Raw genomic sequence first — 57,671 nt, 5'->3', positions numbered from 1 at the left:
TTCCTGAGTTCCCTATTCACTGGGATGAAAATACACCGCTCCTTCAGGAATTCGTCAATATTTGCAAGAACTCGGATAAGTTCGTGATGATATCGAACTTCCCGCTAAAAGGCATGTCGATTCCAAAAGGTGTCCAGTATCTCGAGCACAACGGCATTCCGTTCATTCTCGGTGACATGAATCCTATCCGCTCGTTGGCAAAATTAGTGGATTATGCAGAGGCGTACAGAAAAGCGCACAAAATCAGCGATGAGCCTACAAAAACAGAATTGGACGTATCGAACATCCAGCATCTGTTACCCGCCAATCAAACGTTGAGCGAATCGCAGTCGAGCGAAATCCTCTCTGCGTACGGTATTCGGACGGCGAAGCGAATCACTGCCAAGACGGAAGATGCTGCAGTACAAGCTGCGAATAACATGGGGTATCCGGTCGTCATGAAAATTGATTCGCCTGATATACCGCATAAGACGGAAGTCAACGGCATTCGACTGAATGTCCAGAACGGGCAAGAAGTACGACAGGCGTTTAGGGAAATCTACAGTAGCGCAAAAGAACATTGCCCGACAGCGGATCTTCACGGCATATCCGTCCAGGAAATGTTGCCGGAAGGCGTAGAAGTCATCGTGGGTGTGACGAGTGATCCAACATTCGGTCCTGTCATCATGTTTGGTCTCGGCGGTGTCTTTGTAGAAGTCTTCAAAGATGTATCTTTCCGTGTCGCACCGATCACAAGACAAGATGCAATCGATATGATGGAAAGCTTGAAGGGCTATCAAATCCTACAAGGCGTACGCAATAAAAAGCCCGTCGATCAAGAAGCCATCATCGACGTGTTACTGAAAGTTTCAAGATTAATTGAAGACTACTCGGATATTATTCAGGAAATAGACATTAACCCATTAATCGTTTACGAAGACGGAATTGTAGCAGCAGATGCATTGATCATCACCAAATGAGAGGAGGATGGAAAATGGACTTGGATAAAAGCGTTATAGGCTTAACGAGCGACGAATACGTGTTTGAAGTCGAAAGTCGGCATGTCGGCCAGTTCGCCACCGCCATCGGAGACGACAATCCACTCTATACAGACGACGGGTATGCGAAGGAATCGGCATACGAAGGACTAATTGTCCCACCAACATTCCCGATTGCGATGAACGACGGCAAAGTCAAAATGCCCTTACAACTGGACCACCGGCGGATGTTGCACGGCGAGCAAGAATTCCTCTACTACAAACCGATCCGCATAGGCGATCAACTACGTTGCCAGATCAAAGTACGTGATCTCTATGACAAAGAAGGAAAGAGCGGCAAGATGCAGTTCCTGAAGCTCGATACGGAAATGAAAGACGAAGCGGGCGAACTCGTCTGTATTAGTCGAATGAATATCGTCTATCGCGCAGCAAAAAATTAATGGGAGGGACTTCAGATGATCAAAGATTGGGTGTTGGAAGATTTGACCGTGGATCAGAAACTTGAACCGATGATGAAGCCACCGATTACGAAAGTGCAACTTGCACAATATGCAGGTGCTTCAGGGGATTTTAATCCGTTGCATCTGGACGATGGGTTTGCGCAGAAGATCGGAATGGATGGAGTCATAGCGCACGGCATGCTCATCATGGGTTTCCTTGGGGAATATGTGATGAAAGTTGCTGGCAAAAAAGCACGCGTTGCAAATTTCAAGATGCGTTTCGGCAAAATGACGGTACCGGGCGATGAAATACGCTGCTCGGGTGTAGTCAGACGAACATATGAAGAAGACGGCAAGAGATGGATCGCACTTGATCTGACGGCAGAGAAAGTATCAGGCGAAGTGGTTGGATCAGGCAGCGCGATCTTACAACGGACATAAACAGACGTGAAATAGGGGGAATTTAGCTATGGGAACTATTAAAGATCGCTATGCCATTGTAGGCGTAGGAGAGAGCGAACGCTCAAGAAAATCGGGAACCACGCCTCTGCATTTGGCGCTTGATGCGGCCAACGCAGCAATCAAAGACGCGGGCTTGAAGGTGACGGACATCGACGGATTCATGAACTATAACGAAGGAGATTCCTGTACGTCTCACCAACTGGCAACGTATCTTGGTGTACGACCAAAGTATGTGAAGGATATCCAGGGTGGCGGAGCGAGTACGGAAATGCTCATTGCGGATGCAGTGGCGCTCATTGAAGCAGGCCAGCTGAACACGGTATTGATCTATCGTTCCATGAATGGTAGTTCCGGGACTCGTGTAGGTCGCGGATATGACCCTGACATGCTACAGGGGGCGCTTGCAGGCGGAAGCTTCGTGATTCCGTACGGATCAGCAAGCCCATCGCAATGGTTCGGCATGTATGCGACACGTCATATGCATGAGACGGGCATTACGAAAGAACATCTCGGGCATGTGTGCTTGAGCTTCTATGAACATGCACAACGAAATCCAAAAGCATTCCTGCATGGTAAGCCGTTAACAATGGAAAACTATCTTGCTACACCGGATATCAGTTCTCCTTTCAATATCCATGATTCGTGCCTGGAACTCGATGAAGGAAATGCCATTATCGTCACGTCTGCTGAAAAAGCGAAAGATTGTAAGTCAAAACCGGTCTATATCATGGGGATGGCGGCAAGACAATGTCATCCGCACGCTCACTACTGGAATGATATCGACCAAGTCGCTTCTGATTACGTAGCGGAAGAGCTCTATGAAAACGCGGGTGTGACACCGGACGATATCGATGTTGCCTCTATCTATGACTGTTTCAGCTGGGTTGTTATGCGACAGCTTGAAGCATACGGATTTGCGAAACGCGGAGAAGTGGGAGATTTTGTCGCTGAAGGCAACTTGAAGATCGGCGGTAAACTGCCAACCAATACAGCGGGCGGCATGCTATCCGAAGGGTACACACACGGAATGAACAATACCATTGAAATCGTTAGACAGCTGCGCCATGACTACGAAGGAACCGACCGCCAAGTAGAAGAGTGCAAGATCGGTATTTGTACAGGCTGGGCTGGACCGGATATCGCAGGCGCCATGATCTTACGAAACTAGGAGGAATCACTATGACACAAGCAAAGACTGCTTACCAAAAACCCATTCCATTAAAGGATCTAGATAATGCTCCGTACTGGGATGCAGCGGACCAACATCAACTAGCTCTGCAAAAATGTGATGACTGTATGGCATACTCACAACCGCCGGGCCCTACGTGCGCAAAATGCGGAAGTGAAAATGTCATCTGGCAACAATTAGGCGACGATATTAAAGCTACAGTCTATTCGTATGTGGTTTCCTATCGCCCATTCTTACCAGGCTTCCAAGATGAGTTACCGACGATTATTGCGCTCGCACAGCTCGACAAAGTGCCGGAAGTGAAAATCATGGGCAATATATTGAATTGTGAAGAAAAAGATTTGAAAATCGGTATGCCGATCCAAATGACATGGGTGGATATTACGGAAGATCGTGCATTGCCCCAGTGGATTCCGGCTATGAACTGATCGATAGACGAGATAGAAAGGATGAGCGAGTATGGATTTCTCTTTCACGAAAAAAGAAGAAAAATTTAGAACCGAACTACGAACATGGCTTGAAGCCAATCTTCCTGAAGGCTGGCTAGAAGGCAAGCGCGACTTGCCCGAAGACTTGGATGAATACTCCCGTGTGTTACGTGCATGGCAGAATAAATTGTATGAAGGCGGATGGGCAGCCATCGCCTGGCCGAAAGAATATGGCGGTCGCAACGCCACCTTGATGGAAGAAATCATCTACCACCAAGAAATGGTACGCGTCAAAGCGCCGCCACTCATCAACTATATCGGGATCCATATGGTAGGTCCTACATTGATCGACATCGGAACGGATGAACAAAAAGAGAAATATTTGAAAAAAATCTTAACGGGTGAAGAAATATGGTGCCAAGGCTATTCAGAGCCGGGCGCAGGGTCTGATTTAACAGGCTTGAAAACACGTGCAGTAAAAGACGGCGATCGCTGGCTCATCAATGGCCAGAAAGTCTGGACAAGTTTTGGCCACGTGGCGGATAAATGTTTCCTGTTGACGAGAACGAGTACGCACCCAGAAAAGAAACACCGTGGAATTACCGTGTTCATGATGGATATGCACCAACCGGGAGTCGAAACGGTTCCGATCGTGCAGATGGATGGACATAAAGACTTTAACGAAGTGTATATGACAGACGCTGTAGCAACCGATGCTGATATCGTCGGACAAGTAGACTCGGGCTGGCATGTATTGATTGCCTTAATGCTCCATGAGCGTACGGGGATCGGTGCGGAACTCTTCACACTCGAAAAGCAATTTAACGATACAGTGGAACTGGCACAGCAGTATAAAGTAAATGGCAAACCATTGATTGAAAATCCTGTAGTCAGACAAAAATTGGCGAATTTCTATGCCCGCGTGCGTGGATCGCTACTGAATTACTATAAAAACTTGACCACTACGATCAAAAACGGTCAACCAGGAGCGGAAACGTCCATCGATAAATTGGTAGTAACCGAATTGAACCAGGCACTCTCAGCATTTGCCGTAGAGATTCAAGGACATCAAGGCGTGCTATTTGATAAAGATGCCGTAGCGGATCCGAAGTGGCAACATGTATTCCTCGCCTCATTCGGACAGACAATTGGTGGAGGGACGAGTGAAGTACAGAGGAATACGATTGGTGAGCGCGTACTAGGATTGCCGAAAGATATGGGACGTTAATAGATTTGGAGGGATGAAATATGGACTTTTCATTAACAGAAGAGCAAGAAATGTTCCGTGGACATATCCGCAAAATGTTGGATACATTCGGCGGTACACAGCTAGCTCGAGAAATGATTGACAATAATCCGCAAAACCTGAAGAAAGTGTACACGACATTAGCTGAACTTGGATGTAGCGGTATCAACATTCCTGAAGAATACGGCGGTATGGATCTAAATGCACTCGATCTCGTTCCGACGTTCGAAGAGATGGGACGTTCACTAGTACCTGGCTTGTTCATGGAAACGTCGGCGTTGGTAGTACCGACGCTCAAGAAATACGCAACAGAGCAACAGAAGCAACAGTATCTGCCAGCGATTGCCTCAGGAGAAAAACTGGTTTCATTCGCAGCACTGGAGCCTTTCAATGACTTCTCCCCAGCAGGTATCCAATGTACATTGGTGCAGCAGGGTGGACAGTATGTGCTAAACGGCACGAAGACGCTTGTACCGGAAGCGGAACTTGCAGATGCATTCCTCCTATTGGTACGCACCAATCAAGAGGATCAAGAAGACGGATTATCTCTTGTGTTGATCGACAAGACTGAAGGGATGAACATCGAGAAGTTATCTTCCTTTGACGAATCAAAACATGTAGCGAAAATCGAATTCAATCATCTAGTCATCAACGAAGAGCAAATTATAGGTGAAGTAGACAAGGGATGGATGCAGCTTCAAGAAGGTCTGTTGTACTTTAACGCCGCACTTAGTTCATACATTGTCGGCGCAATGGAAAGTGTCGTCCATATGGCGACGGAATATGCGAAGATCCGCGAGCAGTTCGGCCAAGCGATTGGACGTTTCCAGGCGATCAAACACAGTATCGTCAACATGAAAGTACATTTGGAAATTGCACGTTCCCTCAGTCATTACGCCAACTGGGTAGTGGACACGGATGAGTTCGACCGACAAGCGGCCGTTTACAGCGCCCGTACATATGCGACGGAGAAATTCATCGAAGTCTCGGCACATAACATCCAAATCCACGGTGGAATCGGATTCACGGAAGAAATCGATTGCCATCTATTTGTCAAACGCGCTCGCTATTATGATCAGTATTTAGGATCCACCCCTTTCTATCAAGAAAAAGTAGTCTCTTCACTAGGCTGGTAATTTGAAGGAGGAAAACATATGACGAACGTATCCGAGAAATCCAAATTGACGACTTACGGCAATATTATTAACGGCAAGATCGTACAGGCGCAAGACGGGACTGTAGCCGACAGTATCGACCCGTCAACAGGCGAAGTGTGGGCGAAGATCCCGTCAAGTAAGAAAGAAGATGCAGAACTGGTCATCCAGGCGGCACGCGGAGCATTTGAAGGCTGGGCTGATCTACCGGCCCGTACACGCGGCGATTATCTGCGCAAGATCGGGGATATGATACCCGAGTATGCTGCGGAGTTGCTTGAGCTTGAAACGCGTAATAACGGCTGGGTACTAGATGAGTATCAGTATTTGGCGGAAGTGTTAAAGCAGGTTTGGTATGACGCAGCAGGAGCGGCATCTCTCGTAGGTGCACAAGGACGTACAGTCCAGATGGGCACTGGAGATTTTGGTTTTACTTCACGTAAGCCATACGGAGTAGTAGTCGGAATTTTACCTTGGAACGCACCTTTGTTTACTTTTACGATTAAGGCTGCCTATGCGCTAGCGGCGGGGAATACGGTCATCATTAAACCGTCTGAGAGTGCAGCGGTCGGTTCATTGCGATATGGGGAGTTGATTTCACATATTTTACCGCCTGGCGTACTGAATGTCATTTCGGGCGCAGGTCGTGAAATTGGGGATTACCTCGTCTCTCACAAAGAAGTAAATAAAGTGAGTTTGACAGGATCGAAGGCAACAGCGGAGCGCATCACAAAAGCGACAGCACATTCACCAAAGTCGTTGATCTTTGAACTGGGTGGAAAATCTCCGAATATCGTCTTTGAAGATGCGGACATTGATCAAGCGGTACACGGATTGATCAACGGCATCTTCACACCGAACTCCGGCCAGATTTGTGTGGCAGGTTCACGTATGCTAATTCAGCGCTCTATTTATGACAAAGTGATTGGGCAATTAAAAGAGTTGATGACGGACAATGAATTCGTCAAACACGGCAATACTCTGGATACGAGCAACACCATGGGGCCGATCGCGAACGAAGCGCAATTCCAATCGGTCTGCGGGTTTATCGATGAGGCAACAAAAGAAGAGTATGAAGTCGTCTTCGGAGGAAAGTATGGTGGAGAAGCTGTTCTGCCGGGTCAACCGGAATTCGCGAACGGGTACTGGGTGCAGCCTACGCTCGTTAAAGTAGCGGACAACAGTTCAAAACTAGCTCGTGAAGAAATTTTCGGTCCTGTGGCGGTCGCTATTCCGTTTGATACGGAAGAAGAAGCCATTGAAATCGCGAATGACACGAACTTTGGTCTGGCAGCGGGCGTATGGACACAAAATCTCAGTCTGGCCCATCGTATGATTGATAAGCTTCAAGCAGGTAATGTCTGGGTCAATACGTACGCTAGAGTAGGTGCAGATCTTCCGTTTAGCGGCGTTAAAGAGAGCGGTTACGGTACAGACTCGGTTCTGGATTATACAGTAGAAAAAGCTTGTGTCATCAATGTCCGGTAAACAGCCAATAACGACTGATCTGTGGCAGGAGAGCTTCGGTTTTGCACCAAGCACATCGAAATCTCCTTCTGCAGATCTTCACTTTAAACCACAACTAGATTTGACATAATGAATAAAGCTTGTAAAAACTATGACATTATCGATAAAGGGAGGCCACTATATGAATGAAGCGGCATTGAAAGATCAATCGATTAATAGGGGTTTTTTATTCATAAGTTTCGGAGCATTTTTTATTATGTTAAGTTTAGCAACCCATCTTCCCGCATATCCGCATATGCTGGCGGAATTTAATCTGACGCCAGGATATGCGGTGTGGATGCAACTGGGTCTGGCTATTGGTTTGACAGGATTCCAGCCACTACTTGGATGGATTGGAGATTCGTTCGGATTGAAGATCGTCATCCTAATTGGCGGTATGTTCATGGTCATCGGATCATTGCTTGTAGCCTTCTCGTTTTCTTTCTGGGTGCTCGTTCTAGGTTTATTCTTTAAAGGTATTTCGGGCGCGGCGATTGCACCATCGGGGATCGCCTATGCTGGTAAATTCATGGTCGGGACACAACGCGCGAAAGCGATTGGAACGTTTGCGGCGTTTATTACAATCGGTGCGGTATTTGGTCCGGTCATCAGCGGTATGATCGTCGATACGGCGAACTGGCAGGCAAGCTTTATATTCACTGCCATTCTTGGTGGTTTAGGTATTGCACTCTTTGCTTTCGTTCCACATGTCAAAGTACAAGCACGTAAGAAGCTGGATGTTCTCGGATTGATTTTCGTCATCGCTCTATTGCTCGGTTTGCTGACGATTCCAACCTTCATCAACAGTTTCGGAATCGAATCTGGAATGTGGATTCCATCATTGCTAGTCTTCGTCACTGCATTGATCATCTTGATCTTTGTAGAGAAAAAACAAAAAGCACCTTTGCTTGATTTAGAGTACGTTGCGAATCGGAACTTCTGGGTACCTACGACAATTGCAGTATTCATCTTCCTTGGTTACTCGGGTGTGATGTACTTATTAACATTCTTTGTACAAAGCGTCCAAGGAAAAGCCGCTACAACGGTAGGTTTCCTGCAGATGGCCGTATTCCTTGGCACATCGGTCGCAGCCTATTTGAGCGGAAGAATTATGAAAAAGCTGTCAGCGCGATTGGTTATAGGATCGGGAATTCTTGTCTTTTCTTCCGGAATCATCATGTTAAATTTCGTGACACTTACTACATCATTTACGTATTTGTTCATTGCTATGAGTCTGGTCGGTATCGGTGTAGGTTTCCAAACACCCGTAGTTAAAGGTCTTGTCGTATCCAAAGCTTCAACCGAACGAATGAATGTCGTGACATTTACGAATACGGTAATAGAAAACCTTGCACAGAGAATGGGTGCATCATTAGCTCTCGTTGCTTTCTCGATCTTCTCTGCAAGCGGTAATAATGTAGGAGCAATAGTGAATACATCGTGGGTAATAATGGGCTTCATCGTCATTGCATTATTCTTCTTGCCGTTGATTCCTCGAGCGATTCCTGGCATCCACACGAGTGAAGACGATTTGATCGATACGAACGTTGTGCCGAAAGCGTTACAAACTGAAGAAATCAAATAAATTATGCTGCAAAGTATAGAGAGGAGTCTTTTATATGAATATTTATGTGTTACTGAAAAAAACATTCGACACGGAGGAAGCGATTTCCGTGTCAGGCAATCAAATAGATGAAAGCGGTGCGGAGTTCATTATTAATCCGTACGACGAATACGCAGTCGAAGAAGCAATCCAGCAACGCGACAAGCATGGCGGAACGGTAACGGTTGTCACGATTGGCGATGAAGACTCAGAGAAGCAATTGCGTACGGCACTTGCGATGGGTGCGGATGACGCGGTACTCATCAATACGAGTGACGACCTGGATGAAGGGGATCAATTCACGACCGCGAAAATTCTTGAAGCATTTTTTGAAGGAAAAGAAGTGGATTTGATTCTCGCAGGGAATGTGGCAATTGACGAAGCAAGCGGACAAGTAGGACCTCGTCTTGCGGAGCGTTTAAATATGCCTTTCATTACGACGATCGTCAAGCTGGATATGGAAGACGGCATGGTGAAAATTGACAAAGACGTCGAAGGAGATCTCGAGAAAATTGAAGTATCCTTGCCGGTACTCGTAACGTGTCAGCAAGGACTGAATGAGCCGAGATATACGTCCCTTCCAGGTATCATGAAGGCAAAGAAAAAGCCGCTGGAGCAACTGGAACTCGATGATCTAGATCTCGATGAAGACGACGTGAAAGCGAAGACGGCAACGATTTCTATTTTCTTACCACCTAAAAAGCAAGCAGGACGCATGTTGGTAGGCGAAACGGGAGAGCAAGTCAAAGAACTGGTTGGCTTATTGTCTAGTGAAGCGAAAGTAATCTAAGCAATCTACGAAACGAAAGGAGTTTTACTATGAATGAAAAGATACTAGTAATCGGGGAATTGCAGCATGGGGTTCTTCGTAAAGTAAGTTATGAAACGATTGCAGCGGCAAAACAACTAAACGAAAACGCAGAAATTCTGGCATTGGTTCTCGGCGACGGAGACTTGCAGCAACCGGCTGAAGAAATGATTCACTATGGTGCGAACCGTGTTATTACCGTCTCCCATGCAAACTTGAGCAATTATACATCGGAAGGTTACGGACAGGTCATCATGGAAGTGATGCAAGACGAGAAGCCATCCGGCATGATCATGGGCCATACGGCAGTCGGTAAAGATGTGACACCTAAAATCGCAAGCCGCCTGGAACTTGGATTGATCTCGGACGCGGTGGCAATCGAAAAAGAAAATGGTCAAGTCATTTTCACTAGACCGATCTACTCAGGTAAAGCGTTTGAAAAGAAAGTGATGAAAAACGATGGACTGCTATTCGCCACGATCCGTCCGAATAATATTTCCGCATTGGAGCCTGACGCTAGCCGGACAGGCGACATCACAGCCAAAGAAGTGGATGTCAAAGACTTGCGTACGATCGTTAAAGAAGTGGTCCGCAAGAAAACGGAAGGCGTAGATTTATCGGAAGCGAAAATCGTTATTGCAGGCGGTCGAGGCGTTAAGAGCGCTGAAGGATTCAATGCATTGTATGAGCTAGCGGACTTGCTAGGCGGCGCTGTAGGGGCTTCTAGAGGTGCCTGTGATGCCGATTACTGCGATTACTCGCTGCAAATCGGTCAAACAGGAAAAGTAGTCACGCCCGATCTCTATATCGCGGTAGGTATTTCAGGAGCAATCCAGCATATGGCAGGCATGTCGAACTCCAAAGTAATTGTCGCAATCAACAGTGATGAAGAAGCGAACATCTTTAAAATGGCAGATTACGGCATCGTCGGTGACTTGTTCGAAGTACTTCCGTTATTCATCGAAGAACTCAAATTACAAGGCGCATTAGTATCTTAATTAGTAGGCATTCATGAAACAGCTTGGAAAGTTCGATCGCCGGACTTTCCAAGCTGTTTTTACGTTTTAACCTTTACTACCTGTCCCTCCTACTGAACCAAAAGTAAATAGTGAAACTTGGAAATCCATGTTATACTATTCTGAACTTACGGTTTATCGGGGGGATTCTGTTTGATTAATCACGATTTACTGTCGAATGACATGAACTATGAACTGACCCATCATCAAGCCATCGCAAATAAAATCGACCCATTTCAAGTGATCATTATACATGATCACCGGCATAACTTCTTTGACTATAACTACTTAATTAATTTTCCATCTGAAAACGTACGAAAAAAAGTGGATGATAACCGTATTTTACCGAGGGTGAAAAACGAGACATTCATTGTCCGTCAGCAAGACTACGAAGACAATCTGGATTTGTTTTTCAAGATTCGTGTTAATGCAAGACGCGAAGTGCTCGCGAAAGCGACAGAGTTCATGATCGCTAAATTTTTTAGTACCTATGAAGGTCATCTGGCACCGTTGCTTATGAATAAGCCAACACTCAAATGGGAAATCATAAATAAATTACATGCTAAATACGATAAAATGGTACATGCACATACTCGTCTAAATGATGAGAATTCTTGGAATGTATTCAGCACGTGGTACAGGACGTATTTAATGAATCATACCGTCAGTGAGATGCTTAAAAGGCATGGCTATAATACTTTAAATGCTCTTGATAGAGAAGCGTTGAATGTATTATTTCTCGAAGAAATGAAGGTAAGTTTTGTTTCCAACGATAGTTTTCTGAATACATTCACCGCTGACGTCAACGTGTACATCGAAAAAATGGTTTCCGAAATACTTGCGGTGTTTGAATCAGAAAAAAATTCAATGGAGCAAATCAATCAATTACTCGGAGTCAGCGAGCAGATTTCTGTACATCAGCCTATCGAATCAACCGCAAAAACGAATAATCTTGTTGTCATGAGCAATGCAATCTATCAATTTATTACGGAAGCGATTTCAAACCAGAAATTTGTCTGTGAGCTTGATCAATGGCCACGCGCAACTATTCAAGGTGCTAGATTAGCAGGTTCTTTGCAGCTACTTCCGCCTGAAGAGGTGCGAACAGCAAGTCGTATGGATCAACTGCATAACGATGCCCAGACGTTATCAGAAGTCGATGTGGACGTATTGGATTCTCTATGTCATATGTATTTGGCGCAAGTAGCTGACCGCGTAGAAATTCGCTTCGATGATCTACTGACACTCCGTGGACTGAAGACAAAACTCGGAGGAACAGGTAGGCGTGGTGGTTATGAAAAAGAACAACGTATCCAAGTGATGAAAGCGCTTTCCATCATACAATCACTATGGATAGAACTTGAGTCAGTTTTAGTATATGGACAAGGCAAACCTGTCAACAAGAAGATGCAAGGACGTGCGTTCATTTTTACAAATGAAGACGGTAGTCCATGCGAATTAAACGAAAAAACACTACCCGAACGTTTATATGTGGCCATTGGGGAAGTTTTTGATCCTTTCTTGCAAGGTGCTGCCAGACAAGTAAAGTTATTACCGAATCAAGCGATTGAATTCAATCCGTATCAACGGAAATGGGAGAAAAAACTCATCCGTTATGTAAGCTGGCGTTGGCGTACACAGGCACGAAAAGCAAGCTACTTGCAGCCGCATAAAATCAGTACATTACTCGAAAAAATCGGTATTCCGATAGATTCACAAGCGCCTTCACGTATTCGGGACCGACTGGAGAAAGCCCTTGATCTATTGGAGGAAGAAGGCGTAATTACATTTTGGCAATACAATCAATGGAATGAAGACAGTATGTCGAAAAAAGGCTGGTTACGTGTCTGGTTGGATGCTACGATCATCATTGCGCCACCTGACGAGATTGTTAGCTATTACGAGCCAATCGAGAGGAAGAAATCAATCAAGACGCCAAATAATTTTTCCTTAATGCAAGCTAAAAAAGAAAGTTGCAAGAACATCGGTAGTGACTTTAAGGAATGCCGCATCAATCGTGGTTTAACACTGAAACAAGTATCCGATGAATTAAATATTTCGATATCCTATATAAGCAATATTGAACGCGGTGGGGCGTTACCGTCACAAAATATCTATAAAAAGATGAAAGATTGGATAACGTAAGCCAGAAAAACATCATTTGTGTCGGATGAATTAATATACGTAGTTAATTATTAAAAACCGAACATACGAACGCTAAAATCATGTTATACTAAGCAAAGCTCATTTTTTGTCGAGCTTTGCATTTTTATATGTACAATTGCAATAACTATCTCATTTTATATTCTTAAGAAACCTGGCTCCAAATAATCCTTCTTAATATACTATTCGTCGCATCGTGTCATTTAGCAAGCAAAACATACCCCACGAGCAGCAATCAAAGAAGGGGATTCGAGAGCGTGCAAAACGATGGACAGCAGCGATCGGATGGATAAGTAGGAAATTTACATCACAATGATTGTACAAAACGTGATGTTATTTCAGTAGGATGCAAGCAAAATATTGAATTAAGTAAATGTCTGCAAACAATTAAATCTAAAGTACGAACATACAAGCGCCACAAAGTGATATACTAGGCGGGGCTCGAATTTAAAGCAATGAAAAACCATGTTCAATATGATCTTATTGAACATGGTTCCAAATAACCCTTGTATACTCAATATTCCTCGCGACATACGATCTAACCATCATCAACTACTGCACGTAAAGTAATCAAGAAGGAAAGCCTTGAGTGCATTAATTTAATTGGAAGAGAAGGGTAAGTAATTGGATTTTTGATATTAACCTGATCAACGTTAAAAGTACGTGATGATGGATTAAATTATCATACGTTATAATGATGTATTAGTTAACGAACTAGCATTGCATAGAGCATACAATCAATGAATACATGACATGTCGAGTTAAGATAGTAAAATGCATTGTAAACATCGTAAAGCGGCTTGCAAAGTTTTGCGCAAGAAATCCATATAAAATAATATATTCCGATGAAAAATTACATATCAAAACATCCCAAAGCTTGATGTGAATATGCTAAATAATTACAATAAGTCGAGTGTAAAATCCGCCTAAAAAAGCGCTGATATCTCAATATCGTAAGTATACTTAGTAATGATACGTTACTTCCTATAATTTATATTATGTTCGGGGCGTTCTACGATCTATACATATTCTATTCGCCAAGTATCCTTCTCGCCCTAGCTTTCTAAGCGGTTTTTATGATCTTTAGTCTTAATGTTATCAAAGTCGATATGTCCCACACTGTACTCAATGACATCATTAATAAACAACTTATGATCATTCGCGAACTTCTTAACGGATTCTAATAATTCTTGATCGTACGTCGTTTTATATTGGATTCGATCTGTCGGTCGTAAATTCTTATCGTATTCAATAACTCCTGCGGCTAATACGTTCTGTAAGCCGTTTTCTAATAAATAGTTGCTATACGTATCAAGTTCTTCCGATAATTCTTCTAATTGCTCTAAAATTTCCTTACTGATATTCGTACGGAATTTAATCCGTGTTTCATCTGTAGTTTGAATCATTTTTCCGCCCACTAATTTCCACATAGTTTATTCCTCCTAATGTAACGAAAACTCGCAAATAAAATATTCACGAGTTCGTCTTTTGTAATCGATCCGTTTGTTGTAATGCCTGAATAGTCGCAGAACCTGTTGCAAACATCGCCATACGTAATTCTAATTCGCGAACTTCCATTGTCTGGGAAACGCTCTCAGCGGATTCAGTAGCTTCTTCTAAAATCGCGCGACCAAAACCGACAAAATCTGCACCGAGCGCAATACATTTTGCAGCATCAACACCTGTATGAAGTCCACCGCTTGCAATCAGTAATTTATCACGCATATAAGGCTTAACCATCTGTAGTGAATCTGACGTTCGAATTCCCCACTCACTAAATGCTGCAGCTGCTTGCTGCTTGAGCGCGGTTGTACGGTATTTCTCCACTTGACTCCAAGAGGTTCCTCCTGCCCCGGCTACGTCAATGAATGACACACCGATATCTAGAAGTTTCTTGGCAATTTGCCCATCTATTCCCCATCCAACTTCTTTAATACCGACCGGCACTGATAATTCATTGCATAATTTCTCGATTTTAGATACTAAATTACTAAAATTCGTATTGCCTTCAGGTTGGATGACTTCTTGTAAAACATTTATGTGCAAAACTAACGCATCTGCATCCGTATATTCGATGATTTGCCGACATTCATCAGCAGAAAATCCATAATTTAACTGCACCGCACCTAAATTCGCGATAATAGGGGCTGTTGGGGCATATTTTCGTAATGCAAATGATGGACGGAATGCTTTACTTTCTATTAAAGCGCGTGTCGAACCTAATGCCAGTGCCCAGCCTCTTTGTTCCGCAGCAAGTGCGAGATTTCGGTTAATCGTTTCCGCAAAATCTGCACCACCCGTCATCGAACTTACTAAAAAAGGTGTTTTACATGATTTATGTAGAAAGTTTTGCTCCGTATTAATTTCGTCAAATGCTAATTCAGGTAAGGCATTATGTAGAAATTCATACTGTTCCAAACCTGTTGTGATTGCATTTCCCGTCACGTGTTCGTCCAGCACGATTTGAATATGCTGTGCTTTCCGGTCATTCAATTGCTTACCCATGATTTTAGCTCCTATCTACTGATGCTTCTATATCTGGCGTTGTCGGTTACCATAAATTATAGCTGTTCTATTTCGATTACACAAAAAATAAAAAGCTCTGATTATGAAATCGGAGCTTTTTACGTTTTAGTACGTTGACACTATAGATCTTTTTCGCTTTTCATCCGTTATTTGTCCTTGTTCAAGGTAAATAATACGATCGCCGAGACGTTCTGCTTCGGCGTGATCATGCGTCACAATAATGAACGGAATTTTCCACATGTCATGTAAACGTAAAAGCTCATCTTGACACTGTTTCCGCGTTTCTTTATCGAGGGCCGATAACGGTTCATCCAACAATAGCACAGAAGGTTGTGTGGAAAGTGCTCTCGCCAATGCTACACGTTGTTTTTCTCCGCCTGAAATCTGGTGAGGATACTTTTGCAATAAATGCTTAATCCCTAGTACTTCCAGCAATTGGCGAATCATTTCATGACGTTCGTTTCGTTCGCTGTTTCTTACGCCAAACCAAATATTTTTCTCCACTGTCATATGTGGAAATAACGCATAGTCTTGGAATAAATACCCGATTTTTCGCTCACGAGCAGGCATCGGTTTTTCACCGGTTGTAAAAAATGTGCATTCATTCGAAAGAATTAAGCCGTGATCTGGGTGTGCAAGCCCTGCAATAGTGTCCAGAATCGTTGTTTTACCTGAACCGGATGGACCAACTAACACGATGATTTCATTACGCATTTCAAAATGAATGTTCATCTCAAAATGTGCGAGTTGTTTAGTAATTTCTACATGTAGCATGTAAAATCCCCCTAGACTCAAGATTTCGTAAACCGTCTAATATTGCGCTTGCTCCACCAATTCACCCATAAAATCAAACTGAAGCCAAATGTACTGATCATGACGACCCAAAACGTCGCATTTTCCATTTGTCCGGACTCTACTGCGAAATAAATCGCCATGGGAATCGTGTCCGTTCTACCCGGTATGTATCCCGCAAGCATTAACGTAGCACCAAATTCACCAAGACCTCTTGCGAATGAAAGCACCAATCCAGCCAGCAATCCAGGCCAAGCGAGTGGAAATACAATGAACCAAAATACGCGCCATTCAGAAGCACCCATTGTACGCGCAGCATTCGATAATCGTTCATCAAGACTTTCAAATGCGGCCGCTGCACTTTGATACATTAACGGAAATGACACGACAATCGAAGCGATAACAGCGCCAATCCATGTGAAAACAATTTGGAAATCGAACCATTCAAGCAACCAACTGCCGATCCAGCCCTTTTTACCGAATAAAATGAGTAAACCGAAGCCGACGACGGTCGGTGGTAACACAAGCGGCAATAAAAATAAGGCTTCCACTATGCTTTTACCAAAAAAATCACGCTTCGCAAGCATATATGCAATGAACACACCTGCTACAAACACAACGAAAGTGGAGATAGCAGCTACTTTTAAAGATAATAATAAAGGGGAGTAATCCATATCTAGCACACTTCTCCCCTCCTTTCATTTACTTAAATCCGAACTTCTGCAACGTTTCTTTTCCTTCGTCGCCAGTCAAATAATCAAGGAATTGCTGCGCGGCTTCCTGGTGCATAGATTCAGCAATGACAGCACCAGGGTATACAATCGGCTCATGCCAGTCGGCTTCAGCTTCTGCCAATACTTTTACATCATTGGAAACGAATGCATCGCTTGAATACACAACGCCATAATCTGCGTTACCCATTTCCACATGTGTCAGCACTTGCCGTACGTCTGAGCTAAGAACTAATTTGTCCTGTAAAGGTTCCCATAGATCCAAGCTATCGAATGTTTCCTTCGTATAACGACCAACCGGTACCGACCCTGGCTCGCCAACTGCGACATGATCGAGGGTGGCTGTATTCAAGTCTTCAAATGAAGAAATGGCACTATCGAAATCTTTTTGTGTAATTAATACGAGCGCATTTTCAGCGAAATCTTTTCTTGACTCACTGTTGATTAACTCCTTATCCTCCATGTCGTTCATATCTTTTGAACTGGCAGACAAGAATACGTCAGACGGGGCACCATTTTCAATAGTCGTTGCCAATTTCCCAGAGCTTCCAAAATTGTATATCACGGTAATCCCTTTATGCGCTTCTTCAAAAGGCCCTTTTAACTCTACCAAGGCATCTGTCAAGCTTGCTGCAGCAGAAACTACTAGTTCAACATCGGATTTTTCCTGATCTACAGTGCCTGTTTTGTCAGTTTCCTTCGCATTTGAACATCCTATCAGAAATATCGTGAGTAGAATAGACAATGTAGAAAGTAAGAATCGTCTCATTATGTACTACCCCCTGCTGCATTATGAAGTATAACTAGATATACCTAAACATAACTAGTTATATTTAAAAATATCATAGTATGCATTGTAAAGCTTGTCAATTTTGCAAATGGTGATGAGATGTTGGAAGATAGATATACTATTGTTGGAGGGTTGAGACATGACAAATCTAGAACATGATATTTCCTATACTACCGATGAAATCGCCCAATTATTAAAAGTCTCGAAGTTAACAGTGTATGACATTATTAAAAAAGGAGAAATCCGTGCCTATCGCGTGGGACGTCAAATGCGTGTCGATGCTGTAGATTTGACAGCGTATAAAGAACGACTGAAAAGCGGCGGTGAATCGACGCCGGTGTCTTCGAAGTCGATGATTCCACAAGTCACGGTGCCGGAATCTGAAACTGACAAACAAATCATCATCAGTGGACAGGATTTGAGCTTAGACATCATGGCCAGTCACATAGAAGAATCCGGACTCTTTCGTCCACTGCGCTCTTTCTCTGGCAGCTTGAACAGTTTGATCAAGATGTATCAAGGACAAGCCGACATTGTCAGTACGCATTTATTTGACGGAGAAACTGGTGAATATAATATGCCATATATTAAACGTCTACTTACTGGACGCTCGTATATGGTACTCAACTTGCTCGGCAGGAAGGCTGGGCTGTATGTACAAAAAGATAATCCGATGAATCTGCAGAACTGGACAGACCTTGGACAACTAGGTATCCGCCTTGTGAACCGTGAGAAAGGCTCAGGGGCTCGAGTTTTGCTAGATGAGCAACTACGTCTCGCAGGAATCACAACTCGTTCTATCATCGGTTATGACGACGAGGAACTAAATCATATGGCCGTAGCGACACGCATCGCATCTGGTCAAGCAGATGTAGGAGTCGGAATCGAAAAAACCGCCCGATTAATCAACGTAGACTTCATTCCATTGATTCAAGAGCAGTATGACTTAGTATTGATCAAAACGCCTGAAAATGAAAAGCTGCGCGGGCTCATAGTGGAAACATTGAACTCAGCCTCGTTCAAAGAAAAACTGACCGCGATTGGTGGTTATGACTTGACGAAGACTGGGACTATTTTGTATGAAACGGTATAGCAAACGTGACCGTTCATCAACTTCCGTGCGGACATCACTGACGAGGAGAGCGAGTGCAAGTATCGCTCAATCAATTCGTATAAGCGCTCATAGTTCATACATAACCGCTCAATGACCAGCGCCAACCGCTCTATCACGATCCGTAGCCGCTCATACGTTACACCAAGCGCCCTATCAAGACTTGTATCCGCTCAATAGCCTCTGAATCTCTGAACATTTGAACGGTAAAACAACGAATAGTACCCTATCAGATGAAACATTCAATGAAATCTCGCATTCTCCCTTCAAAAAAGTAACCCACCTTCATAAAGGCGGGTTACTCTCTATTGTTCTCATAGTATTCTTCAATCGAATCTGTTTCATAATACATTTCTTCTTGCGTTTCAAAGCGGTTATATCTCAACGTGAACAAATAAAATACATGAGTGGCGACCACTTTCAGCAGCGCATATGCCGGAATCCCGAGAATCACTCCAGCGACGCCGAACAGTGAGCCTGCTGTCAGTAAGACAAAGATGATGGTGATCGGATGAATATGCAGTGATTTCCCCATGATCTGAGGCGAAATAAATTTGCCTTCGATCACTTGCACAATCGTCCACACAATCGCGAGCTTCACGAGCATGAATGGCGACGTAACCATCGCAATAATAGCAGCAGGCGTGATCGCAATCACTGGACCAAGGTAAGGCACGATACTCGTGAACATCGCAAGTACACCGAGCAGCAACGCATACTTCATTTTAATAATCAGGAAGCCAATCGATACCATGATTCCAATCGCAATTGCCACTAAAATCTGTCCTTGAATGTACGCGCTGATTTGTCTATCCGCATCGCGGAATATAACTGATGCATCGTCACGCAAACGTGGTGGCAACATGCGCAAGATCATCTGTGGTAACTTCTCGCCATCCTTCAGTAGATAAAATAGAATAAGTGGCACGGTGACGATACTCAAAATAATTCCTGTAAGCGCGGAAACGAATGAAGTTACGCCTGATGCGATACCGCCTATCGTCTCTGTGAAGAACTTCCCGATGCTCTCAAAGCCGGAATCGAGGAACGTATTGACATTAAAGTTGAACCCTTGATAGACAGAGCCGAAAATGGAGTTCCGTAAAAAGTGGTCCGTATCTAAGATCAACTGTTTGAAATACGTTGGAAACTCCTCGAATAAATTGATCGTCTGCAAACGGAGGAACGGTAGCACTAAGAAAATGACTAGTGTCAATAAACCAGCGGCGACCAGCAAGATGATTAAAATGCCATAGACGCGTGGTATACGTAATCGTTCTTCCAGAAAGCGTAGAATCGGACGCATTAAATAGTATAAAATCGTCGCAAGTACGACCGGTAAAACGACAGTTGAGAAAAATACTTGAATCGGATAGAAAATAAACGAAACTTGAGTGAAGACCAAGATGATCAATCCAATGAACAATAAACACAGCAATACAAACAATGTAGATTGACCACCGAGAAATCCGACGATGGGTGATGTCGAACGAATAGACCAGAAATCCCGTAAAGAAGACTTTTTTGGTGGTTGCCTCAATGTCTCACTCCCCTTTTATTCGATCCGTCAGGGTGTAGTTAAAAACGAACGGATCGCTTCTCTATTTTTATCTAGATCAATTTCAATGACAGAACCTGCATGACTATACGAAGTAAAGGAATAACTGCCCTCTACTGGAATACGTAATGTTTGCAGATCTAGTTTTCGTTTTGCGATAACGGTCAGCACTTTAGTCAGCTCGTCCTTCGTAGTTAAATCTGTTTCAATAAAGTTATCGAGTGCACCGGCAAGTTTTGGAGCTTGCAAAACAGTCGACACAGTAAACAGCTCGTCTTTCATGGCCTGAATGACTTCTTGCTGGCGATTGACTCGACCAAAGTCGCCTTCGTCATCTGCGCGAAATCGAGCATACCCGAGTAGCTCTTTACCGTTTAACCGCTGTACGCCTGGTTTTAACGTAACACCGATTTTTTCGGACATTTCATTCTGTACATTCATTTCAAGGCCATTTGGAAATGCAATATCCATAATCGATTCGAAATTGTCGAAATCGACGACTGCGTAGTGATGAATTGGAATATTGAACATCCCTGAAATCGTTTCTTTTGCAGTTTGGACTCCACCTAAATAGTAGGCCGTATTAAGCTTGTACGACTGGTACCCTGGAATTTGTGCGTAAATATCACGCATGAATGAAATTAAATGCGCAGTTCCAGCAGTTTGATCCCAGGACAGCACCATCATCGTATCCGTACGATATTTTCCGGAACCGTCATTGTCGACGCCGAGCAATAAATAATTTTCCGTCGTTGGATCTTCCGGACTTAATAAATCGCCCTGAAACTCCCCCGGATTCATCTTACTACCTGCCGTCATGGCCTTCCCTTGTTTATATTGAAAGTAACTATACGCTGATATGGTGATCGTGAAAAGTAATAGTAAAGTCATAAAAACTCTGCCCACGCGTAATTTACGCTTCTTTTTTCTACGTTGTGGCTGTTGTTCGTCGAAGTGTTCGTCCATGTAGCATTCATTCCTCCATTATCCGTGTGTATCCTGTTATGAGGACGTTTCTGTTCACAACGGGTTGCGTCCAGTCACGAGCTTTGCTTGGCGGATCGACCTATTTGCAACGCTAGCACTAGCATAGCCACAAATAAAACAAGAAATACGAACAATGTAACGTAATGATTTTCGGTGTAGTCATACAACGTAGCGATGAGTAATGGTAAGATTCCACCGATGATGAACCCACCTGTTTGCATCATCGCGGTCCATGAATTGGTTTCGTCTGCCGTATCGGTCGCGTCCATCGGCAGTAGCAGACAGATTGGGAATAATCCACCAAGCGGAATTCCCATGATGACAACGCCGATCGCAAACCATAATGGGTCTGCTGTCCACATCAACCCAATCGAGAAAATACCGAGCGACAGAATGCCGACAAGTGCCGGTGTTCTGCTTGTCAACTTCTGTAAAATAACAGGAAAACCGATATTCATAAAAATTTGCACGATCGTCATCCCACTGAGCAATGCCCCCGCTTGTAGAAGCGTCATACCGTTCGACACTGCAATAGGAACGAGATACGTCAAAACGGAAAAGAATAATGCTGCTTGTAAACCAAAGAAAATCAGGAAGCTCCATGCCTGTTTATTGCGCCAAGGATTCTTCCCTTTTTGCACGGGTTGCTTTGTTACTTGTTTCACTTCGATTGGATACGCCGCGGTGACAGCCCACGCAATGATGCCAAAAATCGCAATTATGGCCCAAGTTGAAAGTGCGAATCCATAGGAATAAGCTTTTTCATAAAAAACTCCTGTCAATCCTGTGCTCAGCGTCGCCCCCATTCCCATGCCGAATGAATAAATGCCAACGACTATAGCAACATGCATCGGAAAGTATTGCTTGATCAATGCTGACAATAACGGTCCAATAACAGCAATCGCCACACCTGCAATGAAAGCGGTCAGTACTAACACACTGAACGAAGTGACAAAAAAACGCATGGCAGTTGATACAGCAAGTAACGACAACATCAAGTACATCGTTTTGTTCAAGCCGATTGCCTGATTCAGTATAGGCGCTAGCATGGCGAAGACGCCCATACAGATAACCGGAATAACAGTCAGGAGACTCACTTCAGTGTTTGACAACAATAAATCATCACGGATGATGTCTAGCATCGGTCCAATTGACGTAATCGCTGGCCGTAAGTTGAGCGCAACGATAAAGATCGCCAATAATAATAGACCTTGAGTAGTTTTAGAGCGCAAGATAAAGACTCCTTTTGCATGTGATACGTATCGAATACCTATCGTCATTATATCGTAAAATGAAATTGTAAACAGTACTAGTTCAAACATTCCATTTCACGTAATTTTAATGTATACTAGGAACATTGTGAAATTAGGAGGATATTATTTATGTTAGCAGTTAGTAATGTAAGTCTTCGCTTTGGCGACCGCAAGCTATTCGAAGACGTCAATATACAGTTCAATCCGGGCAATTGCTATGGATTAATTGGAGCGAATGGCGCTGGTAAATCAACGTTTCTTAAAATACTATCAGGTGAACTTGAACCTCAAACAGGTAATGTGATTCTTGGAAAAGATGAACGTTTGGCTGTCCTAAAGCAGAACCACTTCGAGTATGAAGAGTTCGTCGTGATGGATCTCGTCATCATGGGGCATAAAGAGCTATATGAAGTCATGAAAGAAAAAGACGCGATTTATATGAAGGAAGACTTCTCCGACGAAGACGGCATGCGTGCAGCTGAACTGGAAGGCGAATTCGCCGAGATGAACGGATGGGAAGCGGAATCTGAAGCTTCTGTACTCCTTCAAGGTCTTGGTGTTCCGGAAAGTTTGCATCACGTTACGATGGCGGAGCTTGACGGATCAAGCAAAGTAAAAGTATTACTTGCACAAGCATTATTCGGCAAACCTGATGTATTACTGCTAGATGAGCCGACAAACAACTTGGATCTGAAAGCTATTCAATGGCTTGAAGAATTCTTGATCAACTTTGAGAACACTGTCGTAGTTGTATCCCACGACCGTCATTTCTTGAATAAAGTATGTACACACATTGCAGATCTCGACTTTAGCAAAATTCAGATCTACGCAGGTAACTATGACTTCTGGTATGAGTCAAGTCAATTGGCGTTGAAACTATCTCAAGAATCAAACAAGAAAAAAGAAGAAAAAGTAAAAGAATTGCAAGCGTTTATCGCACGCTTCAGTGCCAACGCATCGAAATCTAAACAAGCCACATCCCGTAAAAAGACATTAGAAAAAATCGAACTAGATGATATCAAACCATCTTCACGCCGTTATCCTTTCGTGAACTTTACAATAGGCCGTGAAATCGGTAACGATGTCTTGACGATTAAAGATGTCACAAAAACGGTGGATGGTAAAACATTTATCAAAGATGCGACCTTTACACTCAACAAAGAGGATAAAGTGGTGTTGATCGGTAACCCACTTGCAAAATCTGCTTTGCTCGATATGCTAGCTGAGGAAACAGAGCCCGATACAGGAGCTATCAAATGGGGTGTGACGACAACTCGTGCCTACTTCCCTATGGATAACTCAAAATACTTTGAAGGATCCGAGCCGACATTAGTTGATTGGCTCCGTCAATACTCGCCTGAAGATGAAACAGAAACATTCTTGCGCGGATTCCTAGGACGTATGTTGTTCTCTGGTGAAGAAGTGAAGAAAAAGCCAAACGTCTTATCAGGTGGAGAAAAAGTTCGCTGTATGTTATCAAAAATGATGCTAACAAGCGCAAACGTTCTTCTTCTTGATGAGCCAACCAACCACTTGGACTTGGAATCTATCCAAGCACTGAACAATGGTTTGATTGCGTTTAAGGGCGCGATGATCTTCACATCTCATGACCATCAGTTCATCCAAACAATTGCGAATCGTGTAATCGAAATCAACGATGATGGAACAATCTTTGATAAAATGATGACATATGATGAGTATTTGGAATGGAAAGGTCAAAAAGCTTAATCTGTAGTTGGCATAAAAACTCCCCTGGAAGTATTGCTTCTAGGGGAGTTTTTTGCGTTTGACTTCTATGTAATGTACAATAGTGAATCGTAAAAACAACGGTCAACGCCTTTTTTACTTTCGTTTTTGCGAATAATTGTCTTGTAGTGCTCTATTAAGTAATGAAATCGATCGGTCAATCTCGAACTTTATCGTATCTTTGTAGGCCTTTACTTTCTCCAAGTCACCTATGCGATAGATGTAAAGTGTCTGCATCTCCGTCCCCTGCTTATGGACCGGATGTCTGACGATGAGACCATCGTTAAGTAGATCATGTAGTGACTTGTATACTTCAGACTTAGTCGGTCGATAACCAAGATCTCTAAAATGATCTATAAGGTCGTCTAATATTTGTAAGCCATACAAGTTCCCTTCTTCCGCCTTGTTGAGCATGTAGAGCTTTAAAAAGGCTCTCTGACGAATGATAAATGTACTCTTCATTGCTCTTTCCCTCCTTAATTACTGTACGTGTGCTATCTATAGTATACCAAAAAATGAGATGCGAGGATTATTGTAACGATAAGGATTATTTGGAACCAGGTTTTACTAGAACTATTCAATATGTTTATAGATGGGTTTGTTCGGTTATTCGTAATTAAATCGTATATTTCAAGTTTTGGTTATTTTGATCTTAAAAAGAATTAGAAGAAAACTAGATTTCCCTACTAAAAAAATTATTGATTAAATATTGATTTATACTGTACGTGTGCTATTTTTGGTGTGCCATAAAATGGAGTGCGAGGATTATTATAACAAGAAGGATTATTTGGAACCGGGTTTTACTAGAACTATTCAATATGTTTATAGATGGATTTGTTCAGTTTTTCGTAAAAAGCGTATATTGTAAGTTTTGTTTTTCCAATTCTGAAAGACATTAGACGAAATATAGATTTCCCTACTAAAGAAATTACTGGTTAGATAGAGGATTAAATGGACAAGATGTTTGAGTATTCAGCTACACGCTTCGGAGTGAGTTACGTATCGTTTCCCCTACTTTTTTTATTCCACATGAATAGCTTCCACCAGTAAGGGAATAACACCTAGTAAAAGGAGGTTTTTCATTATGAAACGCAATCTATGGTTTTTAACGATTGCATTGCTTCTCGTGCTCGTCGGATGCTCAAACAAGCCTGCTACGTCCATTGACGGTAAGACTGACTCTCCTAAGACAAATCAAGAAGGAACGAACGGTGATACGTCAGAACAACATGACAACAAAGATGCGAATCTGACTGATGTAGCGTTACTTGATTACTTTCTTCCGGATGGTTCGAGCGCGCATTATAAAGGTGTCGGCAATGAATTTGCTGAGCTAGACATCACCGTTGCAAGACCTGCGCAAGACTATGTCGTAATTCATGAAAACAACGGTGGATCATTCGTTCAAAAAGTGTATAAACTTAATGGAGATGAAATCCAAGTATTGCAGGAAGAACACATTGAATTAGACGCTGCAGTTCCAACGACGGAAGAGCTAGAGTCCATGAAGCCGATCCGAACCTATTTGAAAGGTCCAATTGAAGTAGGTACGACATTTGATGACTGGAAGATTGTCGAGATGGACGCTTCAGTGGAAACCCCCTATCAGCAATTTGAAGATGCGGTCGTGATCGAGCAAGTAGGAAAAGACTTTGTGAACAGGATCTATCTCGTGAAGGATTTTGGAGAAGTTAAGCGTGAATCGATGATGTCAATGGAAGGTGAAGAGGAATTTGTTGTGACATCGAGTCTTGAAACGGTGACACAACCGTAATTTACTGCAAACGAAAAGGCGCCACAATGGGCGCCTTTTCTAGTGGTTTAGATTTTAACAACGTTAGCTGCTTGTAGACCACGGTTTCCTTCGACAACTTCAAATTCAACCTGTTGACCTTCGTCAAGAGATTTGAATCCGTCGCCTTGGATTGCTGAGAAGTGTACAAAGATGTCTTCTTCTCCGTCAACTTCGATAAAACCGAAGCCCTTTTCTGAGTTAAACCATTTCACTGTACCTTGTTTCATTCGATTACCTCCAAAAAAATATAAATACTTTAATACACGAACCTTAGCATACAAAAAAATTCACGTATTACAAAAGTTGCCGACGTCGCCGATCCCTTTTGTAATAGGTGAATCACTTAGCATACGGTCGTTCAATTAATTTACTTACGTTTAGTATAACATATTGGGCTTCTTTGTCAATTAATAAAAAGCGCATTTACTGAATGTTCTCACGATACGTTTGGTTCCCCGTCTAACAAGACGATGATTCCGTGATACAACTGCAAATCTCCTTCACAACCATTGCAATAGTATTTTTCAGACGTGGACCAAAATGCATGGAAGCAGCCTTTGCGCATTTCATAATGTTCAAAACACGGTTCCATCTTCCCGATCAGTTCTTTAACATATAATTCTGTATCCTTTATATTCGTAAATGTTTTGGATGAGACACAGTAGTCTCTCCACTCTTCAAACATCCACCACGGCTCAAAGTCCGCCTTCATGTATACCACTTCATACATTCAGTAAGCACTCCTTTACCTTGCGCTATGCAGGAATGATATTCATTCTAGCAAATTCAACTCGCTAATCAAAGTAAAGTGATTCTTGTTGCGTAATATATGAGTTTTCGACCATTTTCGGCTATAATTGAGGTAGGCTCCAGTAACCTTACTGTCTGCACGATAAATGAAACCTTTTCGTCGTTAATCCGTAAGTATTATATAGAGTCAGAATGGAAGGCGGCCTGAAACATCATGAATAATTTAAAAAACTTTTTCACACGACATGCACTAATGGCTCCGACTAGTTTCCTAACATGGGTAATCCTAATTGGCGGTACAAGCATGAACTTTTTCATAGGCTCCGCAATCGGGATCGCACTGTATGCAGGAGGCAACGTAGCGATTAAAGAACTGCAGTTACGCTCTACATTAAAAAAATTCGGGATGGCACGCTCTGAATATAAACATATTGAACAACAACTGAATGAATCTAAACGAAAGTTAAAACAGCTCGGTAATATGTACGGACAAGTCCGTTCAATCCAAGCATTCAGGCAAGTATACGATATGTCTTCAATGGCACGACGCATCATCAAGATCGTCCAGTCCAACCCGAGAAAATTTTACCAAGTCGAAAGCTTTTTCTACGCCCATCTTGATTCCGTTGTAGAATTAACATCGAAGTACAGCCTACTTGTTAATCAACCATTAAAAGACCAAGATATCAAAGTCGCATTACAACATACCCGCGAAACCTTATCTGATTTGAGTCTCGAAATGGAACGGGATCTACGAAACGCTGTAGCAACTGATTTAGAACAGCTTCGAATGGAAATTGATTACGTCGATGTTACACTCAAAAGAGACAAACCATTGCTTCAATCGAAAGGGGAACATTCTAATGACAGATAAAAACGTATTACAAGAAAAATCCGTGGATGACTTGCTTGATAATCCATTCGATATGGATGCGAGCCTGCTTCCAAAAGAAATGGAGAATTCGCTGTCCAACACAGCTGCACCCGCTAAACTGATTGACCGATTAACACCCGAAGAACAAGGTAAAGCACGACAATTAGCTTCACAGATTCCTGTCGGTAATTACGAAGCCGTCATTTCCTACGGTGCCAATGCACAAAATGAACTATCCAACTTCTCTCACAAAATGCTCGATCACGTCCAAGGCAAAGATATCGGACCTGTTGGTGAAGTATTGAATGAATTAATGGCCAAGCTATCCGAAATCGATACAGATGAACTATCAGATAAAAAGAAATCAGGCCTTAGCCGTTTATTCAACAAGGCTACTCGCCCGATCAAAGAAATCATGACGAAATATGAAAAACTCGGCACACAAGTCGATAAAATAAGCGTTCAACTGGAGCATTCTAAACGCGGTTTAATGGAAGATGTTCGCATGTTGGACAATTTGTATGAACAAAACAAAACGTACTTTCAAGCATTGAATGTCTACATCGCCGCTGCGGAATTAAAGATTGATGAAATCAATAGTACTATCATTCCCGAACTGCATAAAAAAGCACAGCAATCGGATGATCAAATGATGGTTCAAGAAGTTAACGACATGGCACAATTTGTGGACCGTTTAGAAAAACGCCTGTACGACTTGCAACTATCTCGTCAAATCACCATCCAAAGCGCGCCACAGATCCGTATGATCCAACAAACGAACCAAACGTTGGCTGAGAAAATCCAGGCATCCATCATGACGGCCATTCCGTTGTGGAAGAATCAGATTGCAATTGCGCTAACATTAAACCGTCAGCAAAAAGCTGTGGAGTCACAAAAGCTCGTCACGAAGACAACGAACGATTTGTTGCTTCGTAACTCCGAGATGTTGAAAGTAAATAGTATTGAAACAGCCAGAGAGAATGAAAAAGGTATTATTGAAATCGATACATTGAAAACGACACAAGAGAACTTGATTCAGACGATTGAAGAAACCTTGCAGATCCAAGCAGATGGCCGTGCAAAACGCAAGGCTGCTGAGACCGAAATCGCTAGAATGGAACAAGAACTCAAAACCCGTTTACTTGCCGTATATGAAGAGTCACAAAACCGTCCCTCATAAGAGAGACGGTTTTTTCGTTGGGGAAAATGTTGGAGACATGATGGGATTCTCATTCTTACGTTGGATCTTTAGTGCTCGAGTCACTATTCGAGTGATGGCTGTTCCACTTCCCTTTTTCCTAGTATAACGCCAAGACCGGTGGCAACGCGCTGCAGGCTATGAGCGGATATGAGGCGTGATAGAGCGGATAACGAAAAGTATGAGCGCGTTCGGACTTGCATAGAGCCGTTAGCTAAGACGATTGAGCGGTTACAAGCCGCAATAGAGCGCGTAGACGAAATAATGAGCGAAATGCGCATCGCTCACACTAGTTATCCACGAAAAATCTCTAAATCACAACAAACAGTTGTTCAATGATTCCACCCTTCTCTTCCCTACTACTCACACACATAAAAAAGACGATTCAATGAAGAATCGTCTTGTAATACCCTACTAGTTATTCACCAATCAATTACTCAAAATATGTTTTATAATATCCGCCGACTTTGCCTGAATTGTCTACGACAAAGATAAACTCTTCTGTTTCATTCTTCACTTCATAGGTCTTTCCCACTGTCAGCATATTACTTACCAAATACTTTGCTGCGTCGGTATGGGTACACGTCACCGTCTTCAACGTAGGTTCATCCAACCATTGTAAATAGGACATACAATCTCTCCTTCCCTAAATAAAAGCGACCCGCTGATTAGCGGGTCACTTGGAGTGTGTTAATTAAGAACCTAGTAGAAGGTCTTCAGGGTTTTCAAGCAACTCTTTAACCATCTTCAAGAATCCTACTGAATCTTTACCATCAATTACACGGTGATCGTAAGAAAGTGCAACATACATCATTGGACGGATTTCAATATTGTCCCCAACAGCTACTGGACGCTTCTGAATTGTATGCATACCCAAGATTCCTACTTGTGTACCGTTTAGGATTGGAGTAGACAATAGTGAACCAAATACTCCACCGTTTGTAATCGTGAATGAACCGCCTGTCATATCAGCCATTGTCAACTTATTGTCGCGGGCTTTTTTCGCAAGTTCTCCGATAGACGCTTCGATTTCAGCAAAGCTCTTACGGTCTGCATCGACTACGTTTGGTACAACTAGTCCACCGTCAGTAGACACTGCGATACCGATATCGTAGTAGTTCTTCAACAGAATTTCATCGCCATCGATTTCAGAGTTAACATATGGATATTTCTTCAATGCTGCTACGACTGCTTTCGTGAAGAATGACATGAAGCCTAGACGTACATCGTTTTGCTCGAAGAACTGATCTTTCTTGCGTGAACGAAGTTCCATCATTTTCGACATATCAATTTCATTGAAAGTTGTCAACATTGCTGTCGATTGTCTTACTTCTAGCAAACGCTTAGCAATTGTTTGACGGCGACGAGTCATTTTCTGACGTGTAATACGGCCGTCATCTTTTGCTTCTGCTTTAGCAGCTGGTGCCGCAGGAGCTTTAGGTGCTGGAGCGTTGTTGTGAGCAGATACATCTTGCGCCCGGACGCGACCCATTGGATCAACAGGTGATACGTCTGCAAGATTGATACCTTTTTCACGAGCAAGCTTGCGTGCTGCTGGGCTTGCAATAGTACGGTCTGCAGAAGAAGTTTCTTCCGTTGCAGCCGCTGCTGGAGCTGGTGTTTCTTCTTTTTGTGCTGGTGCTGCTTCAGTTGCTTGTGGAGCTTGTTGTGCCGGCGCACCTGAACCTTCACCTACAATCGCGATTACTTGGCCAACTTCAACTGTGTCGCCTTCTGCAGCCAATAGTTCGGATAACACGCCTGCTTCTTCCGAAATGACTTCGACGTTCACTTTATCTGTTTCCAATTCAACGATGAATTCACCTTTATCCACGTTTTCACCGGGTTGTTTTAACCATTTTGCAATTGTACCTTCTGTAATTGATTCTGCTAGTTCAGGTACTCTGATCTCTGCCACAATAAATTCCTCCTCGTAGGTATACCGTTTTTCTAACGGGTAAGCTACTTTGTATAAGTAGTTTTACATGTAATGGTAAAGCTTACGTACTTGTTATATCACTTTTTCAAGGCTTCTTCAATGATACGATTTTGTTCTTTTTTATGCGAAGCACCGTCACCTTCAGAAGGACTTGAACGCTTAATACGTCCTACATAAGAAATGTCCTTACCGTCAGCTAATTCTTCTAGGTATGGATAAGCGAACGACCATGTACCCATGTTCTTCGGCTCTTCTTGTACCCAGACTAAATCTTTCGCTTTCGGGTATCGTGCAACGATTTCTTTAATTTTGTCGGATGGGAATGGATATAGCTGCTCTACACGTACAACGTGCAAGTAGTCAAATCCTTTGCCGTCTTTAATCTTCTCAGCTAGGTCAATTGCCATCTTCCCGCTTGCAAACAAGATCTTTTTCACTTTTTCAGGTTTTGTTCCTGTGCCAGGTTGTTCAAGAACAGTCTTGAAGTGACCTTCCGTCAAGTCTTCAACGTCTGCTCCAACGAGTGGGTGACGAAGTAATGACTTAGGTGTAGCAATCACTAACGGACGTTCTGCTTCGCTGCCGAGAATCTTCGACTGACGACGTAGTACGTGGAAGTAGTTTGCTGCACTGGAGATATTCGCAACCGTCCAGTTGTTTTCCCCACATAGCTGTAGGTAACGTTCAATACGTGAACTGGAGTGTTCTGGACCTTGTCCTTCGAATGCGTGTGGCAACAATAGCACTAGGCCGGATTGCTGGCCCCACTTCGAATAACTGGAAGATACGAACTGGTCGAACATAACTTGTGCCATGTTGGAGAAGTCTCCGTATTGCGCTTCCCAAATCGACATCGTTTTGTCTTCTTCCAAGTTATAACCGAATTCATATCCTACGATTCCTGCTTCAGTCAATGGGCTGTTATACGCCACGAATGATGCATTCGATCCGCTGATATGATGCAATGGAACAAGTTCTTCACCTGTTTTTTCATCATGTAAGACTAAGTGACGCTGTGCAAATGTACCGCGTTGGATGTCTTGTCCAGTCATACGGATTGGCTTGCCGTCTTGAATGATGGAACCGAATGCCAATTGCTCAGCATGTGCCCAGTCGATTTTCCCTTTACCTTTGAATGGCTCGAGGCGACGCTTCAAGATTTTATCCAACTTGTTGAAGACCGTGAATTCAGCTGGATACGTCAATAGCTCATCGTTCATTTTGCGAAGGCGTTCTTCCGCTACCCCTGTTTCGAGGTCACGTGGAAGTCCAGCTAGTACTACTTCTGGCGTTTCATTGGAAACTTCAGGTGCGTCTGCTGATTGTTCTTTAACGTGATCGTACGCTTCTTGCATAGTGGCAATTACCGACTTGTCCATTTCTTTCACTTCTTCGTCTGTCAAGAGGTTTTGCTCTACTAGACGTTGTCCGTAAATTTCACGAACTGTTGGGTGTTTATGGATTTCGTGGTACATCACTGGATTCGTCACTAGTGGCTCATCCATTTCATTGTGCCCATAACGACGGTAACCAATCAAGTCGATTAGAACGTCTTTACCGAACGCTTGGCGATATTCGAATGCCAATTGTGCAACAGCTAGTACTTCTTCTGGGTGATCTGCATTCACGTGGAATACAGGCACTTCGAAGCCTTTTGCTGGATCGGATGCATAGTGTGTAGAACGGGAATCATAAAATTCCGTCGTGAAGCCAATCGTGTTGTTGGCGATAACGTGAACCGATCCGCCTGTTCTGAAACCGCGAACGCGTGAATAGTTGAATGATTCCGGAACGATACCTTGTCCTGGGAACGCAGCATCGCCGTGTACTAAAATCGCATATGCTTTATTTGTATCTTGTTGTGGAATACCTGGGTTATCTGTGTTTTCCTGTGCAGCACGTGTCTGACCAGTAATCACTGGGTTTACCACTTCCAGGTGAGACGGGTTGTACGCAAGGAATCGATTCATCCCAGATTTCCCTTTATGAAGTGCACCCATATGGTATTTCACGTCGCCGAACCAACCGCGAGTTACTTCAAGAGATCCGTCTTTTGGCAAGAACGGTGAAGCCGGTACGCCAGCGAATTCTGCAAACATCATTTCGTATGGTTTATTTAAGTTGTGTGTCAATACATTCAGACGTCCACGGTGAGCCATGCCGATTAGCACTTTTTCCATTTTCGCTTCTTCGGAACGACGCATTAATTCATCAATTAAGACAACTAATGTGTCCACCCCTTCGATAGAGAAACGTTTTGCTCCAACAAATGTACGGTGAATGAATTTTTCAAATCCTTCAATTTCCGTCAAACGCTTAAGAAGTTGTTTTTTCTCGTCTCCTTGCAGTTTTGACTGTACGTCACCGTTTTCAATTTTTGATTGAATCCAGTTACGCTCTGTTTCATCGATCAAGTGAGAAAATTCGTAAGCAATGGAGCCCGTATAAAGAGACTTCAAGTAATTCATTGCATCTAATCCATTTTCAACTGTCGCTGGAACATTTTTCAAGAACAAAGTTGCTGGCAATCCGACCAGATCGCTTTCTGTCAATCCATGATATGACAGTTCAAGACGGGACGTATCTTTAGGTCGATCGTTTAATGGATAAATGTCTGCTGCAAGATGTCCATAAGAACGAATAGCTTCAAGTAAAGAATAAACGGCAAGAACTTTACGCAAATCCGTTTGAGAACCTTGCGCTACGACTGCCTCTTGACCTGACTCATCCATCTGAGGCGCACCAAAATTCCTGAATAGCTCTGCTAAATCAGGATCTACTGCGTCTTGATCTGTTTTAAACAGATCGTACATTTCCATTACATACCCAAGGTTTGGACCCGAAAAATTAGAATACGGGGAACGATGGGAATCCACATTGTTCGACATGTAATATAACCTCCACATTTGCCTATTGGCTTGTTGTGTTTATTTTCACTACTTCTATACAATAATAGCACGCAAACATTAGAACTGAAAGGGATTAATCCTAATATGCGTAGTTTTCTGCAAAGTACTTGGAAATCCATTGAAAATTGCAGAAAACGACGTCAGATAAGTATTTCGCATACATTCTCATTTTTGGAACGACAAAATCAATTCCGCCATCTTTTCAGGTGTCTTCGGTTCTGTCGTCTTTTCAATATTCGACAACAATCGAGCTTTTTCCTTCACAAGCTCATCAAATTGGTCTATAACGGACTGCACTTCGATTTGTTCTTCTTCTATTTGTAATGCTAGCCCTTTAGAAGCGAAGTACTCCGCGTTCAAAAGTTGATCGCCACGGCTTTTTGACGCTGCAAGCGGAACAAGCAACATCGGTTTATGGATCGCCAATAATTCGAATATTGCATTTGAACCCGCACGCGAAACCGCATAATCAGCAGCTGCAAGTAGATCAGGCAATGTATCGGTGACATATTCATACTGTACGTACCCCGCCACTGAAAGTCCTTCGACCACATTCCCTTTACCACATAAATGAATGATCTGATACTTCTCAAGTAACGCAGGCAATTCTTTACGCACCGCTTCATTCAACACGGCAGAACCTTGACTGCCTCCCATAATAATGAATACCGGTTTTTCGGAATTCAGTCCCGTCCTGCGCAAGCCCTCTTGCCGATCTCCCTTAAATAGCTCAGGACGAATAATCGGACCCGTACACATCGATTTCGCTGCAGGTACGTACTGCAACGTCTGTTCGAAGACCGTAAATATGTGCGAAGCAAACGGCAATGCCAATTTATTCGCAAGACCTGGCGTGACATCCGACTCATGTATGACGACTGGCACGTTCGCAAGCTTAGCTGCCATGACGACGGGTACTGAAACGAACCCACCTTTAGAGAAAATAATTTCCGGTTTCACTTTGCGAAGTATAGCCAGCGCCTGTAGTGTCCCAGCACCCACACGGAATGGATCCGTAAAATTCTTCAGCGAGAAATAGCGCCGTAACTTCCCACTTTGAATCGCATGATAGACCACTTCAGGATGGCCATCCGCGATCAGCTCCTTTTCAATACCTTCGTGCGAGCCGATATAATGCACACTATACCCTTTACCCAAAAAAACGGGAATTAACGCCTGATTGACAGATACGTGTCCTGCTGTACCGCCACCTGTTAATACGACTACCGGTTGCTTCATTCATTCCATCCTTTCGCGTTGTCTACTATATTTCATGCTACAATAGTCAAAGTAAAAAAATTAGTAGAGGAAATCAAAACTATGACTACTGCAACGAAATCTTTGCAACAAAAAACATCCATTTTCATTAAGATCATGATTCCCATTGTCATCACGCAAGTCGCACTTTATCTGATGTCGTTCTTCGATATCCTCATGACGGGACGCTATGATACGTTTCACTTAGCGGGCGTGACCATCGGCAGTTCCTTCTGGATACCGGTCTATACCGGCCTTTCTGGAATTCTCATGGGCCTTACCCCTATTATCGCACAGCAAATCGGTGCGAAGAATAAACAGGATGTCCGTCCTACTGTCCAGCAAGCATTATACGTATCTCTCGCGCTTTCGGCAATCATTTTCGTATTGATCCATTGGGTCGTGTTACCCGCCATTACAAGAATGCCACTCGATTTGCCGGTTATTGAAGTAGCATCCGCCTACTTGACCGGCATGAGCATCGGATTAGTTCCACTCATGGCCTATACTGTATTACGCTCATTCTTTGACGCACTTGGCGCAACCCGTGTTTCCATGTTTATCATTCTGTTATCCGCACCGATCAATATTGTACTGAACTATTTATTGATTTTCGGTAATTTCGGTTTTCCCGAACTGGGTGGTGCGGGTGCAGGATATGCGTCCGGCTTTACGTACTGGCTCGTATTCATCATCGCGGTGCTCATCGCCTGGTCATCTCGCCACTTTAAGGAATATACGCTGTTTAGGAGTTGGCAAAGAATCTCTTTGCGCAAGTGGAAAGAAATTTTACTGATCGGTGTGCCGATCGGTCTATCCATTTTCGTCGAGACGAGTATCTTCTCCGTCGTGACATTATTGATGAGTAGCTATACCGCACAAGTCATCTCGGCTCACCAGATCGCGCTTAATTTCACGTCTCTTCTGTATATGGTGCCGTTAAGCGTCTCAATGGGTACAACGATATTAGTCGGGCAGTCGATTGGTGCGAAAAAAGCGAAAGACGCACGGGAATATACATATCTCGGCATAGCGTTCGCGGTTGCATTTAGTTTCTTATCCATATTCATTTTACTGATGTTTCGTGAGTCCATTGCTTCTATGTATACGACGGACCCAGCAATTATTACACTGGCCGTACATTTCTTCATCTACGCTGCACTATTCCAGTTATCGGATGCTGTGCAGGCACCGATCCAAGGTGCACTGCGTGGTTATAAAGACGTAACGATGACGTTCTTAGTCGGCGTCGTGTCATTCTGGCTCATTGGGTTGCCTACTGGCTTCGCACTCGCCCGCTACAGCGAGCTCGGCGCATATGGCTACTGGGTCGGCCTCATTGTCGGTTTGGCTGTGGGCGCAGTGATTCTTTCGTTTAGATTACGCTTTATACAGAATAAGTACCGTGAAGTTACATCATGAATAAATAATAAGAGACCGATGGGGTTTTTATTCCATTGGTCTTTTTTGTTGTAGTATACAGTGTAATTACGGGGAACTAGTGAGGACCGTGCGAGTTTCGCTCATTCATTCGTCCAGGCGCTCATAGTTCATGCGCATCCGCTCTATCGACACTGCCAACCGCTCTATCAAAGCCCGCAGCCGCTCTACACTATACGGTAAGCGCTCTATAATGACTTGTAACCGCTCATTACCCCCATCCAAAGCATCTCTAGTAATCTTCATCCATCTCTCGAACTCACACTATGAAAAAAAACAAACTCTCAAACTCTCTCCATTAAAAAAAGGTCAATGGACATACATCCATTGACCTTCACATTTTTATTTCTGTATAAACTGCTGCGTCCAATAATGGCCGTTCGCATCATACCCAATACCGATATGCGTGAAGCTAGCCGTCATGATATTTTGACGGTGTCCAGCTGAATTCATCCAAGCTGTCACGACATCTTGTGCGCTACGCTGACCCATTGCGATATTCTCGGCTGCCGAGCGGTATGTAACGCCGTTTTGCTTCATTTGATCAAACGGTGAACCGTATGTCGGGCTTGTATGAGAGAAATAGTTGTTTGTTGCCATATCCGCTGATTTCTGCTTTGCGGATTTCTGCAAGGCTGCATCGATCTGCAACGGCTTGAGTCCTGCCTTCGTACGTTCCGCATTCGTCAAATCGAGTACGGCTTGCTCTGTAGCGGACACATTCGCAGTTTGTTGTGTCGGCTTGGCTGTTTGTGGCTTTTTCACTGCTTCGTTTGATTGTGTTGGTTGTTGTGTTGTTGGTTGTGTTACCGGTTTGTTCGGTTGTTGTGGCTTCTGATAGTTACTCCAGTAATACGAGTACACCTGCTGATTTGCGACGGCACAATTATACGTCTGTGTTTGCACCTGATTGGTCGTGCTTGCCTCTGCTGCATGAGTAGGCAATAAAATAGCTGAGCTTAATAAGATGAGTGATAAAGGTTTTTTCATCTTGGTCCCTCCTTTTCTACGTGACCTAGCATAACGTAGAAGAATAGGAGAGATTTTGGTCATTCCTACCAATTTGTCCAATGAACTCTACAAAGCTATGGAATGAGAGTTTAAGAGTGATGTAATTGGCAAGCTTATCCAATGGAGAACACTATTAACAATAAATCGCTATTGACAACTAGTTTTTGGGCGAGTACTCGATGTCAGTAAGTTGCTCCCCGATGATCACCAACTTGGACGGCAATTGCATATATTCCGGTATCCAGTTGACCATACCATATGCATATTGGAATAAATGGGAGTACCGGGAACCTTCTAATTGGATATAGCCTTTCATGCGATAGACGCTATCCGGTACTGTCCGCACCCAGTCTTCAAAATGTTCTTGGTTGATCGGTGCATCAAACGACAACACTTTTGAAGCGAGTGGCAAACCACCCCCTGTAGAGACTGGCTGTTTCGGTACCGCCACATTGACCATTTTCTCGATGTAGCCGAAGTCGACTTTCGCGTTCACTGTCTGCACGAGCGGTGCGTAACGATTAAATTGTGTCACTTGCATCGTCACGAAGGCCAATTGATTCTCTGTCAGCAAATCCGTTTTATTGAGTACCATGAAGTGTGCGTGGCGGACTTGTTCGAGGAATAAAGACTGAATCCTCGGCGACAGCTTGTCACGGTCGATCCAGCGCTTGGCATCGACTACAGTAACGATTCCCTTGACGTCTAGCTTCTCCGCGAACAACGGTGAGTAGACGGCGTCTAACGCTTCTACGGGGTGAGCCGCACCCGTTGTTTCAATGAACAACACGTCAATTTCCGGATAATCCGCTAGCAAGCCTTGTAACTGGGCTTCCGTAGATTCGGCACCCGTACAACATATACAGCCGTTTAGTAATTCTTTTAACGGGACTTCTCCCGCCTCCTCGACGATTTGACTGTCGATATTCAGTTCGCCAAATTCATTCATCAATACAGCGGGTTGTCTACCGGATTCCTTTACTTGGTCGACCAAATTTACGAGTAACGACGTCTTGCCGCTTCCGAGAAAGCCGCTGAGTAAATATACATCAATCATTTAACTATCATCCTTTTCCATAGAGAACACGCGCCCAACGATTGCTGGACGCGTGGATCTTTGATTATGAGTTGATTTCTTTTAACACGACTTCTTTCGCTTTCAGTAATTGCGGGTCATCTTCTTTCATCTTATCCCGTAATTTCTGCATTAAGCCAACCGTCGTATCACCAGTCAAAATGCCTGTCTGCTCCAGTGATAGATCTTTCTGCAACGTTTTAACAGCTTCTGCTGTATCCTCGTCATAGAGACCATCTGTTTCTCCTGAGTCATAGCCTACTGCTTCTAACATCTCTTCTGCAGCTTGTACGGAAGGAGAAACGAGACCTTCGTCCATCTTTTCAGATGAATCAAGGAAAGGCAGTGAGGCATAGGAAGGGTATGGTACTTCAATATCGGGTACAATCCCTTTTTTATGGATCCAGTTGCCGTCCGGCGTTAACCATTTCGCTGTCGTTAATTTCAAGTTGGAGCCATCTGGCAATTGAGTAGGTGTTTGAACCGTCCCTTTACCGAATGTTTTGACCCCAACAATCGGAATGCCCGCAGATTCCTTTAACGCACCCGCTAAGATCTCAGATGCGGACGCACTGCCTTCATCTACGATCAATGCGACCGGAACCGTTACTTTCTGTCCGTTCGACGAAGGATATGCTTCCGGTGTCTTGCCTTTTTCTTCAGTTTGGAATAGTACTTTGCCATTCGGGACGAACAAGTCGGAAATATCGATTGCCCCGCTTAAGATGCCGCCTGGATTTTGACGTACGTCTATCAATACGCCTTCCATTCCTTTATCGGTCATTTCATTTAGCGCTTCGAGTAATTCTTCATACGTATGTTCCGAGAACGATGTGATGTTAATATGTGCGATGTTGTCGTCAAGCATTTCTGCATAGACTGTATTGATCGGAATCACGTCACGAACGATTTTCACGTCAAATGGATCAGAGTTCTTACCACGTCGTACAGATAACGTCACCGTCGACCCTTTTTCTCCACGGATTAGCAATACCGCTTCTGATGAAGACAAACCTTGTATGCTTTCCCCGTCTACCGACAGTACGGTATCATTCGGTAACAAGCCAGCTTTTTCAGCAGGAGAGTTTTTAATCGGTGAAACAATACTAATATAGCCGTTTGACTCTTGAATTTCTGCACCAATTCCTTCAAAACTAGAAGATATGCTTTCATTCAATTGCTTGGCTTCTTTTTCATTTAGATAATCAGAGTACGGATCACCTAATGAATCAACCATTCCGTTGATTGCGCCGTCAATGACGACTTGATCGTCTACGTCGTCATAATAACTTTCTTTCAGTTGATCATATGCCTCATACAGTTTCTTGAACTCTTTTCGTTCCATACCTACTTGATTCGGTTTGACGACTTCTACTACTTTTTCGTCTCCGACTGTCAGTGCAACGACGGTAACGGCGGCTGTCGCCAGCACAAGGAAAAAAATGAGCATGATCAGAGAAAACGGTTTGAGCCGAATATAGCGAGTAGGTTTCGGCGCTTCCGTTTCGGATTTCTCGTTCTCATGCGAATCGTTTTCGTTCATTGTCTTCCCTACCTTCCATATCCCTGCAAAAGACCGCTGCCAAGAGCGGTCTTTTGTAGGTTTCTATCTATTCTATTATTCAGCAATTGCTGCGTCTAGCGCGACTTCGATCATTTCGTTAAATGTCGTTTGACGCTCTTCAGGAGTAGTAATTTCTCCTGTAAGGATGTGGTCACTTACTGTCAGAACAGCGAGTGCTTGACGGCCAAAACGAGCGGCTAGCGTATAGAGTGCTGCGGCTTCCATTTCCACGGCCAAAACACCATGACGCGCTAATTTTTCATGCTGTGCGTCTTCATTATAGAAGAAGTCTTCTGTGTAGACGTTTCCGACTTGTAAATGCAAGCCTTTTTCTTTTCCTGCATTGTACGCTTTCGTCAATAAATCAAAGTTCGCAATCGGTGCAAAGTGAATCGGACCGAATGTTACGTCGTTTAATGAAGAGTTGGTTGTTGCACCTTGTGCCAGGATGACGTCACGCACTTTCACGTCTTGTTGAATCGCGCCACATGTTCCAACACGGATCAATTTCTGAACGCCAAATTCTTGCATTAACTCTGTTACATAAATAGAAATAGACGGCACACCCATGCCTGTACCTTGCACGGAAATACGTTTGCCTTTGTATGTTCCGGTATAACCAAACATGTTCCGCACTTCGTTGTACTGTACAACGTCTTCTAAAAATGTTTCCGCGATATATTTTGCGCGCAATGGATCTCCTGGAAGAAGAACCGTCTCTGCGATATCGCCTGGTTTTGCGTCAATATGTATACTCATCTTTTTTTCAGCCTCATTTCACTAATTTGTTTTTATCATACAGTGAATAATGGCGAGATGCAATGAAACCCTCGCCATTTACCTACTGCAAAGTTCTTGATAGATAGCGTATATTTCATCAAACGTAGTAGAACGTAAATGATCATCCGCCATGTCCTCTACATAACGAGACAATGAATCGAAATCCTCTTCATCTTTCGGGAAACCTGCATCGCGAAACATCCTATCTGCAAACAACGCCTTTTCATCGTCTTGATCACCGCCACGGTAACGTAGCGCGAAATGGTAAAAGGATCGATCCATCGTCGTCACCTTCTTTCACTCAAATAACCGCTTGTATTCTTCATAGCCTTCCTTATCTAGATCACGTACCGGAACGAAACGTAATGCGGCGGAGTTGATGCAATAACGCAAGCCGCCTTGCTCTGCTGGCCCGTCTGGGAAGACATGTCCTAAGTGAGAGTCCGCTGTCTTACTGCGTACTTCTGTGCGGCGCATGCCGTGAGTTGTATCGAAATGCTCCGTAACTTCCACGGCTTCGATTGGTTTCGTGAAGCTTGGCCATCCACAACCTGCATCGTATTTATCATGTGAACTAAATAACGGCTTGCCTGACACGATGTCTACATAGATGCCGTCTTCAAAGTGCGCGTCATACTCATTACGAAATGGTGGTTCTGTACCATTTTCTTGCGTCACATGATACTGCATCTCTGTCAATTCCGTACGTAAGTCTTTTTTCATGAATAATTCCCCCAATTCTTTTCGATAAATCCTGCTCGTCCTGATCCGACAGTGTAACGTGCATAGTGGCCTGGATTCTTCTTGTAATACTGTTGGTGATAGTCTTCAGCGGGATAGAATACGTCCGCTTGGAAGATATCTGTCACGATGGGCGCGCTAAACTTGCCGCTATCTTGTAAAGCTTGCTTCGATCGTTCTGCTGCTAGTCGTTGCTCGTCCGAGTGTGTGTAAATTGCTGACTTATACGATTCACCACGGTCATGGAACTGACCCCCTGCATCAGTTGGGTCTATCACTTGCCAGAAAATATTCAATAATTCTTCGTAACGAATGACACGATCGTCGAATTCAATCTCTACAGCTTCCCGGTGACCGGTTGTATTGGTACAAACTTCATTGTAAGTTGGGTTGACAGTATGTCCGCCAGTATAGCCACTCGTCACCGAATGTACGCCATCGTACTGGTCGAATGGCTTTACCATACACCAGAAGCACCCGCCTGCGAACGTTGCGTATTGTATTGCCATAGTCGTTGCCCCCTTAGTTTTTTGGTATCAATACTTCCAATATAATCTCATCTTGCGCTAAATTCACTTCTTTTGCCTTTACTTGGACGTCACCCGAGAGCGGCAAATCCTTTAAATCAATGAAAATTTCTTCTTCTTTCGGTCGTACGACCATCCAAGATGGAAGCTCCACTGAACTCTTCAGTAATTTCAGTACCGTAGAAGGGGGGATATTCAACTGTCCTAATTCCATAGACGATTGTTTGAGAATTAAGTTTCCATCTTTTCGTACGACTGGGTCAAAATGCATCGCGAGCGGTAAAGTATGCGAGAATACCGTGAGTTCGGACGTCAACAATACATCGTCGCGCATTTTTAATTCTACTGGCAATGTACCTTTTACGGCTTTTCGGATGTACGTATTCGCAATTCCTTCAAAATTCACTTTAGTTGTATTCAGTGCCATCGTATAGCCTTCCTCATTGACCGCTTGATCTTTCGGAAGAGGCGGCGAAGCGGTGGCACCACTGATGAGGAGCATGAGTCCCACAAGCGCCGCCACTACGATTCCCGCCAGGCTGAAAAATGCTATTTTCCAAATATTCATTCTGTACTTCACTCCACTTCCAGGTCAACCGCTGAACAGCCTTTAATTTCACTTACAAAGCGCTTTTCCATCAAATCATACCCTTTACTGTTCGGATGGAAGAAGTCTGTGTGATAAACCAGGTTTTCATTCGAATCAAATAAATCTTTTACCGGAACAAAGCAGGCCCTGCCATCTTGTTCCACTTGTTCTTCAATCGAGCGGTTCCAGTCTGCGATAATGTCTTCAAACTCCTGTACTTCGTCTGTTACGACGGAGAACGGATTGTAGAGGCCCGCGACGATGATCGGGGCATCTGGGTTATAGAGGCGCAGAATCTCGAACAATTCTTCAATTCTCGTTTCGAATTTACCAAGCGCCTTATAAAAATCAGACATTTTCATTTGCATGAGATTCCCTTTGACCACTTTCATGATGTCATTGCCACCGATCGTAAAGACGATATAATCTGCCTGAATGACCGCTTCTTGCACTTCTTCATCTTGCAATTGCTTTAAAAACTGGTCGCTACGCCGTCCACGTTTCGCTAAATTCACGGCGTCCACTTCCACAATGCCTTTCCATTGTTCCATGTCCGACGTCAAACGGCCGAAATATCCGCCTTCTTTACGTTCATCTCCGACTCCTTGTGTTAAGGAATCACCTAGCCCTAATACGTTTACGCGTTTAGGGATGAATGTTTCCGGCACAATGAACGGTTCGAACGCAACGGTTTCACGTTCCGCAAGCGTCGTCTCTTTTTTGCTGAATGGGACCTGGCATCCTGCTAAGAACAAGGAGAAGACGAGACTTAGCACTAGCATTCTTCTCATAATGTCATATCCTTTGTAGTTAATATCACTCCGTGTAATACATGAATCCGATCGCGCCTTCTCCAGTATGGGTACTGACGATTGGTGTCGTAAATGACAGCATCACGTGAATGCCCATTTCTTCAATCTTATTTTTTAGCGGTTCCGCCATCGCAAGGCCGTTTGCATGCGCAATCCCGACACTACGAATTACTTTCCCTGCTGTTTCTTTCTTAAACTCCTCAAACAAATAAGAGACTACTTGTTTATGGCTACGTACCTTCGCGACTGGCGTATACACCCCATCCTTCAGTGAGGCGATCGGCTTGATATTCATGAGTGAGCCGAACATCGCTTTCCCTTTACCGATACGTCCGCCTTTCACCATATTATCCAGTACATCCACGACGACATATAAAGAGGAACGTTTACGTACACTATCAAGTTCCTCCACAATCTCTGCTACTGTCTTGCCTTCTTCGGCCAGTCGGCATGCCTCGATCACTTGGAAAGAGAGTGCGTGTGATATATACATGGAGTCGATGACGGTAACATCTGCACTTGACGCATGAGCTGCTGTCTCCGCGGATTTCACTGTCCCACTCATACCACCCGTCATATGGATGGAGATAATTTGCGATCCATCCGCTCCCAGTTCATCATAAAGATTCTGGAATACACCGACTGCTGGCTGTGAACTTTTTGGTAATTCTTTTGCGTCGCGCATCATGTCGAGAAATTCTTCCGGTTGGATTTCTACGCCGTCAATATATGATTTATCATTGATGGTCAGTGTTAAAGGTACGACATGAATATTGTATTGGGCAATCAGTTCATCCGTTAGTGCTGCAGTGGAATCTGTGACAATATGAATTTTTTTCATGATTTCTATCTCCTTCAGGTGTTGCTATTGCGATTTTTTTCGTTGTATTTGGTATAGTGTGTTGCGGGAGGTGCGATCACAATGGAAGAGTCATTCGATTATAAGAATATGCTGGAAGAACGTTGGAACGCGATCACACATGCCATCGGGTTCTTACTCTGCATCCCTGCACTCGTCTTGCTGATCTTAAAAGGTGTGAAACAAGGCACCGGCATTGCCATAGTGAGCTTTACGATCTTTGGCGTATCTATGTTGTTACTATTCCTCGCGAGTACGCTACTACATAGTGTGCCAGTCAAATGGAAATCGTTTTTCGCGATTCTTGATCATTCCGCCATCTATGTATTGATTGCTGGAACGTATACGCCGTTTTTGCTCATTACCTTACAAGGAGCACTCGGCTGGACATTATTCGGCGTCATCTGGGGATTGGCCTTGTTCGGCATCTTATTCAAGATCTTTTATATTCACCGCTTCGCCAAACTATCCCTTGCCCTCTATCTCATAATGGGGTGGCTGATCGTGTTAGCGATTAAACCACTATATAACGCGCTACCGCCACAAGGCATCTGGTTGCTCGTAATCGGTGGATTGTTCTATACAGCCGGTGCGTACTTCTTTATGGCACGCCGTGTACCGTACAATCACGCAATTTGGCACCTATTCGTTATAGCAGGCAGCGCATCGATGTTCTTTAGCGTTCTTCTCTATGTATAGAGAGGAACGTTATTTTTTATCCCAAATTTGGTACGTATAAGCGGTGCCGTCTGCTGCATAATGCGGCTCAGACTTGCTTGTCATTACGTACTCTTCCTCGTATGCCGGGAAGAACGTGTCACCTGGGTAATGTTTCTCGATGACGGTGACATACAATCTGTCCGCACCATCTTCCATCGACATCTTGAAAATCTCCGCCCCCCCAATGACCATCACTTCGTCCGCATAGTCTCTTGCAAGTTTCACGGCGCTGTCCATATCGTGAACGACCGTTACCCCGTCCGCTTGGTACTCTGTATTGCGTGTGACGACGATATTCAATCGACCTTTTAATGGACGGCCTATGGATTCGAACGTTTTGCGTCCCATAACCATCGCCTTGCCCATCGTTTTTTCCTTGAAATATTGTAGTTCTTCCGGAATATACCATGGCATCTCATTGTCCTTACCGATGACTCGGCCTAGATCATGTGCCACTACTAATGAAATCATACCGTTTCCTCCTTATACCGCGATCGGTGCTTTAATTCTAGGGTGTGGATCGTACCCTTCAATGGAAATATCCTCTACCGTCAAATCAAAGATCGAACGACCTGCGTAATTCACATGTACTGTCGGTAATTCTTTCGGCTCTCTCGACAATTGCTCATGTACTTGATCGATATGGTTCTGATACAAGTGTGCATCTCCTAATGTATGGACGAATTCGCCTACTTCTAAACCACATTCATGTGCAATTAAATGAATGAGCAATGCATAGGACGCGATATTGAACGGTACACCTAGGAAGACGTCCGCACTGCGTTGGTAGAGCTGGCATGATAGCTTGCCATCCGCTACGTAAAACTGAAACAGTAAGTGGCATGGGGGTAAAGCCATGTCGTCCACTTCTGCCGGGTTCCACGCTGTGACGATGTGGCGGCGCGAGTCAGGATGCTGTTTAATGCTGTCGATCACTTGTGCAAGCTGGTCGATGACACCGTTCTCGCTGTCCCATGCTCGCCACTGCTTGCCATAGACGGGCCCTAGATCACCGTGCTGTTTCGCAAATTCTTCATCAGCTAAGATTTTCTCTTTAAATGTAGCGAGTTCGGCTTTGTAGACAACCGCAAATTCTTCATCTTGTAGTACACGGCGACCAAAATCCGTCATATCCGGTCCTGTATATGCCGCACTTTTTACATAGCGTTCAAATGCCCATTCATCCCAAATTCCATTACGGTCTTGTATCAATGTACGGATATTGGTATCTCCTTTAATAAACCACAGTAATTCTGAGACAATCAAACGAAACGCCGTCTTTTTTGTCGTTAACAAAGGAAATCCTTGTGCTAAATCAAAACGCATCTGATAACCGAAGACACTGTATGTCCCCGTACCCGTACGATCTCCCTTTTTCGTTCCTGTATCCAGAATATGTTGACATAGATCTAAATATTGCTTCATGCTTCAAGCTCCCTCATCTGAAATTATTTTCATTATAACATTAAGACAACAAAACATACCACGAAAGGGCTGAGTAAACAGCCATTTCGGTAGGGTGTTTGTAACCGGTATAGAATCCTCATCGTATAGCGATATATTCTGTTCAACTGACGCCTTTGTTTATAGCGTATACACGAAGAGTATGCTGCGCTAAAGTGGACGGTAAAGTATTCATTTGAACTATTATGTGGGGAGAACATCCATTGTAATTTGACACTCCATCCAAAATTTACCACGTTTATGGATCGTACTACTTCCCTACACTGCCAGTACACTACATGGTGAGTGTAGGAGGTCACTGAACTATTTCAGTGACCTTTTTTCATTCACTCATTTGTAAACGGAACATAAACTACAAAAGGATGCTGTTTATTAGGCAAGAGTGAGTTCATTGCTAAGCATTAGTCACGAGTACAGCAGTGCCAATATACAAACCAATAATTACTTAGTAAAGGCAATCAACGGAGAGGATCATGCTATATATTGCTATGAAATGTAAGCTGATCAAGTGCCAACTCAAGAAATTATAGAGTAAATACTAGAAATTAGGCACTACCAATCCTTTTGGTCTAACTATTTCCAATTGACCATGCCATTTGGTTGTTATATTTTTTAAATCATAGCTAGTTTTGAAAAAGGAGGCGTGTTCATGAGCAACTCCAACAACCAACAGTTTGGGCAAAATACAGACTCCCCTGAAGTGTTTGCTGCCAAGCTTGCATTGTTCGGGGCCGCACTTTCTACATTGGGTGATGGAATTCAAACCATTGCCGCAGGTATAGCACTTCAAGAACTAGAAAAAGCAAACCAGAAAGAATCAGAAGACCAGCGATCTGAAGAAATGGAGAAAATGCAAAAGCAAATTGATCAATTGAGTAAACAAATTGAAAAAATGGAGAGAAATTCAAGATGAATGGAAAGGTGAGTAAAGGGGTCAAAAGAAGTCCTCTTTTTTCACGTTTCGTAATCAAGCTAAGACGTTGAGACCGCGAACCGATTTAACCAGTTATTTTTCGGTTATCCCATCAGCGTGTAGTGGATAAAAAAACACCCGTCATCATGACGAGTGTTCACTAGTTTTTAGGTTAGCCATTTCGGTGGTGTGTTCTTAGACCAGAAAATATCACCGACTGTGTGGTGGGCGACAAAGCCATCATCCGCTATATGGTAATGGAAATTATAGAAGTAGCCGTCACCTGGTCGTTTTTCTGTCCGTACGTGGAATTTAATAAGATCTTGATTCGCTGTCTTGTCGTAAACATGGAAAATCTTTTCCGCATAATCGCCTGAAGGCTGCTCCGTAATGGCAAGACGGCGATCTGCTGCATTATGTACAGTCGTTTGGATTACTGCTTCAATTCGTGGAAAAACCTCGTTATCAAATTCATTCTGGATTACGGGGCCGATACGCTGTCCAAACTTTTCATATGTTAATAGACGTGCGTGCGCGACCAATTGCTGTTCTTCAGTGTACCTATCGAGTGTCAGTAAATCATTTCTAGTTTCATTTAGCTCAAGGGAATACTCCGTACCTTCTGCGCGGGTACCGGATTCATTCGGTTCATGCTTGTCTTGAAAATTTGTCCAAATTTCATGATTGGGTGTAATGACGCCCAGTGTCAACACGGCGACAGATGCGATCATCAGCCGCTGTAACCATTGCTTCATTTTCATCACTCCTTCAACATTCCGTCAAACATCTACATAACTCATACGAAAAGCGTCACAAAAGGTTTCATCTTTCACTATTTCATTGTACAATAAAGTCAAACTTCAATCATTAATTTCACAAAATGTTCTTTGATTGCAAGTTAAGCGGATATCACTCAACGCGCTACATATAAAGGAGGTCGCAACAATGGATGTTAACTTACTATTAGGTATTGGTATGCTGGTATTGACTTTGTACTTGAGCTCCCTTAATTTCACACACTAATCCAAAAGCGAAGAACGCCGTCTAGCCTCGACAGGCACTGGAAGACATATCGTAAAGGTGCGCACTTTCACCTTTACGATACGGCTGAAGTGACCCGAGAGGCTGGCGTTCGTAGCTGGATGAAACCAAAAGCGAAGAACGCCGTCTAGCCTCGACAGGCACTGGAAGACGTATCGTAAAGGTGCGCACTTTCACCTTTTCGATGCGGCTGAAGTGACCCGAGAGGCTGGCGTACGTAGCAGGATGAAACCAAAAGCGAAGAACGCCGTCTAGCCTCGACAGGCACTGGAGACCTATCGTAAAGGTGTGCTCTTTCACCTTTACGATGCGGCCTGGCGTTATGTAAAAACACAAAAAGACTGTATGGCTCTTAAAAGCCATACAGTCTTTTTTCTATGGAAGCTGCCAAGTCTGAAAATGAAGTGACCGCGCTAAAAAGAGGTAGAATCGCGCTATTCAGTCGTGGGACCGCGCTAAAAGTCGTAAAGACCGCGCCATAATAACAGATAACCGCGCTATTCCAACAAAACATCGCGCCATTGCATCTCCTAACCGCGCCAAAGCCCAATTCATTTCTCAAGCACGCCGTAATGGACTTTCGTATACGGACGAATTTGCTGAATAAAGCCAAAGCGTTCGAACAGCGGAGACTGATAATGGTCTTTCAAAACGACTCGGCGTCTGCAAACACGCAAAGCTTCTTTTACCCATTGTTCCGTGACAGTATCCGTTACGCCAATTTCTCGTAACACTTCGAAGTTTGAAGACTCTTCAATCGGTGTCGTGAACATCGGATCGAGGAAGACGACGTCGCGTGAGTTCGTTTCGCAGGTTTTCAGGAAATCTATAGCTTCCGAGTGAATTACTTGAATCCGACTCATCGCGTCTTGTAGTAATGGAAAGTCGATGGGGAAATTGTGTAAACCAACTTTTGTGAGAAACGCGACGATTGGGTCCCCTTCGATTCCTTCAACTATTCCTTTTTCTCCCACGGTGCTGGATGCGATGATCGCGTCAGACCCGAGCCCCAGTGTGCAGTCGAGGAATGAGTCTCCTGGCTGTAGATCAGCTGCCGCCACAAGTGGATCTATTTCGCCTTTAAGTATGCGTTTCAAGCGATAAGTCGCAGAGTTCGGATGAAAGAAGAACGGTTCGCTGCTGCCTATTGGGTAAAACGAATAGCGGTCCTTTCCCGCCACTAGAACATCTGCTTGATAGATGTTCTGCAGTGTAGGAATGGACCGCTTTTTTCGTTCGATGACAGGTGCCTGTAACGCGTCCGCTGCTTGCTGCATTAATGTAGCGGAATGTTCATCAGGTCGTCCTGCTGTCGTAATAATCACGTTCACTGAGCGACTACTTGAGTTAAGACGTCGACTAGGTGATCTTTAATTTGATCTTTTTGGAAATTCTCGATTTGTTCACGTGGAATAAAGTATACAACTTTACCTTCATTCCAGATCGCAATGGACGGCGAGCTTGGTGGAATTTCCGGGAAGTACGAACGGAAAGTTTCTGTCGCTTCCTTATCTTGTCCAGCAAATACGGTAAACAAGTGATCCGGTTTTACTTCTTCTATTGCCTCGCGTACTGCAGGACGTGCCAAACCTGCAGCACAGCCACACACAGAGTTGATTACTATAACAGCTGAGCCTTCCAAGTCTTTTAGCGTATTATCGACTTCTTCAGCCGTTGTGAGTTCTGTAAACCCTACAGTTGTTAGTTCTTCGCGCATCGGTGTTACAATCCCGCGCATGTACTCATCATAAGCGTTCATTTGAATATCTCCGCCTTTCGTTTAGTTGCGTATTTTATGTCGTACTGTTTTTAATAGTAAAGGATAGAGTGAATTATTTCACGTGATTGAATTGGTGGATACGGAATCATTTATTTACCACTATATCACGAAGCTACTACTTCCCTATATGAATCATCATTCATTTATGATAAAATTATCTAACTATTCTATGAAAGTGATGAGGAGTGTGAGGGATGGGAAAATTAGTGGATAAAATTGCAGTCGTAACGGGCGCAGCACAAGGAATCGGTAAGAAGATAGCGGAGCGTTTAATTCAGGACGGTGCTTTAGTAATTGTTTTAGACGTAAACTTTGAACTGTTGAAAACAACAGCTTCTGCATTAGATGCTTCAGGTGAAAAGGTTTTCGCAATGAAGTGTAACGTAGCTGATCCGGAAGATGTGACGAAAACGTTCTCTACTATTTACAAGAAGTTCGGCAAGATTGATATCTTGATTAACAATGCAGGTATAACGAGAGATTCCTTCTTCCACAAAATGACGCCCGAACAGTGGCATTCGGTCATGGACGTCAATCTCAACAGCATGTTCTATACGTGCCAAGCAGTCATTCCACACATGCGAAAGCAACAGTACGGCAAGATTGTTAATGTCTCTTCTTCTTCCAGCTGGGGCAATATGGGTCAGGCAAATTACAGCGCATCAAAAGCCGGAGTTCTTGGATTGACGAGAACATTGGCTAAAGAAAACGGCGGGAAGCAGATTACGGTCAATGCGGTAGCGCCAGGTCAGATCAATACGGATATGACGAAAGATTTGCCAGAAGACGTGAAGAACATGGCGACGATGTTAACGCCTGCTGGTCGTATGGGTGACCCCGCGGAAGTAGCTTCAGTTGTAGCGTTTTTGTCTTCAGATGACTCGAGCTTTGTGAATGGGGAATGTATTAGTGTGAGTGGTGGATTTTTGATGGTGTAATGTACACATATACCTGCGTGAGAACTTCTTAATCGTTCTTACACAGGTATATTTTTTATGCTAAACGCTTGCCTAAGGGCTGGTATTTGACAGCTTTCTGAAGTCTTGGAATTAATACAATAGACAGTATCGTCACCCCGATATCCAGTGGTAAATAAGCAACCATCCACGACCATGCCAGTACATAACTGAATCCAGCAGGCGCTTCTACCCAATATACATAGGCGAAATACATATAATTTGTGCCGATTATGTAGTTACCCGCTATCGCAAGAAAACCTGCCCCCGCGTAACTGATCCACGACGGTTTACGCTCGAAGAATTTGCCTACGACATACGCTACAAAGATGAAAGAAATAATGTAACCGAACGTCGGGCTGAGGAAGCTGCCGAGGCCTCCCTTAAATTGCGCAAATATCGGGGCGCCTGCCAATCCAATAAATAAATAAGCAAACATAGACCAGGCGCCCAATCGGCTGCCCAGTAATCCCCCTGCCAATATAGCGAATAGTAATTGAAGTGTGACTGGCACACCTCCAATCGTCAACAGTGGTGCAATATTCGCTCCCACCCCCATCATTGCTGCAAATAATGCACATAATACAATTTCCTTTGGTTTCATTTTCTGATCCTCCTACTTTCTATTGTTGTCTCCACAAATATATGTTAACATAATTCAGAACTTAGTTAACGCATATTTTCAAAAGGAGCGTACAATGTGTCGATATTATTCATAACCGGAACAGATACCGATGTAGGAAAAACCGTAGCCACCGTGTTGCTCAGTGATTTTTTATCTAAAAATGGTCGGCATTTCATACCATTTAAACCAATCCAAACGGGAGCAGTTATACATAATGAACGCTTTGTGGCGCCAGATAGTATGACGTATGAGCTTGCGTCTGGTAGAGAACAACTACATCCCGACTATTTATTCACTACTCCTTGCTCGCCTCATTTAGCAGCTAGGTTGGAAAACGTACAAATTGATACAGACAAATTGACTCAATCCGTGAAGAAACTTAGCGGAAGGTATGACGGGATCGTACTAGAAGGAGCTGGTGGACTGTATGTTCCGCTCACTTCAGAAGGCTATTGCATGATCGACTGGATGGCAGAATTGCAGGCTTCTGTCGTATTAGTAGCACGAGCAGGTGTTGGGACGATCAACCATACAGTCCTTTCAATTGAAGCAATGAAAGCTAGAGGCATTCATATCGCAGGGCTTTTGTTCAATGATTTGGCACAAGACTCCCCCACTATCATCCAAGATAATGTGGAAATGATCTATAAGATGAGCGGTGTTCCAGTGATTGGAACATTCCCTATCAAAAAGACATTCAAGAAATGTTACGTGATTCGGAAAAGAGAAAGAGATGCTACGAAGAATGGGATTATACAATTTTAGAGGAGGCGTTACTAAGTGGAAGCAAATCAGTTGCTCGAGAAAAGTAAGCAATACATGTGGCTACCGTTTACACAGATGTCGGATTACGAGAAAGATCCGTTGATCATCGCAAGTGGCGAAGGTGTGACGGTTACGGATATACATGGCAAAACGTATTTGGACGGCTATTCTTCTTTGTGGCTAAATGTACATGGCCACCGAAAAAAGGAATTAGACGAAGCAATCCAAACGCAACTGCAGTCCATTGCGCATTCGACGTTACTAGGTGCTGCAAATATACCTTCGATTCTATTGGCAGAGAAATTAGTGGAATTAGTACCCCAAAAATTGACGCGTGTATTTTACTCCGACAGCGGCGCGACGTCTGTTGAGATAGCAGTGAAGATGGCGTATCAGTATTGGCAGAATAAAGGTTTCAAGAAAAAAACACGCTTTGTGACCGTCAGCAATGGCTATCATGGCGATACGGTCGGTACGATGAGTGTCGGGTCTATTGAACTGTATCACAAAGTCTATACTTCCCTATTATTTGATGCGCTCGTCATTCCGTTCCCGTCAGTTTACCGCCACCCTTCAGGTGATGCGGATATTGTGCGCGATGAAAGTTTGCGGGAATTACGCTTGCTGTTTGAAGAGCGCCATGAAGAAATCGCGGGAATGGTGCTTGAGCCGATGATTCAAGGAGCGGGCGGGATGAATACGATGCCTCCAGGTTATTTAAAGGGCGTTGAAAATTTGTGCAAAGAATTTAACGTTTTACTGATTGTCGATGAAGTAGCTACTGGTTTCGGACGTACTGGGAAAATGTTCGCTGTCGAGCATGAAGACATAGAGCCTGATCTAATGACTGTAGCAAAAGGACTTACAGGAGGCTATTTGCCAGTCGCTGCTACATTCGCTACCGAAGAAATTTACCATGCGTTTTACGGAGAATATGAAGAAATGAAAACATTCTTCCATGGACACTCCTACACGGGGAACCAGCTGGGATGTGCAGTGGCATTAGCGAACTTGGAGATTTTTGAAAAAGAGCAACTAGTGAAGCAAGCAGAGGAAAAAGCTGCGTTACTGAAAGAATTGCTAGTGGATATTCAGCAACTTCCGCATGTCGGAGACGTTAGACAATGTGGCTTGATGTGCGGAATTGAAATCGTCAAAGACAAGCACACTAAAGAATCCTTCCCAGTAGAAAGTCGTGTAGCTTACCGGGCTACATTGGAAATGAGAAAGCTCGGTTTGCTGACAAGGCCGCTCGGTGATGTCATTGTCCTGATGCCACCTCTTGCTACTTCAAATGAACAGTTAACGGAAATGGTTGCTCTAATGACAGAAGGAATTAAGGCAGTGACAGAAGAATTGGTGTCTATGAATAGTAGTCAGCAATAATTACATAATTAAAAGAAAGGCTGTGCTAGAAAACAATCAGTGTTTCGAGCACAGCCTTTCTTTTACCAGATATAAGTTCATTATCACTTCACAAACTGCTCCACCATTTCTCTAGTTACATTAAATCGTGGTTCCGATACATTACCGTCTACTTCCTCTACTCCAATTAATACGGAAATCACCCGTTCTCCATTGAATACCCCACTACCCGTAAAACACGAGCCCGCTGCATCGGTATATCCAGTCTTTAATCCATCGATGCCAGCCATTTGCATACGCATTCCAGGCAACAGTAAATTCGTATTCCACATCTTCATTCCTTCATCAGACATGAAGTGCGTCATACTGGCGAATTCCAATACTTTAGGATGTGTTGCGATGAGGCGATCAGCGATAATTGCCATGTCATGTGCGGAAGCTAGATTGTTCTGATCATCACCTCTGCCTAGATAACTGCCATCTAAGCCATGTGGATTATAGAAAACGGTTTTCTTTAGCTTAAACGCACGTGCTTGTTCATTCATAATCGCAACAAAATCCTCTTCTGTTCCTGCCACGATTTCAGCTAACGCAAGGGCGGCGTCATTTGCTGAAATGACCGTCATCGCAGTAAATAGTTCACGCACTGTATAGCTCTCATTTGCTTTCATGCCAAGTTTCGCAGCACTAGCGAACTGTGCCATATCCAGCACGGTGGGACTTGGCTGGTAGGTAGTTTCCCAGGAAATTGTTCCATTTTTGATCGTGTTCAACACGATATATTGTGTCATTAATTTGGTCATGCTAGCAACTGGTAATGGTTTTTTGCTATTTTTCTCATATAACACCTCACCTGTATGTGCATTCAAGAGAATCATGGCCTTCGACGAGGTACTCCAATTCTCATCTAACAATTGCACATCATTCCACTGGGTAACGACTGCATAGATCCCCAAACAGATGAGTAATACTAGTAGTAATTTCTTCATTTATACACCTGCCTATACTATTCATTATGAAGGAGAAGTCCACTGAATGGTAGCGGATGTTTCTTAAGATTACATGAAGAATAGGAAAAGCTCATAAGTAGAAAGCGTGTTCAACTCTTAGTGAAAAGGTTTCATTTTATGTCTCTTTTAGAAAATAGACAGACTAATAGCAAGTTATATATTACTAGAGATTTCTTCGCTAGCTAACTACTTTAGAACCGAATTTCGAAATCCGAAATATATGCTACCTATATATGTAAGCGTTTGCTATAATCTAATTATTCAGGCTACCACATTATGTAAATGTGATAACCTAACTTAATTGGAAAGGAGAGCTACTGCTCTAGTAAAGTGAAAAACATTTCCGAAAGGGTGAAGCGATTGAAGAAAAAATTGAATTGGGTTCTAGTACTTCCATTAAGTTTATTGCTTTTATTCAGTACATTACCGGGAACTATATTGGCTAGCGACTGGGATACGGATTATTCAAATTATCGTCAGGTAGCCACCGGACTTGATGGTATGGTCACAACGGCACATCCATTAGCGACAAAAGTCGGTGCTGATGTTTTGGCGAATGGCGGGAATGCGATTGATGCAGCTGTAGCGATCCAATTTGCACTAAATGTTACAGAGCCTATGATGTCAGGTATTGGTGGCGGAGGATTCCTCATGTATTATGATGCCAATACTGATAAAACTCAGATCATTAACAGTCGTGAACGTGCACCAGCAGGAGCTACACCTGATATGTTTTTGGATGAAGAAGGTGAACCCATCCCCTTCTCCAAGCGAGTAGAAGGTGGAAATTCAGTGGGTGTACCGGGAACGTTAAAAGGATTAGAGGAAGCCCTTTCACGCTTTGGTACTCTTCCTATGTCCGAATTAATTGAACCGGCAATTGACTTAGCACGAAACGGTTTTCCAATTGACTCCGTGCTTGCGGAAGCTATTGAAGAGAATAAACTGAAACTCGCTTTCAAAGAGTCTGGAAAGATATTTGTACCTGATGGCAAACCTATGCGTGAAGGCGATCTATTAGTACAACAAGATCTAGCGAAAACATTTGAATTAATTAAAGACGAAGGAACAGAAGTATTCTATAAAGGAGAAATTGCACAAGCTATCGCAGGCGCAGTACAACAATATGGCGGCACTATGACAACTGAAGATTTACGTACATACGCAGTTACGATGGATGATCCAATTTGGGGTGATTACAAAGGCTATCAGATTGCTAGTATGCCACCTCCTAGCTCTGGTGGCGTGTTCCTTCTTCAGATGCTAGGTATTCTTGATCACTACAATCTATCTCAGTACAACGTAAAGTCTTGGCAGAAATATCACTTGCTTGCAGAAACTATGCACCTCGCATACGCTGACCGTGCCATGTACGCGGGAGATCCTGATTTTGTCGACGTTCCATTAAAAGGACTATTGAATCCACAGTATATCCAGGAACGGACGAACTTGATCAGTTTGGATCGCATGAACAAAAATCCGAAAGCTGGAGATCCTTGGAAGTACGAAAACAAACCGAATGCGACTGTAGCTACTGTTCAACCGGAACCCGATAAACTCGGTGAGACGACGCACTATTCAGTAACCGATCAATGGGGCAATGTCGTGTCTAACACGACAACGATTGAACAACTCTTCGGTAGCGGAATTATGGTACCTGGCTACGGAATCGTCTTAAATAATGAATTAACAGACTTCGACGCAGTACCAGGCGGAGCGAATCAAGTTGAACCAAATAAACGTCCTCTCAGCAGCATGACGCCAACTATTGTATTTGAAGACGGCAAGCCTGTTCTATCTGTTGGGTCGCCTGGTGGACCGACTATCATCACATCCGTCTTGCAAACGATCATTCACTCCATTGATTATGACATGGAACTAAAAGCCGCTGTAGAAGAACCAAGAATTTATACGAACAGCACATCCACCTATCGTTATGAAAGCGATATTCCATTAGATTCAATGAATTACTTGCGTGTACTCGGTCATCAATTTGGCGACAAGCCTACTACGATCGGGAACGTACAAAGTATTCTCATCGATCAAAAAGAAGGCGTATATAAAGGCGTTGCTGATTCCAGCCGTAATGGAGCAGCAATTGGTGTGAGCAAATAATACATCACTAAATAACAGAAAAAGCATCTTCCCCTCTGCTAGGGGAAGATGCTTTTTCTGTCGATTATACTTCATACAAGAAAATATGAAGCATTTCCATAACGATTTTAGCTTTCTAACATGCACATGGCAATTCATTTTGTAATTAGTAAAGAAATCAGTTGAATTTCGTTGGGATGGGCATAATAGCTAATAAAAAGAGGCACTGGAAAAGAGGCACAATCATGAAAACAGGCTGGAATATATTTAAATTGGATTTAAAGCATATTAGTAAAAACTGGGTAGCCGCCCTATTGATTGGCGGACTGACC

58 protein-coding genes (2 of these 58 running past the window's edge) are annotated in these 57,671 nt (G+C 43.5%); 25 read left to right on the top strand and 33 right to left on the bottom strand.

The window, feature by feature from the left end:
- The 12 genes from CSV63_RS09990 to CSV63_RS09935 all read left to right on the top strand — a co-directional run.
- On the top strand, window positions 1–959 hold the 3' portion of the coding sequence (locus tag CSV63_RS09990; RefSeq protein ID WP_233192031.1) for an acetate--CoA ligase family protein. It extends 1,195 nt beyond the left edge of the window; the window shows 959 of its 2,154 coding nt (coding positions 1,196–2,154); its start codon lies off the left edge, out of view; the stop codon is at window positions 957–959.
- 14 nt (window positions 960–973) lie between these two features.
- The gene (locus CSV63_RS09985; protein ID WP_099695682.1) at window positions 974–1,417 is read left to right on the top strand and encodes an FAS1-like dehydratase domain-containing protein; all 444 of its coding nucleotides are present in this window, start codon (window positions 974–976) and stop codon (window positions 1,415–1,417) included.
- Between the two features lie 15 nt (window positions 1,418–1,432).
- Window positions 1,433–1,858: a MaoC/PaaZ C-terminal domain-containing protein gene (locus CSV63_RS09980; RefSeq protein ID WP_099695681.1), complete on the top strand. Its 426-nt coding sequence runs from the start codon at window positions 1,433–1,435 to the stop codon at window positions 1,856–1,858.
- A 28-nt stretch (window positions 1,859–1,886) separates the two neighbouring features.
- Window positions 1,887–3,047, top strand: a complete 1,161-nt coding sequence (locus CSV63_RS09975) for a thiolase C-terminal domain-containing protein (RefSeq protein ID WP_099695680.1) — start codon at window positions 1,887–1,889, stop codon at window positions 3,045–3,047.
- Between the two features lie 11 nt (window positions 3,048–3,058).
- On the top strand, window positions 3,059–3,496 hold the full coding sequence (locus CSV63_RS09970; protein ID WP_099695679.1) for a Zn-ribbon domain-containing OB-fold protein: 438 nt from the start codon (window positions 3,059–3,061) through the stop codon (window positions 3,494–3,496).
- 31 nt (window positions 3,497–3,527) lie between these two features.
- A complete protein-coding gene (locus CSV63_RS09965; protein WP_099695678.1) occupies window positions 3,528–4,724 on the top strand; it encodes an acyl-CoA dehydrogenase family protein in 1,197 nt (398 codons plus the stop codon).
- A gap of 20 nt (window positions 4,725–4,744) precedes the next feature.
- Window positions 4,745–5,878 (top strand): acyl-CoA dehydrogenase family protein, encoded by a 1,134-nt coding sequence (locus CSV63_RS09960; protein ID WP_099695677.1) that lies wholly within the window; start codon window positions 4,745–4,747, stop codon window positions 5,876–5,878.
- Window positions 5,879–5,896: 18 nt separating this feature from the next.
- Window positions 5,897–7,384, top strand: coding sequence for an aldehyde dehydrogenase family protein (locus CSV63_RS09955; protein WP_099695676.1), 1,488 nt, complete (start codon window positions 5,897–5,899; stop codon window positions 7,382–7,384).
- Between the two features lie 160 nt (window positions 7,385–7,544).
- On the top strand, window positions 7,545–8,987 hold the full coding sequence (locus tag CSV63_RS09950) for an MFS transporter (protein WP_099695675.1): 1,443 nt from the start codon (window positions 7,545–7,547) through the stop codon (window positions 8,985–8,987).
- A 34-nt stretch (window positions 8,988–9,021) separates the two neighbouring features.
- Window positions 9,022–9,795, top strand: coding sequence for an electron transfer flavoprotein subunit beta/FixA family protein (locus CSV63_RS09945; protein WP_099695674.1), 774 nt, complete (start codon window positions 9,022–9,024; stop codon window positions 9,793–9,795).
- 29 nt (window positions 9,796–9,824) lie between these two features.
- Entirely contained in the window at window positions 9,825–10,811 is a 987-nt protein-coding gene (locus CSV63_RS09940) for an electron transfer flavoprotein subunit alpha/FixB family protein (RefSeq protein ID WP_099695673.1), read from the top strand.
- A gap of 171 nt (window positions 10,812–10,982) precedes the next feature.
- Entirely contained in the window at window positions 10,983–12,974 is a 1,992-nt protein-coding gene (locus CSV63_RS09935; protein ID WP_099695672.1) for a helix-turn-helix domain-containing protein, read from the top strand.
- A 1,073-nt stretch (window positions 12,975–14,047) separates the two neighbouring features.
- Here the strand turns inward: CSV63_RS09935 and CSV63_RS09930 are convergent.
- The 5 genes from CSV63_RS09930 to modA form a co-directional block, all read right to left on the bottom strand.
- A complete protein-coding gene (locus CSV63_RS09930; protein ID WP_099695671.1) occupies window positions 14,048–14,422 on the bottom strand; it encodes an rRNA methyltransferase in 375 nt (124 codons plus the stop codon).
- A gap of 43 nt (window positions 14,423–14,465) precedes the next feature.
- Window positions 14,466–15,497: a type 2 isopentenyl-diphosphate Delta-isomerase gene (gene fni / locus CSV63_RS09925; protein ID WP_099695670.1), complete on the bottom strand. Its 1,032-nt coding sequence runs from the start codon at window positions 15,495–15,497 to the stop codon at window positions 14,466–14,468.
- Window positions 15,498–15,623: 126 nt separating this feature from the next.
- Window positions 15,624–16,292: an ABC transporter ATP-binding protein gene (locus CSV63_RS09920; RefSeq protein WP_099695669.1), complete on the bottom strand. Its 669-nt coding sequence runs from the start codon at window positions 16,290–16,292 to the stop codon at window positions 15,624–15,626.
- 17 nt (window positions 16,293–16,309) lie between these two features.
- The gene (gene modB / locus CSV63_RS09915) at window positions 16,310–16,984 is read right to left on the bottom strand and encodes a molybdate ABC transporter permease subunit (protein ID WP_199203641.1); all 675 of its coding nucleotides are present in this window, start codon (window positions 16,982–16,984) and stop codon (window positions 16,310–16,312) included.
- A gap of 28 nt (window positions 16,985–17,012) precedes the next feature.
- Window positions 17,013–17,810, bottom strand: a complete 798-nt coding sequence (gene modA, locus CSV63_RS09910; protein WP_099695667.1) for a molybdate ABC transporter substrate-binding protein — start codon at window positions 17,808–17,810, stop codon at window positions 17,013–17,015.
- Between the two features lie 160 nt (window positions 17,811–17,970).
- Between modA and CSV63_RS09905 the strand changes: the two genes are divergently transcribed.
- Window positions 17,971–18,924, top strand: a complete 954-nt coding sequence (locus CSV63_RS09905) for a substrate-binding domain-containing protein (protein WP_099695666.1) — start codon at window positions 17,971–17,973, stop codon at window positions 18,922–18,924.
- Between the two features lie 316 nt (window positions 18,925–19,240).
- Here CSV63_RS09905 and CSV63_RS09900 read toward each other — a convergent pair whose 3' ends face one another.
- The 3 genes from CSV63_RS09900 to CSV63_RS09890 form a co-directional block, all read right to left on the bottom strand.
- Window positions 19,241–20,482 (bottom strand): AI-2E family transporter, encoded by a 1,242-nt coding sequence (locus tag CSV63_RS09900; RefSeq protein ID WP_369823832.1) that lies wholly within the window; start codon window positions 20,480–20,482, stop codon window positions 19,241–19,243.
- A 27-nt stretch (window positions 20,483–20,509) separates the two neighbouring features.
- On the bottom strand, window positions 20,510–21,466 hold the full coding sequence (locus CSV63_RS09895) for an LCP family protein (protein WP_099695665.1): 957 nt from the start codon (window positions 21,464–21,466) through the stop codon (window positions 20,510–20,512).
- Between the two features lie 74 nt (window positions 21,467–21,540).
- Window positions 21,541–22,719 carry an MFS transporter gene (locus tag CSV63_RS09890; RefSeq protein ID WP_158233946.1) on the bottom strand — a complete coding sequence of 393 codons (1,179 nt, stop codon included), beginning with the start codon at window positions 22,717–22,719 and terminating at the stop codon, window positions 21,541–21,543.
- A gap of 150 nt (window positions 22,720–22,869) precedes the next feature.
- Here CSV63_RS09890 and CSV63_RS09885 point away from each other — a divergent pair, with 150 nt between their 5' ends.
- Complete coding sequence (locus tag CSV63_RS09885) at window positions 22,870–24,468, top strand: ABC-F family ATP-binding cassette domain-containing protein (protein WP_099636286.1); 1,599 nt, start codon at window positions 22,870–22,872, stop codon at window positions 24,466–24,468.
- Window positions 24,469–24,582: 114 nt separating this feature from the next.
- Here CSV63_RS09885 and CSV63_RS09880 read toward each other — a convergent pair whose 3' ends face one another.
- Window positions 24,583–24,948, bottom strand: a complete 366-nt coding sequence (locus tag CSV63_RS09880) for a helix-turn-helix domain-containing protein (protein ID WP_099695663.1) — start codon at window positions 24,946–24,948, stop codon at window positions 24,583–24,585.
- Window positions 24,949–25,570: 622 nt separating this feature from the next.
- On the opposite strand from CSV63_RS09880, the gene CSV63_RS09875 reads away from it, so the two are divergent.
- Entirely contained in the window at window positions 25,571–26,260 is a 690-nt protein-coding gene (locus tag CSV63_RS09875) for a hypothetical protein (RefSeq protein WP_099695662.1), read from the top strand.
- 47 nt (window positions 26,261–26,307) lie between these two features.
- Here the strand turns inward: CSV63_RS09875 and CSV63_RS09870 are convergent, their stop codons facing one another.
- Both CSV63_RS09870 and CSV63_RS09865 read right to left on the bottom strand, forming a co-directional pair.
- The gene (locus CSV63_RS09870) at window positions 26,308–26,508 is read right to left on the bottom strand and encodes a cold-shock protein (protein WP_085130730.1); all 201 of its coding nucleotides are present in this window, start codon (window positions 26,506–26,508) and stop codon (window positions 26,308–26,310) included.
- A gap of 209 nt (window positions 26,509–26,717) precedes the next feature.
- A complete protein-coding gene (locus CSV63_RS09865; protein ID WP_099695661.1) occupies window positions 26,718–27,011 on the bottom strand; it encodes a DUF1033 family protein in 294 nt (97 codons plus the stop codon).
- Between the two features lie 234 nt (window positions 27,012–27,245).
- Between CSV63_RS09865 and CSV63_RS09860 the strand changes: the two genes are divergently transcribed.
- Window positions 27,246–27,905, top strand: a complete 660-nt coding sequence (locus CSV63_RS09860; protein ID WP_099695660.1) for a 5-bromo-4-chloroindolyl phosphate hydrolysis family protein — start codon at window positions 27,246–27,248, stop codon at window positions 27,903–27,905.
- Window positions 27,832–29,085 (top strand): toxic anion resistance protein, encoded by a 1,254-nt coding sequence (locus tag CSV63_RS09855; RefSeq protein WP_369823836.1) that lies wholly within the window; start codon window positions 27,832–27,834, stop codon window positions 29,083–29,085. Before CSV63_RS09860 ends, CSV63_RS09855 begins: the two co-directional genes overlap by 74 nt.
- A gap of 451 nt (window positions 29,086–29,536) precedes the next feature.
- Here the strand turns inward: CSV63_RS09855 and CSV63_RS09850 are convergent, their stop codons facing one another.
- From CSV63_RS09850 to CSV63_RS09835, 4 genes are all read right to left on the bottom strand, one after another.
- Window positions 29,537–29,734 carry a DUF6501 family protein gene (locus CSV63_RS09850; protein WP_099632336.1) on the bottom strand — a complete coding sequence of 66 codons (198 nt, stop codon included), beginning with the start codon at window positions 29,732–29,734 and terminating at the stop codon, window positions 29,537–29,539.
- Window positions 29,735–29,797: 63 nt separating this feature from the next.
- Window positions 29,798–31,021: a 2-oxoglutarate dehydrogenase complex dihydrolipoyllysine-residue succinyltransferase gene (odhB, locus tag CSV63_RS09845; RefSeq protein WP_099695658.1), complete on the bottom strand. Its 1,224-nt coding sequence runs from the start codon at window positions 31,019–31,021 to the stop codon at window positions 29,798–29,800.
- 98 nt (window positions 31,022–31,119) lie between these two features.
- Window positions 31,120–33,930: a 2-oxoglutarate dehydrogenase E1 component gene (locus tag CSV63_RS09840; RefSeq protein WP_099695657.1), complete on the bottom strand. Its 2,811-nt coding sequence runs from the start codon at window positions 33,928–33,930 to the stop codon at window positions 31,120–31,122.
- A 186-nt stretch (window positions 33,931–34,116) separates the two neighbouring features.
- Window positions 34,117–35,190 carry an undecaprenyldiphospho-muramoylpentapeptide beta-N-acetylglucosaminyltransferase gene (locus tag CSV63_RS09835; protein ID WP_099695656.1) on the bottom strand — a complete coding sequence of 358 codons (1,074 nt, stop codon included), beginning with the start codon at window positions 35,188–35,190 and terminating at the stop codon, window positions 34,117–34,119.
- Between the two features lie 81 nt (window positions 35,191–35,271).
- Here CSV63_RS09835 and CSV63_RS09830 point away from each other — a divergent pair, with 81 nt between their 5' ends.
- Window positions 35,272–36,630: an MATE family efflux transporter gene (locus tag CSV63_RS09830; protein ID WP_099695655.1), complete on the top strand. Its 1,359-nt coding sequence runs from the start codon at window positions 35,272–35,274 to the stop codon at window positions 36,628–36,630.
- A 105-nt stretch (window positions 36,631–36,735) separates the two neighbouring features.
- Here the strand turns inward: CSV63_RS09830 and CSV63_RS16505 are convergent, their stop codons facing one another.
- The 11 genes from CSV63_RS16505 to CSV63_RS09780 form a co-directional block, all read right to left on the bottom strand.
- A complete protein-coding gene (locus CSV63_RS16505; protein ID WP_158233945.1) occupies window positions 36,736–36,894 on the bottom strand; it encodes a hypothetical protein in 159 nt (52 codons plus the stop codon).
- A 96-nt stretch (window positions 36,895–36,990) separates the two neighbouring features.
- Window positions 36,991–37,638 carry a CAP domain-containing protein gene (locus tag CSV63_RS09825; protein WP_099695654.1) on the bottom strand — a complete coding sequence of 216 codons (648 nt, stop codon included), beginning with the start codon at window positions 37,636–37,638 and terminating at the stop codon, window positions 36,991–36,993.
- Between the two features lie 178 nt (window positions 37,639–37,816).
- Window positions 37,817–38,716, bottom strand: coding sequence for a CobW family GTP-binding protein (locus tag CSV63_RS09820; protein WP_099695653.1), 900 nt, complete (start codon window positions 38,714–38,716; stop codon window positions 37,817–37,819).
- Between the two features lie 64 nt (window positions 38,717–38,780).
- Window positions 38,781–40,277 carry a lmo1851 family serine protease gene (locus CSV63_RS09815; protein ID WP_099695652.1) on the bottom strand — a complete coding sequence of 499 codons (1,497 nt, stop codon included), beginning with the start codon at window positions 40,275–40,277 and terminating at the stop codon, window positions 38,781–38,783.
- Between the two features lie 75 nt (window positions 40,278–40,352).
- A complete protein-coding gene (deoD, locus tag CSV63_RS09810; RefSeq protein ID WP_099695651.1) occupies window positions 40,353–41,057 on the bottom strand; it encodes a purine-nucleoside phosphorylase in 705 nt (234 codons plus the stop codon).
- Window positions 41,058–41,135: 78 nt separating this feature from the next.
- Window positions 41,136–41,360: a YozE family protein gene (locus tag CSV63_RS09805; RefSeq protein ID WP_099636297.1), complete on the bottom strand. Its 225-nt coding sequence runs from the start codon at window positions 41,358–41,360 to the stop codon at window positions 41,136–41,138.
- A 15-nt stretch (window positions 41,361–41,375) separates the two neighbouring features.
- Window positions 41,376–41,801: a peptide-methionine (R)-S-oxide reductase MsrB gene (gene msrB / locus CSV63_RS09800; RefSeq protein WP_099695650.1), complete on the bottom strand. Its 426-nt coding sequence runs from the start codon at window positions 41,799–41,801 to the stop codon at window positions 41,376–41,378.
- Window positions 41,798–42,328 (bottom strand): peptide-methionine (S)-S-oxide reductase MsrA, encoded by a 531-nt coding sequence (gene msrA, locus CSV63_RS09795; RefSeq protein WP_099695649.1) that lies wholly within the window; start codon window positions 42,326–42,328, stop codon window positions 41,798–41,800. The genes msrB and msrA overlap by 4 nt, the downstream gene beginning before the upstream one ends.
- A 13-nt stretch (window positions 42,329–42,341) precedes the next feature.
- On the bottom strand, window positions 42,342–42,914 hold the full coding sequence (locus CSV63_RS09790; RefSeq protein ID WP_099695648.1) for a YpmS family protein: 573 nt from the start codon (window positions 42,912–42,914) through the stop codon (window positions 42,342–42,344).
- Between the two features lie 8 nt (window positions 42,915–42,922).
- Complete coding sequence (locus tag CSV63_RS09785; RefSeq protein ID WP_099695647.1) at window positions 42,923–43,726, bottom strand: SGNH/GDSL hydrolase family protein; 804 nt, start codon at window positions 43,724–43,726, stop codon at window positions 42,923–42,925.
- 25 nt (window positions 43,727–43,751) lie between these two features.
- Complete coding sequence (locus CSV63_RS09780; protein WP_099695646.1) at window positions 43,752–44,588, bottom strand: DegV family protein; 837 nt, start codon at window positions 44,586–44,588, stop codon at window positions 43,752–43,754.
- 81 nt (window positions 44,589–44,669) lie between these two features.
- Between CSV63_RS09780 and trhA the strand changes: the two genes are divergently transcribed.
- Complete coding sequence (trhA, locus tag CSV63_RS09775) at window positions 44,670–45,305, top strand: PAQR family membrane homeostasis protein TrhA (protein WP_099695645.1); 636 nt, start codon at window positions 44,670–44,672, stop codon at window positions 45,303–45,305.
- Between the two features lie 9 nt (window positions 45,306–45,314).
- Here the strand turns inward: trhA and CSV63_RS09770 are convergent, their stop codons facing one another.
- The gene (locus CSV63_RS09770) at window positions 45,315–45,797 is read right to left on the bottom strand and encodes a dihydrofolate reductase (protein ID WP_099695644.1); all 483 of its coding nucleotides are present in this window, start codon (window positions 45,795–45,797) and stop codon (window positions 45,315–45,317) included.
- Window positions 45,798–45,809: 12 nt separating this feature from the next.
- On the bottom strand, window positions 45,810–46,751 hold the full coding sequence (locus CSV63_RS09765; RefSeq protein WP_099695643.1) for a thymidylate synthase: 942 nt from the start codon (window positions 46,749–46,751) through the stop codon (window positions 45,810–45,812).
- A 688-nt stretch (window positions 46,752–47,439) separates the two neighbouring features.
- Between CSV63_RS09765 and CSV63_RS09760 the strand changes: the two genes are divergently transcribed.
- Entirely contained in the window at window positions 47,440–47,703 is a 264-nt protein-coding gene (locus CSV63_RS09760) for a translation initiation factor 2 (protein ID WP_099695642.1), read from the top strand.
- A gap of 167 nt (window positions 47,704–47,870) precedes the next feature.
- Here the strand turns inward: CSV63_RS09760 and CSV63_RS09755 are convergent, their stop codons facing one another.
- From CSV63_RS09755 to CSV63_RS09745, 3 genes are all read right to left on the bottom strand, one after another.
- Window positions 47,871–48,458, bottom strand: a complete 588-nt coding sequence (locus tag CSV63_RS09755; protein ID WP_099695641.1) for a YpjP family protein — start codon at window positions 48,456–48,458, stop codon at window positions 47,871–47,873.
- Between the two features lie 837 nt (window positions 48,459–49,295).
- Window positions 49,296–50,075, bottom strand: coding sequence for a class I SAM-dependent methyltransferase (locus CSV63_RS09750; protein WP_233192029.1), 780 nt, complete (start codon window positions 50,073–50,075; stop codon window positions 49,296–49,298).
- Window positions 50,072–50,503, bottom strand: coding sequence for a BrxA/BrxB family bacilliredoxin (locus tag CSV63_RS09745; RefSeq protein WP_099629975.1), 432 nt, complete (start codon window positions 50,501–50,503; stop codon window positions 50,072–50,074). Before CSV63_RS09745 ends, CSV63_RS09750 begins: the two co-directional genes overlap by 4 nt.
- 215 nt (window positions 50,504–50,718) lie before the next feature.
- Here CSV63_RS09745 and fabG point away from each other — a divergent pair, with 215 nt between their 5' ends.
- Window positions 50,719–51,462 carry a 3-oxoacyl-ACP reductase FabG gene (fabG, locus tag CSV63_RS09740; RefSeq protein ID WP_099695640.1) on the top strand — a complete coding sequence of 248 codons (744 nt, stop codon included), beginning with the start codon at window positions 50,719–50,721 and terminating at the stop codon, window positions 51,460–51,462.
- A gap of 55 nt (window positions 51,463–51,517) precedes the next feature.
- Here the strand turns inward: fabG and CSV63_RS09735 are convergent, their stop codons facing one another.
- A complete protein-coding gene (locus tag CSV63_RS09735) occupies window positions 51,518–52,084 on the bottom strand; it encodes a biotin transporter BioY (RefSeq protein ID WP_099695639.1) in 567 nt (188 codons plus the stop codon).
- Between the two features lie 96 nt (window positions 52,085–52,180).
- Here CSV63_RS09735 and bioD point away from each other — a divergent pair, with 96 nt between their 5' ends.
- Together bioD and bioA are read left to right on the top strand one after the other, a co-directional pair.
- Window positions 52,181–52,870 (top strand): dethiobiotin synthase, encoded by a 690-nt coding sequence (bioD, locus tag CSV63_RS09730; protein WP_158233944.1) that lies wholly within the window; start codon window positions 52,181–52,183, stop codon window positions 52,868–52,870.
- A 54-nt stretch (window positions 52,871–52,924) separates the two neighbouring features.
- Window positions 52,925–54,256, top strand: a complete 1,332-nt coding sequence (bioA, locus tag CSV63_RS09725) for an adenosylmethionine--8-amino-7-oxononanoate transaminase (protein WP_233192034.1) — start codon at window positions 52,925–52,927, stop codon at window positions 54,254–54,256.
- A gap of 83 nt (window positions 54,257–54,339) precedes the next feature.
- Here the strand turns inward: bioA and CSV63_RS09720 are convergent, their stop codons facing one another.
- Window positions 54,340–55,224 (bottom strand): D-alanyl-D-alanine carboxypeptidase family protein, encoded by an 885-nt coding sequence (locus tag CSV63_RS09720; protein WP_099695636.1) that lies wholly within the window; start codon window positions 55,222–55,224, stop codon window positions 54,340–54,342.
- Window positions 55,225–55,605: 381 nt separating this feature from the next.
- Between CSV63_RS09720 and ggt the strand changes: the two genes are divergently transcribed.
- Window positions 55,606–57,360 (top strand): gamma-glutamyltransferase, encoded by a 1,755-nt coding sequence (ggt, locus tag CSV63_RS09715; protein ID WP_199203640.1) that lies wholly within the window; start codon window positions 55,606–55,608, stop codon window positions 57,358–57,360.
- A 224-nt stretch (window positions 57,361–57,584) separates the two neighbouring features.
- On the top strand, window positions 57,585–57,671 hold the beginning of the coding sequence (locus CSV63_RS09710) for a YhgE/Pip domain-containing protein (RefSeq protein WP_099695635.1). The gene runs 2,103 nt beyond the window's last position; 87 of the gene's 2,190 nt are visible here — the first part of the coding sequence; the start codon lies at window positions 57,585–57,587; the stop codon falls past the right edge of the window.

This window comes from Sporosarcina sp. P34, assembly GCF_002743375.1.
Taxonomy (GTDB): domain Bacteria; phylum Bacillota; class Bacilli; order Bacillales_A; family Planococcaceae; genus Sporosarcina.
The sequence above is the reverse complement of the archived record's forward strand: the minus strand, read 5'-3'. Positions and strand labels throughout refer to the sequence as shown.

Excerpts from the sequence above, each read along its gene's own strand:
- CSV63_RS09985 (WP_099695682.1), top strand. The coding sequence starts at position 974 with ATGGACTTGGATAAAAGCGTTATAGGCTTAACGAGCGACGAATACGTG.
- CSV63_RS09980 (WP_099695681.1), top strand. The coding sequence starts at position 1,433 with ATGATCAAAGATTGGGTGTTGGAAGATTTGACCGTGGATCAGAAACTT.
- CSV63_RS09975 (WP_099695680.1), top strand. The coding sequence starts at position 1,887 with ATGGGAACTATTAAAGATCGCTATGCCATTGTAGGCGTAGGAGAGAGC.
- CSV63_RS09970 (WP_099695679.1), top strand. The coding sequence starts at position 3,059 with ATGACACAAGCAAAGACTGCTTACCAAAAACCCATTCCATTAAAGGAT.
- CSV63_RS09965 (WP_099695678.1), top strand. The coding sequence starts at position 3,528 with ATGGATTTCTCTTTCACGAAAAAAGAAGAAAAATTTAGAACCGAACTA.
- CSV63_RS09960 (WP_099695677.1), top strand. The coding sequence starts at position 4,745 with ATGGACTTTTCATTAACAGAAGAGCAAGAAATGTTCCGTGGACATATC.
- CSV63_RS09955 (WP_099695676.1), top strand. The coding sequence starts at position 5,897 with ATGACGAACGTATCCGAGAAATCCAAATTGACGACTTACGGCAATATT.
- CSV63_RS09950 (WP_099695675.1), top strand. The coding sequence starts at position 7,545 with ATGAATGAAGCGGCATTGAAAGATCAATCGATTAATAGGGGTTTTTTA.
- CSV63_RS09945 (WP_099695674.1), top strand. The coding sequence starts at position 9,022 with ATGAATATTTATGTGTTACTGAAAAAAACATTCGACACGGAGGAAGCG.
- CSV63_RS09940 (WP_099695673.1), top strand. The coding sequence starts at position 9,825 with ATGAATGAAAAGATACTAGTAATCGGGGAATTGCAGCATGGGGTTCTT.
- CSV63_RS09930 (WP_099695671.1), bottom strand. The coding sequence starts at position 14,422 with ATGTGGAAATTAGTGGGCGGAAAAATGATTCAAACTACAGATGAAACA.
- fni (WP_099695670.1), bottom strand. The coding sequence starts at position 15,497 with ATGGGTAAGCAATTGAATGACCGGAAAGCACAGCATATTCAAATCGTG.
- CSV63_RS09920 (WP_099695669.1), bottom strand. The coding sequence starts at position 16,292 with ATGCTACATGTAGAAATTACTAAACAACTCGCACATTTTGAGATGAAC.
- modB (WP_199203641.1), bottom strand. The coding sequence starts at position 16,984 with ATGGATTACTCCCCTTTATTATTATCTTTAAAAGTAGCTGCTATCTCC.
- modA (WP_099695667.1), bottom strand. The coding sequence starts at position 17,810 with ATGAGACGATTCTTACTTTCTACATTGTCTATTCTACTCACGATATTT.
- CSV63_RS09905 (WP_099695666.1), top strand. The coding sequence starts at position 17,971 with ATGACAAATCTAGAACATGATATTTCCTATACTACCGATGAAATCGCC.
- CSV63_RS09895 (WP_099695665.1), bottom strand. The coding sequence starts at position 21,466 with ATGGACGAACACTTCGACGAACAACAGCCACAACGTAGAAAAAAGAAG.
- CSV63_RS09885 (WP_099636286.1), top strand. The coding sequence starts at position 22,870 with ATGTTAGCAGTTAGTAATGTAAGTCTTCGCTTTGGCGACCGCAAGCTA.
- CSV63_RS09880 (WP_099695663.1), bottom strand. The coding sequence starts at position 24,948 with ATGAAGAGTACATTTATCATTCGTCAGAGAGCCTTTTTAAAGCTCTAC.
- CSV63_RS09875 (WP_099695662.1), top strand. The coding sequence starts at position 25,571 with ATGAAACGCAATCTATGGTTTTTAACGATTGCATTGCTTCTCGTGCTC.
- CSV63_RS09870 (WP_085130730.1), bottom strand. The coding sequence starts at position 26,508 with ATGAAACAAGGTACAGTGAAATGGTTTAACTCAGAAAAGGGCTTCGGT.
- CSV63_RS09865 (WP_099695661.1), bottom strand. The coding sequence starts at position 27,011 with ATGTATGAAGTGGTATACATGAAGGCGGACTTTGAGCCGTGGTGGATG.
- CSV63_RS09860 (WP_099695660.1), top strand. The coding sequence starts at position 27,246 with ATGAATAATTTAAAAAACTTTTTCACACGACATGCACTAATGGCTCCG.
- CSV63_RS09850 (WP_099632336.1), bottom strand. The coding sequence starts at position 29,734 with ATGTCCTATTTACAATGGTTGGATGAACCTACGTTGAAGACGGTGACG.
- CSV63_RS09840 (WP_099695657.1), bottom strand. The coding sequence starts at position 33,930 with ATGTCGAACAATGTGGATTCCCATCGTTCCCCGTATTCTAATTTTTCG.
- CSV63_RS09835 (WP_099695656.1), bottom strand. The coding sequence starts at position 35,190 with ATGAAGCAACCGGTAGTCGTATTAACAGGTGGCGGTACAGCAGGACAC.
- CSV63_RS09830 (WP_099695655.1), top strand. The coding sequence starts at position 35,272 with ATGACTACTGCAACGAAATCTTTGCAACAAAAAACATCCATTTTCATT.
- CSV63_RS16505 (WP_158233945.1), bottom strand. The coding sequence starts at position 36,894 with ATGAAGATTACTAGAGATGCTTTGGATGGGGGTAATGAGCGGTTACAA.
- CSV63_RS09825 (WP_099695654.1), bottom strand. The coding sequence starts at position 37,638 with ATGAAAAAACCTTTATCACTCATCTTATTAAGCTCAGCTATTTTATTG.
- CSV63_RS09820 (WP_099695653.1), bottom strand. The coding sequence starts at position 38,716 with ATGATTGATGTATATTTACTCAGCGGCTTTCTCGGAAGCGGCAAGACG.
- CSV63_RS09815 (WP_099695652.1), bottom strand. The coding sequence starts at position 40,277 with ATGAACGAAAACGATTCGCATGAGAACGAGAAATCCGAAACGGAAGCG.
- deoD (WP_099695651.1), bottom strand. The coding sequence starts at position 41,057 with ATGAGTATACATATTGACGCAAAACCAGGCGATATCGCAGAGACGGTT.
- CSV63_RS09805 (WP_099636297.1), bottom strand. The coding sequence starts at position 41,360 with ATGGATCGATCCTTTTACCATTTCGCGCTACGTTACCGTGGCGGTGAT.
- msrB (WP_099695650.1), bottom strand. The coding sequence starts at position 41,801 with ATGAAAAAAGACTTACGTACGGAATTGACAGAGATGCAGTATCATGTG.
- msrA (WP_099695649.1), bottom strand. The coding sequence starts at position 42,328 with ATGGCAATACAATACGCAACGTTCGCAGGCGGGTGCTTCTGGTGTATG.
- CSV63_RS09790 (WP_099695648.1), bottom strand. The coding sequence starts at position 42,914 with ATGAATATTTGGAAAATAGCATTTTTCAGCCTGGCGGGAATCGTAGTG.
- CSV63_RS09785 (WP_099695647.1), bottom strand. The coding sequence starts at position 43,726 with ATGAGAAGAATGCTAGTGCTAAGTCTCGTCTTCTCCTTGTTCTTAGCA.
- CSV63_RS09780 (WP_099695646.1), bottom strand. The coding sequence starts at position 44,588 with ATGAAAAAAATTCATATTGTCACAGATTCCACTGCAGCACTAACGGAT.
- trhA (WP_099695645.1), top strand. The coding sequence starts at position 44,670 with ATGGAAGAGTCATTCGATTATAAGAATATGCTGGAAGAACGTTGGAAC.
- CSV63_RS09770 (WP_099695644.1), bottom strand. The coding sequence starts at position 45,797 with ATGATTTCATTAGTAGTGGCACATGATCTAGGCCGAGTCATCGGTAAG.
- CSV63_RS09765 (WP_099695643.1), bottom strand. The coding sequence starts at position 46,751 with ATGAAGCAATATTTAGATCTATGTCAACATATTCTGGATACAGGAACG.
- CSV63_RS09760 (WP_099695642.1), top strand. The coding sequence starts at position 47,440 with ATGAGCAACTCCAACAACCAACAGTTTGGGCAAAATACAGACTCCCCT.
- CSV63_RS09755 (WP_099695641.1), bottom strand. The coding sequence starts at position 48,458 with ATGAAGCAATGGTTACAGCGGCTGATGATCGCATCTGTCGCCGTGTTG.
- CSV63_RS09745 (WP_099629975.1), bottom strand. The coding sequence starts at position 50,503 with ATGAACGCTTATGATGAGTACATGCGCGGGATTGTAACACCGATGCGC.
- fabG (WP_099695640.1), top strand. The coding sequence starts at position 50,719 with ATGGGAAAATTAGTGGATAAAATTGCAGTCGTAACGGGCGCAGCACAA.
- CSV63_RS09735 (WP_099695639.1), bottom strand. The coding sequence starts at position 52,084 with ATGAAACCAAAGGAAATTGTATTATGTGCATTATTTGCAGCAATGATG.
- bioA (WP_233192034.1), top strand. The coding sequence starts at position 52,925 with ATGTGGCTACCGTTTACACAGATGTCGGATTACGAGAAAGATCCGTTG.
- CSV63_RS09720 (WP_099695636.1), bottom strand. The coding sequence starts at position 55,224 with ATGAAGAAATTACTACTAGTATTACTCATCTGTTTGGGGATCTATGCA.